The organism is Bergeyella porcorum (genome assembly GCF_042427575.1).
Lineage (GTDB): Bacteria > Bacteroidota > Bacteroidia > Flavobacteriales > Weeksellaceae > Bergeyella > Bergeyella porcorum.
In genome coordinates this window covers 33,260-90,930 of sequence record NZ_JBHMFD010000013.1, presented here as the reverse complement: position 1 = coordinate 90,930, position 57,671 = coordinate 33,260, and the positions used below count along the sequence as shown (strand labels likewise).

Here is a 57,671-nt window from a genome sequence, read left to right as displayed (position 1 = left end):
CCATTCACCTCTACTCCCTTTCGGAGCATCATTTTAGTCGTTCTTTACGCCTTTTTGGTCGTTTTTAAGATTAAAATACTAGTATTTTTCACCCAAAAGGTCATTTATATCATCATAAAGGGCTTCTATAGGATATTAATAATAATCTAGCACCAACTTAAATAAAAAAGCATCTCAGATTTAAATCCAAAATGCTTTTATGATGTTCTATTTTTTTTCTATCTTGAATTGTCAAACCAAGTGCAACGATTTTTTGAAGTAAACTTCATAAGGTGTTTTCCAACCTAAACATTTACGTGGTCGTAAATTCAGTTTATTGATCACCTGTTGAATATCAACTTCGCTCCACTGATTGATGTCTTGTTGCTTCGGGAAATATTCACGAAGTAACCCATTTGTATTTTCATTCGTTCCCCGTGTCCATGGTTGATGTGGCTCGGGGAAGTAAAATTCTACGCCCAGTGCTTCTGTTACCAAACGATGTTGGGCAAATTCTTTACCACGGTCTGGTGTAATTGACCGTAATATATGTGAATCAAGCAATTCAATCATGACTTTTTGGACAGCTTCGGCTTTTTTGGCAGGAATTTTCTTCACCAACTCAAAACGACTTTTGCGTTCCGTCAGCGTCAGCAAACAAGCTCCACCCGCTTTACCCAGTACGGTATCGGCTTCCCAATGTCCAAAGCGACTGCGATTTTGCGCCGAAATGGGACGGTCGTTCAAATGGTTGGATATCTGAATTTTGCCACGTTTTTCATGATGATTTTTTGTATGCCGTGTTTTGCCTTTGTGGCGCAGTTTGCGACTGGCTTTGCGTTCGCCTATATCAAACAACCCTGAATAAATACCACGATAAATGGTTGAATAACTAATGGATAATTCAGATTTTTCCAATTTTAATCGTGCGCTGATTTGTTCGGGCGACCAGTTTTCTGTCAGAAACTTTTCTTGCACCAAATTGAAATATTCAGGCTGCTCTAATTTGCGCTGTGCTTTGCTATTTTGACGATGCTTCAAATAGCTGTTTTGTGCGTTCGTTGCACTGTAGCTTTCTAGAGCGTGTCGTTTCAGCTCGCGAGAAATGGTGCTGGAGCTACGTCCCAGTGCTTTGGCAATTTCTGCTTGTTTTTTGCCCTGTGCGAGTAAAATCATTATCTTTTCTCGCTCGTTTATTGTAAGATGTCGGTAGGAAGTACTCATCATTTGGAAGTGGTTTTTGTGTGGAAACAAAATTATATTCTAGTTGATGAGTACTTCTTTTTTTGTTGCACTTGGATTGTAAATTCAGCCCCTAAATTTTCACTTTTTCTAACAAAATGAATTTGTTAGTTGAGCTGTAAAGTATGAAATACTTGCTTTGCTGCATCTTCTACTAATTTATTGTTGAATTTGGCTTCTTCGGTAAATTGCGTACTCATGATTGCCATCACAATCGGTTTGCGATTTGGTATGCGAACCACCGCAATATCATTGCGTACACCATATTTACCCGCCCCGCTTTTATCGTACACTTTCCACGATGTTGGCGTAGCAGCGCGAATCAATGGATTGCCTGTTGCGTTATTGTCCAACCAATTCCACAAAATCGTTTTTTGCGATTCGGTTAATGTGTTGCCCAATAAATACGCATTTAAATTCATCGCCATTTGTTTGGGTGTACTCGTATCACGAATATCGTTGGGTTTGGCTTGATTTAAATCGGGTTCTAGCCGATTGGTATGGGTTACGTTATCGCCTAATTGTCGCAAAATACGTTGATATTGTTCCACGCCACCCAATTCTTTGAGCAGCAAATTGGTCGCGCTGTTGTCGCTAAACCGCACGGCTGCTTCACATAATTGGGCAATCGTCATGCCTTTGCCAACGTATTTTTGGGTTTCGGGAGAATAACTAACCAAATCTTTTTGGCTATATGAAATGGTACGATTTAAATCTTTTTCAGGCAGCGATTGCAACACCGCCCCAGCCAACAACGCCTTGAAAGTGGACGCATAAGCAAAGCGTTCATCTGCACGATAAGACAAAGAATGTCCCGTTTCTGTATCCCATACATAAACGCCAATTCGGGCTTGATACTGCTGTTCCAAATTCGCCAAAGTCTGTTGAAAGGTGGCTTGTGTGGCTGATTGTTGCACAGGCGCACTAGCAGGCTGCGGATTAGACGTTACCGAATGAACAGAATTGGGCGAACAAGCCGTTAATGTCAGCAATAATAATGTGCCGATTTTTAACTTATTTAACATAAATTATCCTTTGATTTTACTAAATAAATTTCTTTTCAGGCAGCCTGAAACGTACATTGCGCGGAAATTCGGATAATTTGTTTGTAGAACAAAAAAACAGATTTTGGCGAATTTAAGCGCAAAAGTCTAGCAATTTAGCATCTAAAAATACTTTCCTCTTTGTCTCATATGAGGATTGTGCATATGTTTTTGCATAGATGGCATTTTCAGCTGGTCTTTCATCATTTTAATTTGCTCGGTCATCATCCCTGCTGTGTCCAATCTTTTAGCCTCTTCTAGCAACTTTTGCCCCTCTTGTTTTCTTCCTTTAGAGATGGCCACTGCCGCCAAGTTTAGGTTTGCCATAGCTCTATCGTGCTTCATATTGAGCCCGTACTCCAATGCTTTTTTCATCAAAGGTTCTATTTTTGCTGGCTGGTCTTGAGCCAATGTCAACCCTTGTAAATAATGAAAATAACCATACTGAGAGCGATGAAGCTGAGATTGATAATTGGTAATTTTAGAAAGCCATTGGGCAGCTTCATTCATTTTCTGTTTTCTCAATTGCCAAAAAGCAAGAAGAATATATTCGTTCTTAAAATATAGCAATATAGGGAATGCTGAAAGTAAAAAAACGACAACGCCCCAGCCTACTTGCCGAGTGAAAAACATCATATAAATTCCCAGACCAATCATTATAGCAGCGATAACAAGCTTTACGATTTTATTCATACTTAAAATTTTGATTTGCAAAGATACAGTAAGTGTTTCAATTTTGAAAGGGAAAGCCTTACAGATTCACCTTCCGTTCCCAAGTCTGAAAATACATATCATACGCATTCTTATCATCTTTTTCGTGGAAAGTTTCATCTACTTTCATCCATTCATTTTCATCTATTTTAGGGAAAAATGTATCGGCTCCCATTGTGGTATTTACTAAGGTAACCTCCAACCTATCTGCTAATCCGATGGTTTGCTCATAGATATTTCCTCCTCCAAGGATGAAAAAATCCTCATCAATCTTCTTTGCAAATTTCAAGGCTTCCTTCAAAGTTCCTACAATAAGAATTCCCTCTTCAAACCAATCTTCCTTTCTAGAAACTACAATATTGGTTCGGTTGGGTAGTGGTTTTCCGATGCTTTCGTAAGTCTTTCTGCCCATTACTACTGGATGCCCAGAAGTAAGTTCCTTAAAATGTTTCAAATCTTTTGGCAGATGCCAAAGCAACTGATTTTGATTCCCTATCTCATTATTGAGCCCCATTGCTACTACAATTGTTATCATTTTTTTTGCTTTTTCGCAAAAATAGCATATAATTTGTATATTTGAGGAATCATTAAACAATTAAAATACTTTTATATTATGAAAGGATGTATGAGTGCGGGCACCATTGGTATCGCTCTATTAATCATCGGTGCAGTATTATTCTTCTGGGGAAAAAACGGTTATAATACCTTCGTTACCCAAGAACAAAATGTCAATAGCAAATGGTCTAATGTGGAAACCGTTTATCAAAAAAGAGCCAATCTTATTCCTAATTTGGAACGCACCGCGAAATCTTACACTCAGTTTGAAGGAGAATCATTAAACAATTAAAATACTTTTATATTATGAAAAACAAAGGATGTATGAGTGCGGGTACCATTGGTATCGCTCTATTAATCATCGGTGCAGTATTATTCTTCTGGGGAAAAAACGGTTATAATACCTTCGTTACCCAAGAGCAAAATGTCAATAGCAAATGGTCTAATGTGGAAACCGTTTATCAAAAAAGAGCCAATCTTATTCCTAATTTGGAACGCACCGTGAAATCTTACGCTCAGTTTGAAAAAGAAACTTTAACCCAAGTGATTGAAGCCCGTTCTAAAGCAACTTCCATCACCGTAGACCCTACCAATATGACGGAGGCTGATATGGCAAGATTCCAAGCGGCACAAGGTGAACTATCTGGTGCATTGAGTCGACTAATGGCTGTAGTGGAGCAATATCCTAACCTAAAAGCCGACCAGCAGTATATCAATTTCCAAAGAGAATATATTGCCATAGAAAATAGCATCCGTGCGGAAACCGTTAATTACAACGGTGCTGTACAAGCGTATAACAATGAGGTAAAACGATTCCCAAACAATATCTTGGCAAATTTTACCAACTTTAGAGAGAAACCTTACTTCAAAGCAGCGGCTGGTGCAGAGAAAGCTCCTGAAGTGTTTACCAACTAAAAAGATGCTATGGGTAAATTCCTTACAGATACAGAAATAGCTTCCCTTGTGGAAGCTATTCAGATGGCAGAGCGTTTCACTACGGGGGAAATTAGAGTTCATATTGATTCTAACACCGAGTGCAATAATGCCAATGTTGCCTTTGAGGTTTTTAAAACATTGTGTATGCATAAAACCGCTGAAAGAAATGGCGTATTATTTCACATCAATTTTGAAAAAAAATACCTCACCATCATAGGAGATGAGGGTATCCACCAGAAAGTGCATCAAGAGTTTTGGGACCACCTGCACGATACACTCACTGCCGAATTTGCTAAAGGAAACTATTTCAACGCCCTGAAAGATGCTATCTTAAAAACCGGGAAAGAATTAAAACAATTTTTTCCTACTAATGATAACCCTGTGAATGAATTATCTGATGAGATTACATTCTCTTAAACCTTTTTTATTTTCATTATTCTTTTTGCTTGGAATCTGGCTTCCAGCACAATATGTTGTACCAAAGAAGCCCGCCCTACTCTATCCTGTATATGATGAAGTAGGCCTACTAACCGAGCAAGAAAAAAAACAACTCAACGAAAAACTGATTCGTTTTGCGGACTCCACCTCCACAGAAATTGAAGTCATCATCATCCCTTCTACCAAAGGGGAAGATGTCAATTTTGTAGCGTGGCAGTTCGGAGAAACTTGGAAAATTGGACAAAAAGATATTAATAATGGCGTAGTTTTCCTCATTGCCACCGAGGATAGAACGATGTCCATACAGCAAGGTAGAGCCGTAGAGCAACACCTTACCGCCTCGGTTGCAGGACAGATTTTAGACTATATCGTAACACCTCATTTTAAACAAGGCCACTGGTACGAAGGTATCGACCGAGGCACCACCGCGATAATAGAAACCGTGCAAGGGAAATTTAAACCTGTAAAAAAACAAAGCAATGATGAATTTTCCCCTCTACAAGTATTCATCATTCTCCTCGTTATCGTGATTCTATTGGTGATTATCTCCCGTAATAATAACGATGATGACGATGTCATTATCTCGCGAAGAGGGCGAAGAAGTTACCCCGGTGGATTTTTCCCATTTCCTATGGGCGGAGGTTTTGGTAGCGGAAGCTCTGGCAGTGGCGGTTTTGGGGGCTTTGGGGGAGGCGGAAGTTTCGGAGGTGGAGGAGCCTCTGGAAGTTGGTAAACCCCAAAATACAACATCAATAAACAATATCCGCAGAAATTCTGTGGATATTATTTTATTATGAAACCAACAAACTACACCCTCTAATATCTGAATGGTCTATTCTGCCTAAAACCTGAAAACTCGGTTGCCAACTGATTTTACCTTTTATAGCATCAATCTTTCCTAAATCTTGCGTCGCAATAAACGCACAAGAATGGCGATTTGCCAAATCAATAATATTGATGGCTCCCGTTCTCCCCTGCTCTACATACGCAAAGGGGTTTTCTGTATTTCTTATCATCACCCGCATCCATTGTGGTGTTTCATAGATATTTTGCCCAAGAGAATAAGCCTGAGAGAGCAGTTCCGTCATAGAATATTCCGAAAAAATCCGCTGAGTCCCAAAGCCTGTTTGCAAGATTTCCAGCAATTCATCTTTGGTCATTTCTTCCTTTCTACCTTTCATTCCACCAGTTTCTATCAGGGTTAAATCGGGATTTTCAGATAAAAACAATTTCTTGTTTTCCAAGAAGTCTAAAAAATCCAAAAGAGCAAACGATACCCCAAAGAGCAATACTTTTTTACCCTTCAGCCGCTGCAGAGTTTCCAATAGTTCAGCGTGATTATAGAGGTAATAGCCGTTTTCTTGATGGGCAGATTGCTTCATCAGGAAATCTACCATATAGATGAGTGAGGAGTGTGGGTTTTCAGAATAATTGGGCAAAAGCCCTAGGAAAACAAAATCTTCTACCCTGCCGATGAACTGCTCAAAACTCTTAGCAATACTAGTTTCATAGAGGGTGAAATCTGCTATATAATGCTTGGAACGCGTCTGTATCTGGGTAGTTCCTGAGCTTTGAAAATAATGTTCTGCGTTGAAATTTCCATCTAAAACCTTGTGATTTTTAAAGATTTCAATCGGCAGAAACGGAATTCCCTCCACCGCAGCTACTTCCGAAGGATGGATATTGAGAAAATCTACAAACTTGCGATATACCTCCACATTATCATACTGATAGCGAAAGGTTTCTAAGCAAGCCTGCTCAAATTCTACTGCATTTTTTATATTGAAAATATTAATCACGATAAGCTATTTATCTTCAAAGGTTTTTAGTTCAAATTCTTTTTCAAAAACGCCAAAAGTGTTATAAGAAATCCAATCACCAAGGTTGATGTATTGGGAAGTTTCGTTCAGTTTCAGCACCATTGGCAAATGCCGATGCCCAAATACAAAGTAATCTATATGCTGATGTTTTAGTTTTTCTTTGGAATAAAGAATCAGAAACTCCTTATCTTCTCCCAAAAACGCTTTATCTTCTTCACCAGAAATCATTTTATTTTTTTGAGAGAGGTACATTGCAATTTTCATTGCTATATCAGGGTGCAACCAGCGAAACGCCCACTGAGCTAGCGGATTGGTAAAGAGTTTTTTCATCCTCTTATAGCCTTTATCGCCTGGCCCTAGCCCATCACCGTGAGCCAATAGAAACCGCTTCCCATTGATTTCAAAGTATTGTTTTTCAAAGAAAACAGGTATCCCCAGCTCCTCTTGAAAGTAATCTTTCATCCACAAATCGTGATTGCCTACGAAGAAATACATCTCAACGCCAGCATCTTTCAGCTCTGCCAGTTTTCCTAAGAGCCGCACATAGCCTTTGGGAACCACATACTGCCATTCGTGCCAAAAATCAAACAAATCACCCATCAGAAATAGGACTTGGGCATCGGTTTTTATTTCATTGAGCCAGCGGATAAACCGCTCTTCTCTGGCTTTGCTTTCTTGGGGTGTGGGTGCTCCAAAATGCTGGTCTGAGCAGAAATACACTTTTTTATCTGGCGATAATTGAATTTTAAGCATTGCTAAATATAATCTTATAATGTGAGGGTATTTTAATTTTCCTCGGCAAACCATTCTCCATAGGAGTTCTCGGTTTCGTGGAGTTTAAGGTAGGCCAATTGTACCCCGCCTGTGAGTTGGCTTTGGATTTTTCGTGCAATCTCGTAGAGCATATTCTCGCAAGTTGGTTGAAAATTGCAATAGATGACCTTATGCCCTTTTTGCTCCAAATCTTCTCCCAATGCCTTATGTGGCGACACGGCATTGATGAGCACCGCGTGATCCCACACATCTACAATTTCTTCTTTTACAATCTTTTTGATGTCGCCAAAATCCACCACCATTCCGTTTTTGGGATGCTCCACATCATTAATGGGGGTTCCCTTTACGGTTACAAACAATTTATAAGAATGTCCGTGCATATTCTTGCATTTGCCATCGTAGTTATATAACACGTGAGCTGTTTCAAAAGTAAAGATTTTGGTAATTCGTATCATAGTGCAAAGATATGAAAGTTAGTTGATAGTTGTCGGTTAATGGTTGATTGTAAATTATTAATTGTAAACTAACTCAAATTGGTTGACAGTTGATGGTTGTCGGTTATTTGCTAAGAAGCTAGAAAGTTAGAGGTTAGAGGTTAGAAAAAAGTCTTTTCTCTTTCTTCTTTTCTCTTTTTTCAAAAAAAAACTCAGCACTCAGCACTCAGCACTTAAAATTGGTTGACAGTTGATGGTGAACTCAAAACTCAAAACTCAGCACTCAAAACTTGAGTTTGGTTGACAGTTGATGGCTGATTGTTAATGGTTAATTATTAATTGTTAATTGTAAACCAACTCAAATTGGTTGACAGTTGTCAGTTGATGGTAGTTTCCCCTTCGGGGGATGAACTGCCCCCAAAAAGTTAGACACTCCGTACAGTGCTGTACGGAGTGTCTGTACTGCTCTATACGGCATATCCGTATAGGTAAGTACTGAGTCTCTATGAAATCACAATATTAATCCCTAAAATATCTGTGCGTGGCTCCTTTAGCAAAGTATTATTGGTACTGCTCTGCGTAGTAACGCTCAGCTCATAGGTGCCCGCCGAAAGCTCTGGTACCAAAATAAGCAAACGCGAAGGCTCATTCAGCACGATATCACTTGCCTCTACTTTTACCTTGGCTTGGGTTTCTACATTGGTGAAGTAGATGCCATTCTCTGCGTGGTCGCCTGAAATCTTGATGTAAGTCCCTCGTATCTCTGCATTTTTGCCCACCGTAAGCGTACCATCGCTCTTACCCGTAGATTTATCTGTAATGCTGAACAAACTCATTGGGCTAGATTGCTCACCGAGGATTTCTACTTTGAGCTGAGCAATCTCCTTCCTTAGCAAGGCTCCTTGATTGATATTGATGTACACCGAGTGCTTCTCTGCGTCCCAAGATTTGCTATGAAACACCCCCTTGATGGCAGGCCGCATCAAGACCAAACCTGTATTAATGCTATACCCACTGGCTACCATCTCTGCAGTCTTGCGATTGAAACGGGAGATGATATCTATAGCGGTCTCTGCCTTTATCTCCATACCCTCTTTGATGAGGGCGGCTACTATCTCTGCAACGCCTACACTACCCACCACTACGGGCGTTGCCACAAAATCACTTTGGTCTTCGGTTAAGAGGTTGGGTCTTAACCACGCATTGAGTTTGCTCATAATACTTTGTTTTAATAAAAATTTATTCTTTCTATTTTTCCCAAAAAGAGGAACATGCTCTAATACATTTATATCATAATAAATCTTTCCTACTTAATTCTAATTCCCCATGCAACATTAGTATTTCTTACCCAAGCCCCACAATTATTATTATCAGAACGATTCACACAAACATCCTCTTTCATCTCTAACCATTCACTCCATTCATATAGAGCATTTGTAGAAAAGTTTGCCCTAATCCAAACGGATTTTCCATTGTGATTTCTTACACAAACCATAACCCTACCAGTATTCATTGCAATTTCCCAACCTAATCTTGATTGAGTACAATCTATATTATCTAAAATCATACCCCCTACCTCTACATTTACTCCAGAAGTACCTGGTACACTTACACCAGCACCACCTGTTCCTCTTTTCAGCACCCCATTAGCATCCGCTACCACCATTCCATCTCCTGTACCTGCTAAAGACTGGATTCTTGTGCTTCCATTTACATAAAGTTTATTAGTAGCATCTGGATTAGCATTGATACCGATATTCCCCGTGCTTAAATTCATCAGAAAACTGTGGTCATAACCGTTGGTGGTTCTATCTGCCAAATAACCATAGAAACCAAAATTATCTCCAAGACCTCCAAGGCTCACAAAATGTCCATTCTGGGTTTCTTGTCTTAGGAATGGATGATAACTATTAGACAATTTCGTAGCTGAAGTAATCCCTTGCGTACCTGTTTTACCAGTAATCCATTGCCCTCCTGCTACCTGAACTCTCATATTTCCTGCTACGTCTAACTTCGCTGCTGGAACATTCGTTCCAATACCTACATTACCCGTTCCTGTAAACATTAGATTATTCCCATTTTGATTCACGGTTCTGGCTCCTGTTAAAGTGCCATTATTAGCATAAATACTCGTATCTGCCGTATTAGCATCCGCTGCGGGTGCCCACGCTGTTCCATTCCATTTTAATACCTGTCCATTGGTAGCTCCCATTTGGTTGAGGTCGGCGGCTACTATAGACTTGTCTACAATCTTAGAAGAATCCACTGAGTTTGCTGCTAAATCTGCCAACGCTACCTGTCCATCGGCTATCTTCGCACTGGTAATCGCGTTATCGGCAATTGCCAATGTCACATTTTTCAGCGTTGCGCCAGCACCGTTACCCACGGTAATGCCTGTACCTGTAAGATTGCCTGCTCCACTGATGGAGGTTGTTGGTAGTGTTCCTGTCTTCAATACCCCCGTAGCATCGGCTAATACTACTCTATCGCCTGTGCCTGCTAAAGACTGGATTCTTGCTCCTCCTCCTACGTGTAATTTTTCAGAAGGAACTCCTCTTGAACCTAATCCAATCCCTAAATTACCATCATCAGTCAATAGCATTTTAGAACCTATGTTAGGTTGGGTAGTAGAGTAAGAATAGTTCCAAAAATGAAGACCTGGTGTATATATTGTAACTGCAGTATTCTTATCAGTCATATTATAAAGCCTCCATCTTGCTCCTTCTGTCTCTCCAGTTTTTAAAGTGTTTTCTAAATCTAAATAACCTCCAATGTTACTACTTCCCGTAGATCTAATACCTCCTACTACATTTAGTTTTTCTGCTGGTGCATCAGTTCCTATTCCTACATTCCCATTATCCAATACAGTTACCATCTTGGTTCCACTGGCATTTTCCAATTCAAAATTTTTGGTAGTGGCATCAGTTCCTGTTAAAGATTTGATGTTGAGTGTAGCACTTGGCGTCATTGTATTAATCCCTACTCTGCCTTCATAAGGGTCATTGCTTTGGGCACTGGCATATCCTACTGCCAACATTCCCACTAAAATAAACTGTTTTTTCATCTTAAATTGGTTTTAAATTATATATTAAACATTATATTTCCTAAGTTTTGAGTGTTGAGTGCTGAGTTTTGAGTTTTCACCATCAACCGACAACCATCAACCATCAACTAATTTTCAGTTTTGAGTGCTGGGTGTTGAGTTAGTTTACAATTAACCATTGACAATTAATAATTAATCAACGACCATTTAAAAAAAAGAGGCTAGTCTGATAAAACTTTTAATACACAACTTTATTAACTTTTTAAACACGAACGAAAAAATCATTTTTTCCTTCTTTTAACGCTCTATCAGTGTGCTAGCCTCTTAGCTTTTCTTATTCTAATCCCGCTGTCCCCCGAAGAACAGCCCCCTGACAAGCCCCCTGTCCCCCGAAGGGGGCAAAGACGCTAATATTATTATTTTTTTTGTTTTTATCCCCCTAACCCCCGAAGGGGGGAACTACCGACAACCGTCAACCATCAACCAACTTCGCGTCTTGGCGGTGAAATATCTATTACCGCAAGGTTCGCAAAGGGTTTCGCAAAGCTTCTGTCCATTCCCCCTTATTTCCATCAGCTGACAACCAATCCTTCCCCCTTCGGGGGAAAGGGGGATATTCGGGGGGGAAAGGGGGAAGAAAGCTTTTGGATAGCAGAATAGCCCAAAAAATATTTTTTGGGCTTATTTTTTATTTCAAAATTATTTTTGTAAAATACGCACAGGCACGCGTCTATACTAAGATATAGCGACGGTGAGTCTGTGTGTGTGTGTGTGTGTGTGTGTGTGTGTTTACACAATTATCCGAAACTACCAAATTATTGAGGTGGTTTTTTGTATTTTTTTGTTGTAATATGTGGATATTGTGTCTCATAAGAATGGAGCAAAGGTAATACTTTTTTGGAAATGAGCAAATTAAATTTTAGTTTTTGGTCATTGAAGAAAGAGGAAAGAACAAAGAGAAAAGACTTTTTTCTAACCTCTAACCTTCTAGCTTCTTAGCAAATAACCAGCAACCGACAACTATCAACTATCAACCAATTCTATTCTAATTTAGGTCAAATGCACGAAATTTATAATCCGTTAATAACTAGTAATTTGCATTTTCGTTATTCTCTATTAAAGCAATTAAGACTAAATCTTAAAGCATTGATAATCAATACATATATTTAGCAAATATCTTCAAAATATAATTCCGTGCGTTTAGCCTAGATATTCCCCATAGCTTGCGTTCCTATAAAAAGTAGTACTTTTGTTTAGAAATATTTAGATAGATGAAATTTATTGTTCGGTTCATATTAGTTTGTGTAGCGGGGGTGTTATCCGCTCAGGAGTCGTTGCCTACCTATCAGCAATATCTTTTAGGAGGGCAATATTTACTCAATCCTGCTCATTATGGAGCAACGGATGATGTGATAATCCACGGTACTTATCATAAGCAATTTGCAAAAGCAGAGGAGTCTCCTAATGTGCAGACAATAGGGCTTCACGCCAATGTAGTGGATAGATTGGGCGTAGGGCTTGCTTTTTTCAGAGACCAAAACGGGCCTATTTCTGCTAATGGTATTACGGTAGGGGCGTCTTATTTTATCCCTTTGAGCGATGATGGCGATAGAAAAGACCAGTTTTCATTCGGTACAGCGGTCAATTTTTATAATATGAATATAGATTTAGCCTTGCTGAATCCTCAGGAAGTGGGCGACCCATTGCTTCAAGATGGTACCAATAGCGTCTTTATGGCATATAATAATATCGGGGCTCAGTTTTCGTATAGGAATTTCTTTGGAGGACTTTCTGTATTGGATATTCCCCTTACCAGCGATAGAGCTATTGTTAATGGCATAGAGCCAACGCCTACCAAATACCTTCTGAATGCGGGGTATGATTGGCAGTTTGCCGAAGGTATCTCTGTAGAACCTTCTATTTTGCTTAATCTCAATACCAACTCTTCCCGAATGATAGATGTAAATCTTCTGGCAAAATTCTTTAATGATACCAATCTCTTCACAGCGGGAGTAAGTTTTAGAGCAGCACGCGACCAAGTGGGAGGGCAGCAGCTGAGTCTTTCCCCTATCATCAAAGGGACTATCAATAGGTTTACTTTTGGGGCATCTTATAGTTTCGGAATGTCAGAAATTCATCAGCATTTGGGTAATGGTTTTGCCTTGAGTATTGGATATAATTTTGAGAATTTTATTAATACAAGAGGATTTAGGTATAGGTTGGGTATTAGATGTTAGAAGTTAGATATTAGAGGGCTGTAGGGGTAATTGTTAATTGTCAATGGTTAATTGTAAAACAACTCAAAACTAATTTGGTTGTCGGTTGATAGTTGTTGGTTGATGGTCTTTTCTCTTTCTTCTTTTTTCAAAACTCAGCACTCAAAACTGAAAATTAGTTGATGGTCGTCGGTTGTCGGTTGATGGTGAAAACTCAACATTCAGCACTCAGTACTCAACACTTATTAAGTTGGTTGATAGTTAGTGGTCTTTTCTCTTTCTTCTTTCCTCTTTCTTCAAAAAACCTTAAAACTCAACACTCAAAATTCAAAACTTAAAATCTAATGCTTTATATTCACATTCCGTTTTGTAAGCAAAAATGCAGCTATTGCAACTTTCATTTTTCTACTTCGCTGAAGTTGAAAGATGCGATGCTAAATGCCATAAAAAAAGAAATCGAATTAAGGAAAGATGAGCTGAATGACAAGCGTTTGAAATCCCTCTATTTCGGTGGTGGTACGCCTTCTGTGCTTTCGGGAGAAGATATTGCTAGGCTGATAGATGAGGTGCTGAAATACTTTAGCTTTGATGAAAATATAGAAATTACCCTTGAAGCCAATCCAGATGATTTGGATTCAAGATTTTTAAAACAACTCTCGCAGACGCCTATCAATAGGCTATCCATCGGAACTCAAAGTTTCTATGATGAAGATTTGAAACTGATGAATAGAGCTCACGATGCTTCACAAGCAGAGGATTCCATCAAACGGGCTCAAGATTTTGGTTTTCAAAATCTTAGTATTGATTTAATCTATGGCTCGCCTACTTCTAATTTTGAAATTTGGAAAGGTAATTTGCAGAAAACCATTGCTTTAGAAATTCCTCATATCTCTTCCTACGCCCTTACGGTGGAGCCGAAAACGGCTTTGAACAGTTGGGTGAAATCTCAAAAAGTAAAATCCCCCGAGGAGCAATTGCAAAATGAGGCATTCCATTATATGTCTGATTTTTTGAAGGAAAATGGTTTTATTCATTATGAGATTTCTAACTTTAGCCGACCCAATTTTGAGTCCAAGCACAATTCAGCCTATTGGAAATATCAGGAATATCTGGGCATAGGGCCGTCTGCACATTCCTATAATGGAGGCGATAGGCGAAGTTGGAATGTGGCTAATAATACGCATTATATCCAAGCGATAGAAGGCAATCGGCTAGCATTAGAGACAGAGATTTTATCCGAAAAAGACCGCTTCAATGAAATGCTGATGATAGGCTTGCGAACGATTTGGGGAGTAGATTTACAACAATTAGCACAGGCTTTTTCAGAAGAGGTATTACGGCATTATCAAAAAGAAGTCCAAGCGAAAATAGCTGATGGGCTTTTAGTAGTAGAGAACAACCATCTTAAAATCCCTGAAAAACATTGGTTTTTAGCCGATGGCATTGCATCAGATTTATTTTTGGTGTAGCAAGTATTGTTACCAGAAGGCTAAACCATAGATTATTACTTATTCGGTTTTAAATCAATTTTTCTAGTGGTTAATCCCTTGATATTTTTTTTTGATGAGGCATATAAACGAGAAAAGATGATGATAAATAACCTAGATTAACATTGAATTTTGAGGAGCCCAAAAGTTTATTCTATAAATTTGCAACCTAAAAATTGCACTTGGGGGTTGAATCCGCCTGATAACATTTTGATTTTTTATTAATAATTCATAAATTCGCAACTATTAAATTTTTAAATAAAAAAAATGAAAAAAGTATTATTACTTGGTGCTGTAGCAATAGCATCATTCGCTTTCGGACAAAGAGTTCAAAAAGGAGAAACTCAACTTAATGCAGGACTAGGACTTGGCAACTCTTGGGGTGGGCTTCCTATCTATGCAGGGGTAGACTATGGTATCCACGATGATATCACTATTGGAGCTCAAGCCAGCTTCGCAAACAAAACCGATAAATTAACAGGAGGCTATGAGCAAAAGCTTAATTGGTTCTCTGTGGGAGCCAACGGAAACTACCACTTTAATAGACTTTTAAATATCCCTAATAACTGGGATTTGTACGCTGGTGTTTCTTTGGTGTACAACAAGGTTTCTTATAAAGACAATGTTTCTAATAATCTTGGAATAGATATTTCAGGTGACTCTTCCTCATTCGGGCTTGCTGGTCAGGTAGGGGCTAGATACTACTTCACAAACAACTTGGGTCTTAATGTTGAGTTCGGAGGTGGCGATTTTGCTTCCGGAGGTAAAGTAGGAATTTCATATAAGTTCTAAAATTTTAAATACCCTAATAGCAATCCGTTTCAGAATACTCTGAAACGGATTTTATTATTCTTTCTTATTAACAAAAACCCATCTGAACCGTCTCATAGCTCTTTCGGAGGCTTCTTAGTCTACAAAAAAATTTATATTTGTCTACAACAAATAATAAAAAACATTGAAATATGGGAAAATACACAAAAGAAATCATCGCATTCTTAGAGGATGAGCGGGATGATATTAGCGATTGGATCAATCAATTTCCACTACAAGACCAGCCCAATATAATGCGTGAAATGAAAAATTATACACAAAAAAAAGCCATAGAAAATGGGCATTATGATTTTGCGACAAGCCTGAGTGATTTTGATGAAAAGATAGACGATTTTGAGAACTGCGTTATTGATACTCTTGCTATACGGCAACAGCAGGAGGAAAACGAGAAAAAAATTCAACAACTCCGTGAGCAAATGGATAAGCAGGTTACCGAAATAAAAAATAAAATCATTGAAGGAGTGTTGGCACAAGATGAAAACTCTGAGGCTTGTTTAGATTTAGCAAAAAAATTAATACATCTTTTCAAAGAAAACAACATCTATGATGAGGAGGATTGGCAACCCATATTACATCTGTTGTAAAACTAAAAGACAACGGTCTTATGGTTAACCTGAGAATTCTTCCAAACAAAATTCCTCTCTTATAGGAATACAAAAAAATCCGTTTCAGAGCGTTCTGAAACGGATTTCTTTATCAATTATCAATCATTTTCATTATTCTGTAGGTCTAAAAACCAATCCACTTTCTGGGAAATAATCCAAGGTAATGCGGTCGCCATCGTTGATATTCCCTGCGAGTACTTCTTTGGACAATCGGTTGAGAACCTCCTGCTGTACCACGCGTTTCAATGGTCTCGCACCGAAACTTGGGTCATAACCTTTCTTCAGGATAAAATCCACTGCATCTTGTGTCGCTGTTAAGAAAATATTGCGTTTTTCCAACATCTTGTTGATGCTTCTCAATTGGAAATGTATAATTTTGCCCACTTCGGATTTACTCAATGGCTGGAACAATACCGTTTCATCTATTCTATTCAAAAACTCTGGACGAAGCGTTTGTTTCAATAAATCAAAAACTTCCGCTTTGGTTTTTTCTACAATTTCATACTGATTCTCTTCATTCAAGTTTTCAAAATTCTCCTGAATCAAATGAGAACCCATATTGGAGGTCATAATGATAATGGTGTTTTTGAAATTTACCACTCGCCCTTTGTTATCAGTCAATCGCCCATCGTCCAAAACTTGTAATAAAGTATTGAACACATCTGGGTGAGCCTTCTCTATCTCATCTAAAAGCACCACAGAATAAGGTCTTCTACGCACTGCTTCAGTCAGTTGCCCTCCTTCATCATAGCCCACATATCCCGGAGGAGCTCCCACCAATCTGGATACACTATGGCGTTCCTGATATTCACTCATATCAATACGCGTCATATTATTCTCATCATCGAACAAAAATTCCGCCAATGCCTTTGCCAGCTCTGTTTTCCCTACTCCCGTAGTTCCTAAAAACAGGAATGAACCTATTGGTTTTTTCTCATCATTAAGCCCTGCACGGTTTCTTCTAATAGCGTTCGCCACCGCTTCTATAGCTTCCTCTTGCCCTACCACGCGTTTGTGAAGTTCTTCCTCCAAATGCAAGAGCTTTTCTCTCTCACTCTGAAGCAGTTTCGTAACGGGAATTCCCGTCCATTTAGAAATCACTTCCGAAATATTTTCCGCAGTAACTTCCTCTTTCACCAGCTCATTTTGCTCATTCTGCATTGCCAGTTCCAATTTTTGGAGTTCCTCTTCTTTTTCGCGAAGTTTCCCATATTGGATTTCCGAAACTTTAGCATAATCCCCTTGTCTTTGAGCTCTTTCCGCTTCCAGTTTCAAGGTTTCAATATCTTTTTTTATCTGGGTTAAATCTTCAGATTTTTGCTTTTCTTGAAGCCATTTCGCATTGATTTCGTTGCGTTGCTCGGTTACTTTGGCGATATCTTCTTTCAGATGGTCTATTTTGGTCTGATTACCCTCTCGGGAAATAGCAGCCAATTCTATCTCCATCTGCATCAGTTTTCGGTCTAAAACATCGAGTTCTTCGGGTTTGGAGTTGATTTCCATACGGAGTTTTGCCGAAGCTTCATCAATCAAATCAATGGCTTTATCGGGTAAAAATCGATCGGAAATATAGCGTTGCGACATCTCCACCGCAGCGATAATCGCCTCATCTTTAATTCTGATTTTATGGTGAAACTCGTACTTATCCTTAATACCTCTCAAGATGGAAATAGCAGATTCCGTGTCGGGTTCTTCCACCATTACTTTTTGGAAACGGCGTTCCAAGGCTTTATCTTTCTCAAAATATTTTTGATATTCGTTCAAAGTAGTCGCTCCAATGGCTCTCAACTCTCCTCTCGCCAAGGCAGGCTTTAGGATATTGGCAGCATCCATCGCACCTTCGCCACCGCCAGCCCCTACAAGGGTGTGAATTTCATCGATGAAAAGAATGATTTGTCCATCGGATTTTATCACTTCATTCACCACAGATTTTAGCCTTTCTTCAAACTCGCCCTTATATTTTGCCCCAGCAATTAAGGCTCCCATATCTAAGGAATAAAGCGTTTTATCCATCAGATTTTCAGGGACATCACCAGATATAATACGGTGAGCAATACCTTCTGCAATGGCGGTTTTCCCTACCCCGGGCTCACCTATCAAAATCGGGTTGTTTTTGGTTCTTCGGGAAAGGATTTGCAAAACTCTACGGATTTCCTCATCTCTACCGATAACGGGATCAAGCTTTCCTTCTGCCGCCAATTCGTTAAAGTTTTTAGCGTATTTACTCAAACTTTGATAAGTTTCCTCCGAGCTTGCAGAAGTTGCCTTTGAACCTTTACGAAGCTCCTTAATCCCTCCTTCCAAAAGCGACTTAGTAACGCCCATATCTTTCAGCAAAGTAGAAACAGGCGAAGAAATTTCTATCAATGCCAACCAAAGATGCTCTATGGTAACGAACTCATCGCCCATTTTTTTCGCAATATTCGGAGCATCTAAAAGGATTCTGCTCAATGCCTGAGATGGATAAAGATTTCCACCTTCTACTTTGGGTAATTTTTCAATATTTTCTCGGTTTCGCTCTCTAATCAATGTGGCATCTGCCTCCGATTTTTTCAATAGGAACGACGAGATATTCTCATCTGTTTGGAAAATTCCCTCCAACAAATGTTGCGGTTCTAAACTCTGATTTCCAAATTCTAAAGCAATCTGCTGTGCTTTCTGAATGGACTCTTGTGATTTTACGGTATATTGGTTTAAATTCATAGCTTTACTTTATTTAATATTAAATGATTTAAGGATTGAAAAATTAAAAGATTTAATGATTAAAAAATATCCTTACTTTTAAACTTTTCTTCTAATTTTCGATTGGTAATGCACAAAAACCATACAATCGTAAAAAAATATAAAAATAAAGACAAAATTTCCGAAAGCTACCTGTTTTCGCTTCTAAAACAAGTCAAAATTTCCGATTTTATTTATTTTAATACCTTTCGTCAATGTCAAAAATAATCATTATCTTCGGAATCCAAACCTAAACGATTTTAGTATGTATCAAGAAATCGAAATAGAAGAATATTTTGAAGGGAAGATCGCCATCGCCTATCTCAATCAGCCACAGAGTTTTAACAGCCTCAACCGCACAATGCTGAAAGAGCTTTACCAGTTTGTAGAAGCGTATGAAGGAAAGGAACATATCCACTGTTTGGCAATATCGGGACGCGGCAAGGCTTTTTGTTCTGGGCAAAACTTGAAAGACATTTTAGATGTCAATCTTTCCGAAGATACCATTGCTTCTATAATGAATGATTATTACAATCCTTTGGTGAAAAAAATTGCGGAAAGCTCCAAACCTATTATTTCTTTGGTGAATGGCCCTGCGGTGGGTGCGGGAGCAATGCTGGCACTCATCTGTGATTTTAGCATCGCAACAGAATCTGCTTATTTCTCTCAAGCCTTTGTTAATATTGGCTTAATTCCAGATACGGGTGGTACTTACTTCTTACCTCGTCTTTTAGGACGGCAGATGGCTAATTACCTTGCCTTTACAGGGGTGAAAGTTTCAGCTGCTGAGGCGTTGCAATTGGGATTGATAGCAAAAGTATTCCCAGATGAAGATTTTGAGAGTCAATCTTTTGAAATTCTGGAACAACTTTCCAATGCCCCTACCCTAGCCATTGGGCTGATGAAAAGAGCAATGTCTATGTCCTCACAAAACACCTTAGATGCACAACTCTCTTTAGAAAGCGAACTTCAGCAGGTGGCTTCGGAAACCCAAGACTTCAAAGAGGGCGTGAACGCTTTTCTAGAAAAAAGAAAGCCTGTGTATAGGGGAGAATAGAAGTTAGAGGGTTAGAGGTTAAAGGTTAGAGGTTAGAAAATTAGAAAAAATAAAACAATTCGTTTAATTCAGATTTTGCATTAGAAATTTTATTTCGTATTGAGCTATAAATTAACAATATATGTCTTTAAATTCAAACTTATGGTTTACTGCTTAAAATCGACTGCATAAGTTTAATCAATTAAATTAATAATCTATTAAATTTTCAATAAAAATGGAAGCATTTGTAACATCAGAGATTAAAAATCATATTGCGGAAATCACTTTCGGAACTCCTAAAAGCAATTCGCTACCAGGGTTCATTTTAGAAAAATTAGCCGAAACCATCTTGAAGGAAGGCGATAAAAAAGAGGTGAAAGCCATTCTTCTAAAATCTGCGGGCGATAAAGCGTTCTGTGCTGGTGCCAGCTTTGATGAGCTTTTGGAAATACATGATATTGAAACTTCCAAACGCTTTTTCGGAGGTTTTGCCAAAGTGCTTAATGCAATGCGGACTTGCGGAAAACTTGTGGTAGTACGCGTACAAGGGAAAACCACAGGCGGCGGCGTAGGAATTGCTTGTGCTGCTGATTACTGCTTTGCTACCCAAAACTCGGCATTGGCACTTACGGAAATCAATCTGGGAATTGGTCCTTTTGTGATAGGCCCTTTTGTGGAAAGGAAAATTGGTGCTTCTCAATTTACAGCAATGGCAATGGATGCTGAATTTAGAAGTGCTGAATGGGCAGTCCAAAACAACATCTATCATTCTGTCTCGGGAAATATTGAGGAAATGGATGATAAGCTTCATCAGTTTCTAACAACCCTTGCTACATGCAGCGAAGACGCATTGGCATTGATAAAGAAAGTGGCTTGGGAAAATACAGAGCATTTTGCAGAATTGATGCCAGAACGCATCTATATGAGTGCGTCTTTGGTACTGGAAGACTCCGCAAAAAAGAATATTGAAGCCATAAAAGAGCGATTGGGAGCGAAGTAATTCAGCTCTTGTCTATAAAAAAACTATCGGGAAATTCCGATAGTTTTTTTTGTTTTTTTATAACTCAAAAAAGATTAAGCTTGAACATTGTTCCCTCCTAATACGAAAGGCTCTACTTCTTTGATTTCTCCAAATTGTTGCTCGAAGTTTGCAATATTTTGCTGAAGTGCGTTCAAAACTCTCTTAGCGTGAAGTGGAGCTAAGATTACTCTGCTTCTTACATTAGCTTGTTGCACTCCTGGCATCAATTGGATAAAATCCAATACAAACTCAGATGGAGAGTGGTTTACTAATGCCAAGTTGCAATATGCCCCTGCAGCTACCATTTCGTTCAAGTTGATGTTAATGTTTTGATCTTGATTTTGATTGTTGTCCATTTTCTTTAATTTTTTATTTAGTGATTAGAATCAAATTAGAAGTCAGATTCAGACTGCCTCTCTGCAAATATACAAATCTTATGTCTAAAATCTAACTTCTAATTTCTAAATTTTTAGTTAATATCTTCAAATTCTTTTTTAGAACCTACGATGATGTTCTGATAATCCTTCAGACCTGTACCCGCAGGGATTCTATGCCCTACGATAACATTTTCTTTCAGACCGTTCAGTTCATCCACTTTACCTGCCACCGCAGCCTCGTTGAGAACTTTAGTAGTTTCTTGGAACGATGCCGCAGACATAAAGGATCTGGTCTGAAGTGCCGCTCTAGTAATCCCTTGCAATACTGGTGTAGCTGTTGCAGGAAGAGCATCTCTCACTTCTACCAATTGTAGGTCTTCGCGTTTCAACTTAGAGTTTTCATCTCTCAGCTCACGAGCGGTGATCATCTGCCCAGGTTGGAAGGCTTTAGAGTCGCCTGCATCGGTTACCACCTTCATACCGAAGATACGGTTATTCTCTTCCAAGAAGTCATACTTGTGTTCCAAAGCACCTTCCAAGAATTGTGTATCTCCACCATCTACAATGGATACTTTGGTCATCATTTGGCGAACGATGATTTCAAAATGCTTATCATCAATCTTCACCCCTTGAAGACGGTAAACTTCTTGAATTTCGTTTACCAAGTATTCTTGTACCGCCGTAGGCCCTTTGATTTTCAAGATATCATCTGGTGTTACAGAGCCATCAGAAAGTGGAGAACCAGCTCTCACGAAGTCGTTTTCCTGAACCAAAATCTGATTAGAAAGCTTCACCAAGTAAATCTTTCTTTCACCAGTTTTAGCTTCTACGATAAGCTCTCGGTTACCTCTCTTGATTTTTCCGTAAGATACTACCCCGTCAATCTCCGTTACTACCGCTGGGTTAGAAGGATTTCTCGCTTCGAACAATTCGGTAACCCTTGGAAGACCTCCCGTGATATCCCCTGCTTTTGCAGATTTTCTAGGAATCTTAATCAAGATTTTACCTGCTTTAATCTTCTCGCCATCATTTACCATCAAGTGGGCACCCACTGGCAAGTTGTAAGCCTTGATTTCTTCTCCTTTGGTATCTACTACTCTTAGGGTAGGTACGGCTTTTTTATTTCTAGATTCAGAGATTACTTTCTCTTCAAAACCTGTTTGTTCATCAATTTCCAATTGGAAAGAAACCCCTTGAATAATGTCTTCGTATTCTACTTTACCTGCAGATTCTGCAATGATAACGGCATTATATGGGTCCCACTTCGCAATGAGGTCTCCTTTTTTCACCTTATCGCCCGGTTTTACCGATAATGCAGAACCATAAGGGATATTGGCTACCATTAATGGCGTTCTTGCATCGTTATCTGCTACCAAACGGAATTCCGTAGAACGAGAAACCACCACTTCTTGAGTTTCTCCCAACTCATTTTCAGAAGTTACGGTTCTTACTTCATCCATCTCCACGATACCATCTCTTCTTGCTACGATGGTTGGGTTTTCAGAAACGTTACCTGCAGTACCCCCTTGGTGGAAGGTTCTCAAGGTCAACTGTGTACCAGGTTCTCCAATGGACTGAGCTGCGATAACACCTACCGCCTCTCCCATATGGATAGGCTTACCTGTAGCTAAGTTTCTACCGTAGCACTTCGCACAGATACCTTTCTTAGCCTCACAAGTTAATGGTGAACGCACTTCTACAGATTCTAGACCTGCTTCTTCTATTTTCTTAGCTAAAGCCTCATCAATGATTTCATCTGCATTAGCAAGCAACTCATCAGTCTCTGGATGGTAAACATCGTGAAGGGAAACTCTACCTAAGATTCTCTCTGATAGTTTCTCTACGATTTCATCATTTTTCTTCAAGGCAGAAACTTCCACACCTCTTAGTGTACCACAATCGTCCTCGGTAATGATGACATCCTGTGCTACATCCACCAATCTTCTGGTAAGGTAACCTGCATCGGCAGTTTTAAGAGCGGTATCCGCAAGACCTTTTCTCGCCCCGTGGGTAGAGATAAAGTATTCCAAGATGGAAAGCCCTTCCTTAAAGTTAGCCACAATTGGGTTTTCAATGATTTCAGCTCCTACAGAACCTGCTTTTTGAGGTTTTGCCATCAAACCACGCATCCCAGATAACTGACGAATCTGTTCTTTGGAACCCCTCGCCCCAGAGTCAAGCATCATATACACAGAGTTGAACCCACCTTGGTCGGTTTTCATTCTGCTCATAATCATCTCGGTCAATCCCGCGTTGGTATTGGTCCAAACATCAATAACTTGGTTATAACGCTCGGTATCGGTGATAAGACCCATATTATAGTTATCCTTAATCTCATCTACGGTACCTACTGCCTGAGCAATCATTGTTTTCTTTTCTTCAGGTACTACAATATCTCCTAATGAGAAGGATAGACCTCCCTTGAAGGCGTTGTAATATCCTAAGTTTTTCATATCATCAAGGAATTTCACTGTAGTAGGGAAATCTGTATCAGCAAGGATTCTACCGATAACATTTCTTAATGATTTTTTAGTCAGAAGTTCATTCACGAAACCTACTTGTTTTGGTACAATTTGGTTGAACAAAATTCTACCCACTGTAGTTTCAATCAGTTTAGTTTCGATTTCTCCAGCTTCGTTTTTCACTGGAAGTTTACAACGAACTTTGGCATTAAGAGAAGCTTTCCCTTCCGCATAAGCAATTTCTGCTTCTTCTGGAGAGTAGAATGCAAGTCCTTCACCTAATACTTTTTTATCTTCCGTAGAATGTGCTTCTTTGGTCATAAAGTAAAGCCCCAAAACCATATCCTGAGAAGGAACGGTAATAGGAGAACCATTGGCAGGGTTCAAGATGTTTTGAGAACCGAGCATCAATAGTTGTGCTTCCAAAATAGCCTCTGGCCCTAGTGGCAAGTGTACCGCCATCTGGTCACCATCGAAGTCGGCGTTGAAGGCTGTAGTTACCAGCGGGTGAAGCTGGATAGCTTTTCCTTCGATCATCTTCGGCTGGAAGGCTTGGATACCCAAACGGTGAAGCGTAGGTGCCCTGTTCAAGAGTACTGGGTGACCTTTCATCACATTTTCAAGGATATCATAAACCACGGGTTCTTTTCTATCGATAATTCTCTTAGCAGATTTTACGGTTTTTACAATACCTCTCTCTATCAATTTTCTGATGATGAATGGCTTGTAAAGCTCTGCTGCCATATCTTTCGGGATACCACACTCGTGCAATTGCAAGTTTGGACCTACAACAATTACCGAACGAGCAGAGTAATCTACCCTTTTACCCAAAAGGTTTTGACGGAAACGCCCTTGCTTACCTTTTAAGGAATCTGAAAGCGATTTCAATGGACGGTTGGATTCTGATTTTACCGCAGAAGATTTTCTGGTATTATCAAACAATGAATCCACCGCTTCCTGAAGCATACGCTTTTCGTTTCTAAGGATTACTTCTGGAGCTTTGATTTCCAAAAGTCTCTTCAAACGGTTGTTTCTGATGATTACTCTTCTATAAAGGTCGTTCAAATCCGAAGTGGCGAAACGCCCACCATCCAATGGTACGAGCGGTCTTAGCTCTGGTGGTATTACAGGAAGTACACGCATCACCATCCACTCTGGGCGGTTAATCATACGCGTATTGGCACTTCTCAATGCTTCTACTACATTCAGACGCTTTAGGGCTTCTGTTCTTCTTTGTTTAGAACCTTCATTGTGTGCTTTGTGTCTCAGGTCATAAGACAAGGCATCCAAATCAATTCTCTTCAAAAGTTCTTCGATGGCTTCTGCTCCCATTTTCGCAACGAATTTATTAGGGTCAGAGTCATCAAGATATTGATTTTCAATTGGAAGGCTTTCCATTACATCCAAATATTCTTCTTCTGTAAGGAATTCCATTTCTTCGAAATCTGAGCCATCGGCTTTTTTAGCGATACCTTGTTGGATTACGACATATCTCTCGTAGTAGATAATCATATCCAATTTCTTGGAAGGCAGTCCTAATAGATAACCGATTTTGTTTGGCAACGAGCGGAAGTACCAGATATGAGCCACTGGCACTACCAAATTGATATGCCCAATACGCTCTCTTCTTACTTTTTTCTCGGTAACTTCTACCCCACAACGGTCGCAGACAATGCCTTTGTAACGGATTCTCTTGTACTTACCACAAGCACATTCGTAATCCTTTACAGGACCGAAGATTTTCTCACAGAACAAGCCGTCTCTTTCTGGCTTGTGCGTTCTGTAGTTGATGGTTTCTGGCTTTAGAACCTCTCCTCTAGATTCTTGAAGGATAGATTCTGGTGAAGCCAAACCGATGGTGATTTTGCTAAATCTACTTGATTTATTTTTATTTGACATTTTAATTTTTTTTTAATGTAAGCTGTCTCTTGGTATCAATTCAATTGGATAATTTCTATAATCACTATCCGTCAATCTTTTGATTTCCAAATTAATATAATATGGTTTAGAAGGTTCTAATTTTCCTCTACTCCATTCACTTGAAACTTCCTCCCATTTTTCTCCATTCTTTTTAAATGTAAAGTTAAATAGCAAACTGGTTTTATAGTGAATTAAACTCACTTTTGCTAAGCCTGAACTTTCTTCAACTTTCACTGAAAAAAAATTATTGTTCTTAGCTTTTATTAATTCCGTTGCTGATAAAAACTTTACACCATATAAATCATAATTAATATTCTTGTCATTTATATTGTGATAGACATTCTTAAACATTGTTCCCGTCATCAGGGAAACTTTTTTGGAAGATAGCACTTTTGAAATCAAAATAGCTCGGCTATCTATACATCCATCAGTGCACTTGCCTATCGGTATTAGATAAAACAAACATATTATGAATATTAATACTGAAAGAAAAATGGTTCTTAATTTCATTATATATTACATTTACTCTTCTAATCTCACATCAAGTCCAAGGCCTTGTAACTCGTGAAGCAATACATTGAAGGATTCTGGGATACCTGGTTCTGGCATCGCTTCTCCTTTGGCAATAGCTTCATAAGTTTTCGCTCTTCCGATAACATCATCGGACTTCACTGTCAAGATTTCTCTCAAGATATTAGACGCTCCGAAAGCTTCCAATGCCCAAACCTCCATCTCTCCGAAACGCTGACCACCAAACTGAGCTTTACCTCCGAGTGGCTGCTGCGTGATGAGTGAGTATGGCCCAATAGAACGCGCGTGCATCTTATCATCTACCATATGCCCTAGTTTCAGCATATAGATTACCCCTACTGTGGCAGGCTGTGTAAATCTTTCACCCGTACCACCATCATATAGGTAAGTGTTTCCGTATCTTGGCAATCCTGCCTCGTCTGTGTATTTGGTAATTTCTTCCAATGACGCTCCGTCAAAGATTGGTGTAGCGAACTTCAAGCCGAGTTTTTTACCTGCCCATCCGAGTACGGTTTCGTAAATCTGACCAATGTTCATACGAGAAGGTACCCCAAGTGGGTTGAGTACAATATCCACTGGTGTTCCATCTTCCAAGAATGGCATATCTTCTTCACGCACGATTCTGGATACAATACCCTTGTTACCGTGGCGACCAGCCATTTTATCTCCCACATTCAGTTTACGCTTCTTCGCGATATATACTTTAGCCAATTTCATAATACCTGCAGGCAATTCATCCCCGATAGAAACTGCAAATTTCTCACGGTTTTTCACCCCTGCGATATCATTATACTTGATTTTATAATTGTGAATCAATTGCTTGATGAGTTCATTTTTATCCTCATCTACCGTCCAATTAGACCCGCTGATATTCACATAATCTTCTACAGACTGAAGCAATCTCAAACTGAATTTTTGTCCCTTTGCGATAACCTCTTCATCCAAATCATTCAATACACCTTGGGAAGTTTTTCCATTCACCAAAGTATTGAGTTTTTCGATAAGGGTATTTCTCAAGTCATCGAATTTAGCTTTAAAAGTATTTTCGATTTCTTCCAATTTCAGTTTTTCTTCTGTTCTCTTCTTTTTATCCTTGATGTTTCTAGAGAACAATTTCTTATCAATCACCACGCCTCTTAGTGAAGAATCCGCTTTCAAAGAAGCATCTTTTACATCACCAGCCTTATCTCCAAAGATGGCTCTAAGGAGTTTTTCTTCTGGTGTAGGGTCTGATTCTCCTTTTGGCGTGATTTTACCAATCATAATATCACCAGGCTTCACTTCTGCCCCGATGCGAATCATACCGTTTTCATCAAGGTCTTTGGTAGCCTCTTCGGATACATTCGGAATATCGGAAGTTAATTCTTCCATACCCAATTTGGTATCACGCACTTCTAGAGAGTATTCATCTACGTGGATGGATGTAAACCAGTCTTCACGAACCACTTTCTCGTTGATTACAATCGCATCCTCAAAGTTGTACCCCTTCCAAGGCATAAAGGCAACCACCAAGTTTCTACCAATAGCCAATTCTCCTTTCTCGGTTGCATAGCCATCACAAAGCACCTGTCCTTTCTCTACTCTATCACCCACTTTTACATTAGGCCTTAGCGTGATGGTAGTACTTTGGTTGGTTTTTCTAAACTTGATAAGGTTATAAATTTTGGTTGCAGATTCAAAAGACACCAAATCTTCATCCTCTGTTCTCTCGTATTTGATAACAATTTTATCCGCATCTACATACTCTACCACCCCATCTCTTTCTGCATTGATGAGTACGCGTGAGTCTTTTGCTACTTGTTTCTCCAATCCTGTACCTACAATTGGAGCTTCAGGTTTTAATAATGGTACTGCCTGACGCATCATATTGGAGCCCATCAACGCACGGTTCGCATCATCGTGCTCCAAGAATGGGATAAGAGAAGCCGAAATACCAGAAATTTGGTTTGGAGCTACATCTATTAAATCTACCTGATTAGGCTCTACTACTGGATAATCACCGTCTTCACGAGCGATAACCCTATCGGTAGTGATGTTTCCATTATCATCCATCTCCACATTCGCTTGAGCGATGATTTTCGCTTCTTCATCCTCTGCATTAAGGTAAATTGGTGTTTGATTTAAATCTACTTTCCCGTTTTCTACCTTTCTATATGGCGTTTCAATGAACCCTAAATTATTGATTTTAGCATAGATACCTAATGAAGAAATCAAACCAATGTTTGGTCCTTCTGGTGTTTCAATAGGACAAATTCTTCCGTAGTGCGTATGGTGAACGTCTCGCACCTCGAAACCTGCTCTTTCTCTAGATAAACCACCTGGCCCTAGTGCAGAAAGACGACGCTTGTGCGTGATTTCTGACAATGGGTTGGTCTGGTCCATAAACTGAGACAATTGGTTGGTTCCGAAGAATGAGTTGATTACCGAAGTTAAAGTCTTAGCATTCACCAAGTCTATTGGTGTAAAGATTTCGTTATCACGCACATTCATCCTCTCGCGGATGGTTCTCGCAATTCTTGAAAGACCTACCCCAAACTGACCTGCCAACTGCTCTCCAACAGTTTTAATTCTTCTATTAGAAAGGTGGTCAATATCATCTACTTCCGTTTTAGAATTTGCCAATTCAATTAAGTGGCTTACAATAGCAATGATATCCTCTTTGGTTAATACCTCTGTATCTTCGGAAATGGTAAGTCCTAATTTTTTGTTCAATCTGTAACGCCCTACCTCTCCCAAAGAGTATCTTTGCTCAGAGAAGAATAGTTTTTCGATGATGCCTCTCGCGGTTTCCTCATCTGGTGGATCTGCGTTACGCAACTGACGATAGATGTACTCTACCGCCTCTTTTTCTGAGTTGGTAGGGTCTTTTTGTAATGTATTTTGGATGATAGAAAACTCTCCTGAATTTTCCTTGTGAATCAAAATAGATTTCACGCCTGCTTCCAAAATGATATCGATGTGTTCCTTTTCAAGAATAGTTTCTCTTTCAAGGATAATTTCGTTTCTTTCGATAGAAACTACCTCCCCTGTATCCTCGTCCACGAAATCTTCAAACCAAGTATTCAAAACTCTCGCAGCCAAAGTTCTACCTTCCACTTTTTTCAACGCTGCTTTAGAAACTTTCACTTCTTCCGCAAGGTCAAAAATCTGAAGGATATCTTTATCAGACTCGTATCCGATGGCTCTTAAAAGGGTGGTTAATGGTAATTTTTTCTTACGGTCGATGTAAGCATACATCACATTATTGATATCCGTAGTAAATTCCATCCAAGACCCTTTGAATGGGATAATTCTGGAATAGTACAATTTGGTACCATTGGCGTGATAGGTCTGCCCGAAGAACACCCCAGGCGAACGGTGCAACTGAGTTACCACCACACGCTCTGCTCCGTTGATGATGAACGAGCCAGAAGGCGTCATATAAGGAACTGGTCCTAAATACACATCCTGAATCACGGTTTGGAAATCTTCGTGCTCAGGGTCTGTACAATACAATTTCAATCTCGCTTTAAGAGGCACTGAGTAAGTTAAACCTCTTTCCACACATTCCTCGATGGAATATCTTGGGGAATCTACCAGATAATCTAAAAACTCTAATACGAATTGATTTCTGGAATCTGTAATTGGGAAGTTCTCCTGAAAAGTCTTATAAAGACCTTCTTTCACACGGTTTTCTGGCAGCGTGTCCAATTGGAAAAACTCCTTGAATGATTCAATCTGAATATCCAAGAAATCTGGAGCTGCTACCCTACCTTTTGCAGAAGAAAAATTAACTCTTCCCTGTGCTGAAAGCTCAGCAGTGCTTTTTGTTGCTTTAGATTTACTCATAAAGTAATAAAAAAGTTGGGTTAAAAAATATTTTGTTCGTCTAAAAAAAATATCAGAAAGACTTGCTAGAACTTAAAAACAGAAATAAATCATAAACTGAAGTTATCCGTATTGCAGAATAGTCTTTATCTCAATGTTTTACAGTCTAAAAAACCTCTCTTACTGCAACGCCGGTATATCTTTTCACGGAGTAGTGCAAAATATTTTTTATTATTTTCCTTTAGTAAGAAACCCTATCGCTCTGGTCATAAAACAGAATTTCTCCTCTACCAAAAAGGCAAAAGAGTTCATAATCAATCTATTTTAATAACTTTTGGAACAACGGATAACTTCAAAAGGACTGCAAATATATAAATTATTTTCGGAAACTACAAGTCTTTAAATTATCAACAAAAAAATCCACTCCGCAATGGAGTGGATTTCATTAGTTTATCTAAATTAGAATTACTTCAATTCTACTTCAGCACCAGCTTCTTCAAGTTGCTTCTTAAGAGCCTCAGCTTCGTCTTTAGATACACCTTGCTTCAATGGAGAAGGAGCACCATCTACGATGTCTTTAGCTTCTTTAAGACCTACACCTGTAAGATCTTTTACTAATTTAACTACAGCTAATTTAGAAGCTCCAGCTGATTTAAGAATTACATCAAATTCTGTTTTTTCTTCAGCAGCTTCACCAGCAGCAGCACCTCCCGCTACTACTACAGCAGCAGCAGCTGGTTCAATTCCGTACTCATCCTTAAGGATAGCAGCTAATTCGTTTACATCTTTTACAGTAAGGTTTACAAGCGTTTCCGCTAAGTTTTTTAAATCTGACATTGTGATAATGTTTTTAATTGTTGATTATGATATTTTTTTGAGTGTCTATTATTCAGCAGCTGGAGTTTCTCCCTCTTCTGCTGGAGTTTCAGTTGCGGTTTCTTCAGCACCTGCAGATTCTGCTTTATTTTGCAATGCAGATACCAATCTTTGGATTGGAGACTGAAGTAATCCGATGATTTCACCAAGCATTTCTTCTTTAGACTTGATGTTAGCAAGAGTTTCTAGGTTTTGATCTCCAATATAGAAGGTCTCTTGTAAGTAAGCCGATTTAAGTGCTGGTTTTTCTTCTTTCTTTCTGAAATCTCTGATTAATTTCGCAGGAGCATTAGCCGTTTCAGAAATCAAAATAGCTGTATTTCCTTTGAAAGTTTGGAACATTTCTGAGTAATCTACTCCTTCCATCTGCTCCATTGCTTTTTGTAAAAGGGTATTTTTCACCACTTTTACTTTGATATTTTGTTTGAAGGCTGCTCTTCTGAAGTCTGAAGACTTTTGTGCATTTAGACCTTCAAGATCTGCTACATAAACTACTTTGGCATCCTGAAGCAAATCCTTAATTTCTTGTATTGCTACAACTTTATTTTCTTTAGTCATTGTCTAGAGGATTTTAATTAGTTTACAGATTTAGTATCAATTGCAATTCCTGGGCTCATAGTGGAAGACAGATAGATAGACTTCACATAAGTTCCTTTAGCCGCTGTTGGTTTCAATTTTTGAAGTGTTTGCAACAATTCTGCTGCATTTTCTTTCAACTTAGCAGCGTCAAAAGACACTTTACCAATAGCAGCGTGTACGATACCGTATTTATCTACTTTAAAGTCAATTTTACCAGACTTCACCTCAGATACTGCTTTACCAATTTCCATAGTTACAGTTCCTGATTTTGGATTTGGCATCAAACCTCTCGGACCTAACACTCTACCTAATGGACCTAATTTACCCATTACAGCAGGCATTGTAACGATAACATCTACATCTGTCCAACCGTTTTTGATTTTATCCAAATACTCATCCAATCCTACAAAATCTGCTCCTGCTTCTTTAGCTTCTGCCTCTTTATCTGGCGTTACCAAAGCAAGAACTTTCACATCTTTACCAGTACCGTGTGGAAGAGATACTACCCCTCTTACCATTTGGTTCGCTTTTCTTGGGTCTACACCCAATCTTACAGCGATATCTACAGATGCATCAAATTTTGCAGTGTTTACTTCTTTCACAAGAGCAGCACCTTCTTCCAGGCTATACACTCTTCCTTTTTCCACTTTGCTTAAAGCTTCTTTTTGTTTCTTCGTCAATTTTGCCATTTCAATAAGTTTTAAGCGTTAGTTGTTGGTTTAGCTCCAGTTACTTTAATTCCCATTGATCTCGCAGTACCAGCAATCATAGAAAGTGCTGAATCTAATGTAAAGCAGTTAAGGTCTGACATTTTATCTTCTGCGATTTTCTGAATTTGTTCCCAAGAAACAGATCCTACTTTGTTACGGTTAGGCTCTCCAGATCCACCTTTAAGCTTCGCTGCCTCTAAAAGCTGCACCGCTGCAGGAGGTGTTTTGATAACGAAGTCAAAAGACTTGTCTTCGTACACTGTAATTACTACAGGCAACACCTGCCCTGGCTTGTCTTGAGTTCTACCGTTAAATTGCTTACAAAACTCCATAATGTTCACCCCTGCAGAACCTAACGCAGGCCCTACTGGTGGCGATGGGTTGGCTGCACCACCCTTCACCTGAAGTTTTACCATTTTAAAGACTTTTTTAGCCATTCTTTGTTTGTTTAAATTTGAATAATTAATGAATTTGGAAGCATTATTTATTCATACCCTAATGTTTATCTCACCTCACATTATGGTATTTGAGGTTGCAAAATTAAAAAATATTTTTGAATCCACAAATATATCATTCTTTTTTATCTCAAATTACGAAGTAAACTTTAAGACGTAAGTAATAAGATATTTTGCATACCACCAAATCTGAACTAAAAAAGAGTTGCAAAAAAAATTACAACTCCTACAAACAAATATAAATAATGATGAAAAAATCTAACTCACTTTTCAGAATAATCTTCCCTGATAAACTTTATTATCAAAACAATCACCGCTAGAAGAAAAACAAAATGAATCTCCCAAGATACATCCAATATCATATATCCTAAAAACCAGATTAAAAGTAAGATGCCCGACACCCAAAAATGTAGGTTCTTCATCATAATGTTTTACATTTTCTTCGGTTGCAATTTGCAATTTTTTTCAAAATATAGTTTTATTATTTTTTTTATTCATTTTATAGAATTACCACCTTTCCTCAACTTAAAAAACTATTAAGGTTATTTTACTATATTTGTGGCAACATTCTACTGAACTATGGCTAAGAAGAAAGTAAAAGACAATCCATCATCAGGAAAAGCAAAATCTACCAAAATAGAACCAACGCAGCAGATTGGTGTAGTGGGCAGCGGAAGTTTTGCAACCGCTATTGTGAAGATGCTTACAGAAAACTGTAAAACAGTACATTGGTGCGTAAGAAATGAATTTGTAAAAGGAGCAATAGAGCTTAGAGGGCATAATCCTACCTATCTTACTTCCGTAAGTTTCAACACCAAAAAACTGCACCTCACTACGGATATTAATGAACTGGTTGCCGCCTGCGATTTCATTGTCTTGGCGACACCGTCTATCTATCTAGCGTCTGCATTAGAAGGTTTATCTTGCGACTACAAGAATAAAGTATTTATCTCTGCCATCAAAGGGATTGTACCAGAATACAATGATGTGGTAGCCCATTATCTAAAAGACAAATTTGATATTGGCTTCAGAAATCAAGCCGTTATTGCAGGGCCTTGCCACGCCGAAGAAGTCGCTATGGAACGCCTTTCTTACCTTACTATTGCCACTGTGGAAGAGGCGGTTTCTAAACAATTGGACACTTTCTTCACTTCCAGTTTCATCAAAGTGAATCACAGCACCGATATTCTCGGGAATGAATACAGTGCCATTCTCAAAAACATCTACGCCATTGGAGCAGGTATCGCCAGCGGACTGGGCTATGGGGACAACTTTACTGCCGTCTTCGTATCCAATGCCATCAGAGAGATGGAAACCTTCTTAGAAGGTGTGTATGAAGCCCCAAGAGATGTGAACGAGAGTGCCTATCTGGGTGATTTATTAGTAACCGCCTACTCTTTATTTTCAAGGAACCGAAATCTTGGCAACCTCATCGGGAAAGGTTATACGGTAAAATCTGCTATACAGTCTATGAATATGGTGGCAGAGGGCTACTACGCTGCCGCTTCTATCTACGAAACGGCTAAGCAAAAAAAGATGGAAACCCCTATTATAGATGCGGTATATGCCATCTTGTATCAGGAGAAAAATGCCGAGAAACAGTTTAAAAAACTAACCGCTAAACTGACCTAAACTTCCTCTTTTGACTACTACAACACAACCTTTCATCGCAGAGGAACTTTTGCAAGAGTTGCAAAGCCAAACGCTTGAAGAACGGCAAGTGATTGTCCATTGTTGTTTTCCCGCTTCGCCTTTGGCGGGAAATCTCATCAGGGTATGGCGTAGCACTTTTTTAGTGGATAGAAACTCTGGGCATCGCAGTCCGCTGCTACACGCAGAAAACATCACGATTTTCCCTTTTTGGACGGAAGTAGAGCCAATGCAAGACCACTGGTTTACCTTGATATTTGCAGGCTTGCCCAATGACTGTACCAGTTTTGATTTGGAGGAAATCATACCACAATCGGGAGGTTTTTCCGTAAAACAAATCCGCAGAAATAACACCGATGTTTATCGGGTGAAAATAGAATAGCAATGGGCTTTAAGCTATAAGCGATTAAGACAACTATTTAGTTATAATTTCTTTTTCAATACTCAAAAAGTGATACGGTTGATATTGCTTTTTTCTTTCCCGCGAAACCGCAGGAGACTTTCCCGAGATGGGATTTCTTCCCGCGAAACTGCAGGAGACTTTTCCGAGATGGGATTTCTTCCCGCGAAAACGCAGGAGACTTTCCCAAGATGGGATTTCTTCCCGCGAAACTGCAGGAAACTTTCCCGAGTTGGGATTTCTTCCCGCGAAACTGCAGGAGACTTTCCCGAGTTGGGATTTCTTCCCGCGAAACCACAGGAGACTTTCCCGAGTTGGGATTTCTTCCCGCGAAATTTCTTGAAGTTTTCCCGTAACGACACCTTTATAATCAGATTTAATTTCACGAAAACAATCAAAAAATCAATTAAATCATTAATGATTTAATAAATTCTACTCAAAAATAGATTGCAAAATTTCTAAAGAATGAGGCGTACGGAAATCTGTAAAATGGTAGTGATAATACACCAACAGACTATCCAAAAATGATTTCCTCAATGATGCGGCTATGGGAATGGCATAGTTGTTCTCCGAAACAATGAGCAACTTCCACAGCTTGGATATGTTTTCATCAAAAAGTGGATGACTTTTCTCTGCTTCAAAATTTCCACTTTCGGGGTTGAGATAAGGGTAATGGTCGTAAAGAGGATTCAGCCCCTGACAACATAAAATCCTGAATAAAAATACCAAATGCGACTGATGATTATGGGCTTCTAACTCGGCTTTCAGCCCTTCAATCTCCTGATAGATGAGCGGATTGCTGTTTTCATTTTTGAGAATTTGATTCAGAAAATCGGACACGAAAAAAATAATGGTATTTTTTTTCACGCTGGGAGAAGCATCATAGGAAGCATTCAGCTCCAGCTTGGACACCGTTTTCATTAGGCTGCGGGAGCCTTTATCCAGCGTAGCAATCGCCAGTTCGTTCAGTGGTTGCAGATAGGCTTTTTTCTTATTCTTGGGAGCATACAACCCCTTCACGAAGTAGCTGGTATAGCCATAATCTCGCGTGAAACAATGCAAGATTGCATCATTGTCCCCATACTTAATGTAAGAAAGTAAAAAGCCTTTTTGCAAAACTTTATTGTATTAAAAAAACTGTCGGAATTAATTGACCACCGCTATTTTTGCCGTTGCTTTATCGGTACCATTTTCGTTGGTCATCAGCACAAAATAAATCCCCGAAGCCACTCGTTTTCCTCTATTGGTAAGGTCCCAATCATAGTAGCCTCCCCTTGCCACAGCCTGATGCACAAGGTTGCCCGCAGCATCTGTAATTCTGATATTGGTTTTCTCTGCCAGCCCTTTGATTCTTACATTTCCTTTATAGGTACTGTACACCACAGGATTAGGATACACCAATACATCGCCAAAGTTTTCAGATACATTCGCAACATCTCCTTGATAGGTTACAATCCCCTCCGAAGTGGCAAAATACACCAGTCCATTGGCATCTATTTTAATATCCGTTACAGCATTATTAGGAAGAGGTGAGTTTTCCTTCGTAAAATGATGAATGGTTTGCTGTCCATTAGCACTTAGGTAAAATACACCACCGCCATTCACAGAGACCCACTTTTGATTTCCAGAGTCCACCGCAATTTGTAAGATACCACTATCGCGAAAGAGTTCTTCGCCCAAGCCTTGTTGCTCTATAATGATGGGTTCTCCGCGGGTGCTTCCATCTAGCTGACTAGCCGAGCTGAACACCCTTAGTCCTTTATCTGTACCCAGCCATACCTCATCGTTTTTCCCAAAAGCCACTACCGTAGTTCCCTCTCCTGAAGCAGGAAGGTTATTAGCATCTCTGCTTAGTACAACATCGTTATCATCAGCAAGATTGGTAGGGGTATTTTGAGTATTGGTAATGATGAAATTATTTTTTCTAGGTACAGCTGTCCAAAGTTTTCCTTCGTAATAGGTAAGATTAGCCAATGTATTTTTATCCGCAGTCCCTGGCAGGGTTCTTGTCTTTAGGGCGTCTCCATTCCTATCATAGAGATACATTACTGGAGAACCTACATTATCAAAAGCACCAACACCAAAAAGGTTCCCTTTATCATCATAGGTTACCCCTCCTGTATTATGATTTCCAGAGGTAGGATAAAATCTGATAAACTCGGCATCGGTTTCATTGAGCTCCATTTTATAAAAGCCATTGAAAGCTCGGTTTGCCCAACCGTTGAAGGTAGAAAAGAAGATTTCTTTTTTATTCACAGGATTGGCTGTAACTCCAATCACATTAAACCTCATCTTATCTGTGGTAGCATTATGATTGTCTAAAAACCATTGTGGGTAAATCCATTGTTTTCCATTAAAGTAATAAATACCCAAGGTAAGAGGGTGAATGGTAATCACGTCGTGCCGAATATCCGTACCACCAGAAGCTACCAAAATCTTATCATCAAAAAGATGAATTTTATACGATTGATTATGGAACGGCCCATCTGCTTTCCAAATTTTTAGGCTTTGGTCCAAAATACCTGAAATTTGACTTCCTGCAAAGAGCTGGTCTTGATGTTGCCAAGCGGTATTCAATGCTTCAGCAAAGTTGTGAGATTGCAATAAGCTTCCTGCCGTATTATAAGAATAAACTTTATACTCTGGTGCTGCTTCATCTACAATTAAAACCGAAGCGTCTGCTACCACCACATCTTTGATATTGGTAAAAGCCCCCGATAGATTATTAAAAGTAACGCCATCACTATATCCTGCAGTATTGCTCCCAGCATAGGCAATAACGCCATTTTGAATATCAATATGATTGAAACTCCCTGCCAATGCTGTTTCCCACGAGGTGTAAATAGGGAAAGTAATATCTGCTATGCCATTATTTTCTATGGTGTGTTTTTTTATCTCGGTATTGGTCACTACAAAAATCTGATTATCCTTAATCACCGATTCTTTCGGAACAGTTCCCGAAGGGAAAAATGCGGTATCCTTGAACTCTTTTTTTTCCAAATCAAAAACTGAAACACCATATTCCACCGTAATGGCAGCATATTTTCCTGTGATGGCAATATGTTTTATCTTCTTATCTCCCGTATAGCTTTGTGAGATGGGGATATCTACCACATAGGTAATTCCCTCTTCTGTAATCACATCCATAGTCCCATTGGCATAGCCTACCAAGCCTACTTTAGTTTCAGGGTTAAAATCAAAAGCGGAGATTTTCACTTCGTGAAGCCCATTGGCTTTAGACAATTTTGTAATCTCGCCAGAAGCAGGAGTGTAGAAAAAAATTCCATTTTCGGTAGCAGCAATCAGTTTGCCGTTATCTTCACGGATTTGTAAGACATTGTTATAGGAAAACCAATCGTTCCATTTTTTAGATGAAATCACCTGAGACTGAACACTAATCAACCCCAAAAATGCGAGAATAGAAATTGTTTTTTTCATCACTTAAAAGTTTATGCAATAGGCTTTATGCTGTACTCAATACGCTATACAAAAATTACGAAAGATTGTTTTCAAATCTAATTACACCAATCCATCCCATCGGTCATCAATCACCTGATTATTCCAAGAGATGCGTTGTATATTTTTTTGCTTGTCTAAGAAGAAATCTATTCTTCCTAAAAGTAATCCTGCAAATCCTACTTGATTGATTAGAACGGATTTCCCTGCCCTATTAGTATATGACTGTGGCTCTGGAAGGAAAGTATGGGTATGTCCTCCCAATATCAAATCAATATTTTCGGTTTTAGAAGCCAGCGTAACATCAGAAATCAAATGGCTTTCTTTATACTTATACCCCAAATGAGATAAACAAATCACCACATCACACTTCTTATCTTTCTTCAAAAATTCGGAGTAGTGCTGTGCAATGTCCACAGGGTCTAGATATTTAGTCTCTTTGTATTGTTTTTTTCCCACAAGACCGTCCAGATTAATCCCCACACCAAAAATCCCAACTCTAATTCCGTTTTTATTAAAAATTTTATACTTCTCGGTTTTGCCATCTACTACGGTGTTAGAAAAATCATAGTTGGAAGTAATGAAAGGAAACTGAGCATTGGGCAATACCTTCACAAAGCCATCTACACCGTTATCAAAATCGTGGTTGCCCATCGTAGCGGCATCATAGCCCATCATAGACATCAGCTTAAACTCCAATTCTCCTCCAAAAAGGTTGAAGTAAGGCGTTCCCTGAAAAATATCTCCAGAATCTAAAAGCAACACATTCTTTTCTGTCTTGCGTATTTCTTTGATGAGATGAGCTCTCCTAGCAAAACCACCCTGATTGGCGTTTCTACCACCACCGGCATCAAAGGGTTCTATTCTACTATGTTGGTCATTGGTATGTAAAATCGTCAGCTGATATCCATCTTCTGTAAGCAATGAATGATTTTTCGCCAACAACATATTCGGGGCTAATGATAATGCTAAACCGCTTGCTCCAGCTATTTTTAGGAATTCTTTTCTATTCATCACTTATTGTTTTTTATTTTTGAAATTTAATCTAATATCCGTAGGTGGCACCACACTAGGAACTTCTTTAAAAATCTGGATATATAAATCCCTTAGCTTAATACCTGTGCTAATCATCTCCCCGTTTCCGAAAAATTTCATCCCATCGCCTCCCAATGCTAAGAAGTCCGAAGTAGCAATATAATAAACCTCGTTGGGCTGAATGGCTACCCCATTGATGAGTGCTTTGGTAAGAGTTCCCCTATCCGTTTCTATCTCCAAACCAGAAACTGGGTTATTTTTCTCGTGCTCTTGATAGTAGTCCAAAAGTCCTTGCAACTGCGTTCCACTCATTTTCACGAGAACCAATTCGTTTTCAAATGGCATTACTTCGTAGAGATGCCTTAGCAAAATATCACCTTTCCCTATGGAAGCTCTGATGCCTCCAATGTTAATCACTGCAGCATCTACCTTCGGAATAGCATTTCCTGCCGCCCACTGCTTAGCCCCTTTCAGGGTATAATCTGCCAATAGATTTCCTAAGCTACTATTGTCTCCCACCTTGGTAAGCTCCGTAGCTGTATAAGACAGCTTAGCGTTCATCTGAGATTGCAGTGACGCTTTATAAGGTGCAATCATCTTATCCATCGTTTCATCAGAAGGCATTTCCGCACTGATGCTGATGTTTTTCTGGGTCTGTACTTGGGTGATGTTCAGTGGCGTTTTGCACGCTACCAATGAGAGGGCAGCCACCCCGAACATCCAAAATGAGTTCTTCATTGTTGTCATAATCTACTTGATTTGCAAATATAAAGATATACTGAAATATTTGATGTTTTTTAACATTTTTCTTCCGCAAAATTATTATACCTTTGGCTATAATTATTTTAACTTTTACAATGAATAGACTAAAGGGAGTTGGCGTGGCTTTGATAACGCCATTCAACGAAGATTTGAGTGTAGATTTTGAATCACTTACAAAATTGATAGAATATAATATTGAAAATGGGACCAACTTCTTCGTGGTACTAGGCACCACAGCAGAGGCGGCTACGCTCTCTAAGGAAGAAAAACAAGAAGTGATTGCCCATATTATAAAGGTGAACAACGGACGCCTGCCATTGGTTTTAGGCATCGGAGGCAATAATACCCTAGAGGTAAAACATCAGATAGAAACCACAGACCTTTCTGCTTTTGATGCCGTTCTTTCTGTATCGCCGTATTACAACAAGCCCAATCAGGAAGGGCTTTATCAGCATTATAAAGCATTGGCAAGCACAGGCAAGCCCATCATCATCTATAATGTACCGGGAAGAACGGGGCAAAATGTGGAAGCCGCCACTACCCTACGCCTAGCGAAGGAATTCCCTAACCTATCGATGATTAAAGAGGCGTCTCCTAATATCTTACAGCATATGGATATCCTTAGGCTAAAACCTGAGCATTTCTCACTACTCTCTGGTGATGATGAGCTAACACTGCCCGTTACATTAGCAGGAGGCGATGGTGTGATTTCCGTCATTGGACAAGGCTATCCAAAGGAGTTTTCTACAATGGTGCAATTGGCTAAGGAAGGCAAAGTAAAAGAAGCCTACGATATCCACAATCGCTTGGTAGAGATTACCCGATTGATTTTTGCAGAGGGCAACCCTTGTGGTATCAAGGTCATTTTGGCGGAAAAGGGCATCATCAAAAATTATCTAAGGCTACCGCTAATCCCTGCCACAGAAGGGCTTCAAGCTAAGATAAAAGCTGAAATGCAGAAGATTTAGCATTCAAAAAAAATTATGAACTAATAGAGCGGGTAGATATTATATATTTGTATATTTACCCGCTTAAAATCTATCATAAAATGAGAATGAATGTTAAGTTCGATTTCAACACAATCTGTAAAAAAGTATTGGAAGAGCAATTAGACAGCTTGGATATCAGTTATCGGATTCAAAACTTCGGGGAGATAGAATTGCTACAAAAGCTACCCAAAGATAAAGAGCAACAACTGCGGGAAAAACTCAACCACTATGGTATAGAAATCATAGAAAATCAAAAAACAGCTTTGGTACAGAAGATTAAAGATGCCATCACAGAAATGATTTTTTCCACAGAGCCTATTCAGGTAAAAGCCTCAGTGTACTTAGCCGATAAACTAGGACATAGCTATGGTTATATCTCCAATATTTTTTCACAAGTAACCTACACCTCTGTTGAAACCTATATTATTTTGCAAAAAATAGAATATGCCAAGCAGCTTATGTTGGTAGAAAACCTTTCACTCACAGATATTGCCAACCGCCTCAGCTATTCTAGTGTAGCCCATCTCAGTACACAGTTTAAAAATACAACGGGGATGACACCGTCTCAGTTCCAAAAAATCATAAACAAAAGAAAAGTTCACAATATAAAAAAATAAATAATGGTAAAAGATTACACCTCTATTATATTAGCCGATGATGATGAGGATGACAGAATGTTCTTCACAGATGCTTTTGATGAACTGAAAATCAACACAAAAGTCACCACTTTCAAAGATGGTGCTGAGCTGATGGATTATCTCAATACAGAAGACATTCAAATTCCTGAACTTTTGTTCTTGGATCTCAATATGCCTAAAAAAAGTGGACTGGAATGTTTAAAGGAAATCAAAGCAAACCCCAAGCTATCTGATATTGCCATTGCCATCTACTCTACATCTTCATCTGAAGAGCATATTGAAGAAACCTTTGTGGGGGGAGCCAATATTTACATCAAAAAACCCAATGATTTTAATACCTTGAAGAAAGTACTTTCAGATGTAGTCACCATCAACTGGCAATACCACACCTCTGGGATGAACAAGGACAATTTTCTGATGAGATTCTAAAACATAAAAATGAAGGATTCTTTAGACAAATCGGTTTTTTACTCTAGGCTAATTTTCGTGGTAGCTACGGCTCTCATCTTTTTTCTAATGGGGCTTACCTTCAAGCATGTAGAGAAAGTGAATAATAATAATGCTATAGTTACTAAATCTTTTGAACTTTCATTAAGACTAGAAGAGCTCTATTCTAATATTAAGAATCTTGAAACCGAAAGGAGAAATTTCATCCTTACCGAAGATAGGCGATATCAAAGAAATGTGATGCGACTTTCTCGAAAAATAAAACAAGAAATTTCCAATATAGAACCATTAGTAGTAGATGACAATCAGCAATCCAAAAGGTTCAAACGATTGAAAGAACTTGTAGAAAAAGAACTTTCATTGGCTATTCCCGAAGACTTATCAGAAAATATTACCGAAGATGCTATAAAAATTAAACTCTTAGAAGGAAACGAAATAAGGCACCAAATCACTAAGCAAATCTATACGATACTGGATGATGAAAAAATATTACTTTATTCCAAAAAGTCTGATTTATTTCATCTTCAAGAGAACACCCCTGTTTATCTCTACATTCTTGCCACAATATCTCTCACTCTCCTTGCATATGTGTATATAAAAACATACAAGGATATCAAGCAACAGCGATTGGTGATTGACGATTTAAAAAACTCTCGTAAAATTAAAAAACTCTCAGAAATGGTAGGGAGTTATGGCATTTGGACCTATAATATCAGGCAAGAAACATTTTACTTTTCAGATAATTTGTATCGCCTTTTTGGTCTAAAACCTCAAAGTATAACCGCCTGCTTTGATGCTTTGATGACTAATGTGCATCCCGAAGATTACCCTAGCGTAAAACAACAATATACCACTCTACTTTTCGGAACAAGTATGCCCGCTTTCCATTATAGAATCCTCACAGACGAAAACATCCGCCATATACAAGTAATAGGAAAAATAGTGGAGCTAGAAAATGAAGAAAAAATCATATTGGGAGTGATTACCGACATTACAGAGGAATACCTCAATAAAATAATTATAGAAGAAAAAAATGCTAGCCTTGAAGCCAATAATAAAGAATTACAAGCCTTCAACTATGTCGCTAGCCACGATTTACAAGAACCTCTAAGGAAAATAGAGACCTTTTTATCCCGTCTGAAAGATACAGACTATCCTCAGCTTTCCGATAAAGGCAAACAATACACCGATAGAGCTTTGGCTTCTGCTGGAAGAATGAGAAACCTCATAGATGATTTACTTCAATTCTCTCGTTCTACTAGAAGCGATCAAGTTTTTGAAACATCAGATTTTAACAATCTGATGAACAACGCTCTAGAAGAGCTTCAAGATATTACAGCTTCCAAAAACGCTCAGATTAAAGTAGAGAATCTCCCCATAATGAAAGCCATCCCTTTCCAGATTCAGCAGCTGTTCATCAATCTAATTAGTAATTCCCTAAAATATTCTAAAGAGAACATTTCACCAGAAATACATATTTCAGTAGAAAAAATCAATGAATCCAGCGATAAATATATCAAAAGGAAAGAAAAACAAAACTACTATCGATTTACTTTCCAAGATAATGGCATCGGATTTGAGCAGCAATATGCCGATAAAATATTCACCCTCTTCAATAGGCTTCACGGAAAGCAAGAGTACGAAGGCACGGGTATAGGATTGGCCATCTGTAAAAAAATTGTGGAAAATCACAACGGCTATATTTACGCTGAAAGTGAACCACAAAAAGGTACCAAGATGATTGTTCTCCTTCCTGAAAATTAAAATTCATTAAAATATTTTATAAAAGTTTAACATCCTATAATATACGCTAGCTAAGCCTTTTCCGTTTAGATAGCTATATTTTAACCTCTAAAATGAAAAAATTTTTTAATCATAAAAAACGCATCAATACTTTGCTTACCATAATGGCAATTCTCATCTTTGGGCAAGCCATCGTCATTGGTAAATTGTATTCCGAGCAAACCATCAAAAATTATGAGGTGAATCTCGTGAAAATCAATACCGAAAAAGACAGCATCGATTATCTTAAAATGAAATCTCAACTCACTCTCATAGACCATAGTGTAAAACGGCTCAATCATTTTCTATTGACCAAAAATATTGCCGATGAAAAAATACGTTCTCTACAAGAGGATAGCATCAGCAATGCCGTTTATCTAGCCAAAGTGAGCAATAGATACAGCCAATACCTTGTAGATTTACAGCACAAACTACAACAAGTACCATTAGGAATGCCTACTTCGGGATATATTTCTTCAAATTTCGGGAAAAGAATCAACCCCATCCCCGTGCTGAAAGCCACAGAAAAACCTAAGAAAATAGAACCCCAAACGCCAGTAGAAGAAAAAGACAGCTTGGGCAATGTCATCTCAAGAACTGTTGCGAAAGCATCTCCCGCTAAAACTGAAGCTACTACAGAACCTCAAATACAATTTCACAAAGGGGTAGATTTTGCCGTTCCAGTGGGTAGTGATGTGAGAAGCACAGCGATGGGAACCGTGATATTTGCAGGACAAAAAGGAGGTTATGGCAATTGTGTTATCATTTCCCACGGCAATGGCTTAGCAACACTTTACAGGCATCTATCCCAGATTTTAGTGGAAACCAATGATGCTGTGAAAGTGAATCAAATTATCGCTAAAAGTGGTAACTCTGGACGCTCCACAGGTCCTCACCTTCATTATGAAGTTCATAAAAATAATACGCCCGTTAATCCCAAACTGTTTATGAGTCTTTAATATAAAACGAAATGAAAAAAGTATTTTACCTTAAAACTTGCAGCACCAATAAAAAGATTATGGCACCCTATAATTTGGAAGATTGGCAACTGCGAGAGATAAAATCTCAACCCATCACAGAAGAGGAGCTAGAAGCAATGCACCAATTGGCAGGTTCCTACGAAGCATTGTTTAGCCGAAAATCATCACAAATCAAGCAAAGAGGCATTGATGTCAATACCTTAAAAGAGCCCGACTATAAAGCCCTCCTTTTAGACCATTATACCTTTCTAAAACGCCCCGTATTTCTCACCGAAAACCACATTTTCATTGGCAATGATAAAGCCAACCTTGAAAAATTAGAACACTATTTTGATAACGAGTAAAAAAATAAAAAATCCAGATGTAAGAATCTGGATTTTTAATCATTAATATTAAAAGCTTATACAATCTTTTCTACTTGAACATAGCTCAGTTCCATTGGTGTTTTTCTTCCGAAAATCATTACAGAAACCTCTATTTTCTTTTTATCTTCAAAGATTTTCTCTACCGTTCCATTAAAGCCATTGAAAGGTCCATCTATCACCTTCACGCTTTCACCCACTACATAAGGAATTGCCATATCGGTAGCAAACTCTGAAAGTTCATCCATTCTACCTAGCATTCTATCCACCTCAGATTTACGCATTGGCACCGGATCTCCACCTTTAGTTAAACTAAGAAAAGAAATCACGCCAGGAATATTCTTGATGGTGTGAGGCACTTCCCCTGTGAGATTCGCTTCTATCATCAGATAGCCAGGATAGTAAGGTCTTTCTTTTGGAACTTTTTTTCCATTCTTAATCTGAATCACCTTCTCCATTGGGATAACAACCTGTGTAACATATTGCTCAAACCCCAATCTTTGAATTTCGTTCTCGATATAAGATTTCACCTTGTTCTCGTGTCCACTTATGGCCTTCAATACATACCATTTCAAATCACTCATAGCCAAAAAATATAATTTTAGTTGAACAAGTTAATTAACATTACTAAAGCGTTCTCGATAAACTTACTGAATAAAGTATCTACACCGAATAAGAAAATGGCTAAGATAACAGTTGCAACCGATACTACTAATGTAGAAGACTGCAAGTCTGTCCATTTTGGCCATTCTACTCTATCTTTAAACTCGATATAAGATTCTTTTACAAAATCTACAAATGAACTCATAATTTATATTTGCACGGGCACTAGGATTCGAACCCAGATCAACGGTTTTGGAGACCGGTATCCTACCATTGGACGATGCCCGTATAAAAAGTTCCGCAATTCCTTACGGAACTTTTTTATAATTAAAGATTATAATTAATCTAAGATTTCAGTTACCTGACCAGCACCTACTGTTCTACCACCTTCTCTGATCGCAAATCTAAGACCTACGTTAAGAGCGATTGGCTGAAGCAATTCTACTGTAATTGTCAAGTTATCACCAGGCATTACCATCTCTACACCTTCTGGCAAGAAGATTTCACCTGTTACGTCTGTAGTTCTTACGTAGAACTGAGGACGATATTTGTTGTGGAATGGCGTGTGACGTCCACCTTCTTCTTTAGAAAGGATATAAACCTCTGCTTTGAATTTTTTGTGTGGCGTTACAGAACCAGCTTTAGCGATTACCATACCTCTTCTGATATCAGTTTTCTCGATACCTCTAAGAAGTAATCCTACGTTATCACCAGCTTCACCTCTATCCAAGATTTTTCTAAACATCTCTACCCCAGTTACAGTTGAAGTTAATTTCTCTTCACCCATACCTACGATATCTACTGGATCACCAGTATTGATAACACCAGCCTCGATTCTACCAGTTGCTACAGTACCTCTACCTGTAATAGAGAATACGTCTTCGATTGGCATCAAGAATGGCTTATCTTGATCTCTTTCTGGTTGCTCAATCCAAGTATCAACTGCATCCATCAAAGCTTCTACAGTTGCTACCCACTTAGGCTCACCGTTAAGAGCACCAAGAGCAGAACCTTGAATTACTGGAGAGTTATCACCATCGTACTCATAAGAAGAAAGAAGGTCTCTCAATTCAAGCTCTACAAGCTCTAACAATTCTGGATCATCTACCATATCCACTTTGTTCATGAAAACTACTACTCTAGGTACGTTTACCTGACGGCAAAGAAGGATGTGCTCTCTTGTTTGAGGCATAGGTCCATCTGTTGCAGCACATACCAAGATAGCACCGTCCATCTGAGCAGCACCAGTTACCATGTTCTTAACATAGTCGGCGTGACCAGGACAGTCTACGTGAGCATAGTGTCTGTTTTCAGTTTCATATTCAATGTGAGCTGTATTAATAGTAATACCTCTTTCTTTTTCCTCTGGAGCAGAGTCAATAGAAGAGAAATCTTTCTTCTCAGCAAGACCTTTATCTGACAATACTTTAGAGATTGCAGCAGTCAAAGTAGTCTTACCGTGGTCAACGTGACCAATAGTACCAATGTTCAAGTGCGGTTTGCTACGATTAAACGTTTCCTTTGCCATGATTTAAATTATTTGTTTAATTAATTATTCTAAATTTTCGGTGTGCAAATATAATCATTTTTTAATTACCAAAAATATTTTTAACAAAAATTTTCAGCAAATTCATACAAAGCACTCCAAAATATTGTTTCAACTAAGCTGATGCAAAGTTAAACTTTTTTTCTGAATCCCCAAACATCTATTTTCAAAAGCATTTCAGATAAATAAAAAGCCTCGATGAATTCCTATCGAAGCTTTTTTTAAAACTGAGCCAACGATGAGACTTGAACTCACGACCTCTTCCTTACCAAGGAAGCGCTCTACCCCTGAGCTACGTCGGCAACATTAAGATTAAATAAAAAAATCACATCCTTGTTGGTGTGATTTTTTTTGAGCGGAAGACGGGGGTCGAACCCGCGACATTCAGCTTGGAAGGCTGACGCTCTACCAACTGAGCTACTTCCGCATTCTTGTTATTGTTGGTAACGGCTGCAAAATTACAACTTATTTTTTAATTATGCAAATTTATTTTAAAAAAATAAAATGTGGGGAGAGCAGGATTCGAACCTACGAAGCCGAAGCAACTGAGTTACAGTCAGTCCCATTTGACCGCTCTGGAATCTCCCCAATTTTATAATCTTGCAATGAGCCTCCAGAGGGATTCGAACCCACGACCCCGAGATTACAAATCACGTGCTCTGGCCAACTGAGCTATGGAGGCATTAAATTATTTTATTTTATAAAGAACTTCTTTCCGTTTTGCGAGTGCAAATATAGAACGCTTTTTCTGATTACACAAATTATTTTTTCATTTTTTTGAAACTTTTTTCACCAAAAACAGGCTTATCATTGATTTTCAGTCTTTTATTTTTTAAACTTTTTTTTATTTATTTTCGCTACCATTTCCATCCTCTTCTTTTTCTCGCTCATTTTTCCCTGCTCTCGGATGAGCCTGATTGAATATTTTTTTTAGTTGCTCTATATTAGCATCGGTATAAACTTGTGTGGAAGATAAACTGGCGTGCCCTAAAATCGCCTTCACTTTAGAAATTTCAGCCCCTCGATTCAGAATATGCGTTGCAAAACTATGCCTCAAAATATGTGGACTTTTCTTTTCCTTTGCCGTTACCATAGAAAAATAACGATGTACTACTTCATAAATCCACCTCGGATTAAGCTTTTTTCCTCTCTTACTAATAAAAAAATACCCTTCAAAACCCTCCAAAGGCTCTCGATACGCTAGATACGACATCAACTCACTGGTCAATTCCTTAGAAATAGGAATCATCCTCACCTTATTTCCCTTTCCTTTTACTCTAAGTTCATTTTTAGAAAAATCTACATTCTCCATCAGCAAACCACAAAGCTCTGATTTTCTCATTCCCGTTTGATACAGCGTTTCTATCACCAGTTTTTCTAAAAAATAATCTTCCCCCTTATATAGTGACACTTCCTGAAGCCGCCGCATCTCCTCTTCAGAGAAAGGAATTTGCTTCTCTGCATTAAATTTCAGAGTTTGCACGCCTTCCATAGGAGATACAGCAATCTCCTCAATCTTTAGAAGATAGCGATAAAAACTCCGCAGCGTGGAAAGCTTCCTATTAATACTCCGCTTGGCAATCCCTTGCTCACTCAGTTCCATCATAAAATTCCTCACCATCTTTTTTTCTACCTTCAAGAGATTATCTTGCCCCTCGGTTTTCATCAAAAATCCCTGAAAGTCTTTGAGGTCTTTCTCATAGCTGATGAGCGTGTGCTGGGAATACCTTTTTTCCACAGCCATATACTCTATAAACTTCTCTACCATAGCCTATAAAAAAAATCATTTCCCAAATATAAACTATTCGGAAAATGATTTAGTATAAATTTAGATTAAAAAAGAACGACTTATGCTTGTTCTTCTCTGCTTGCTTCTCTTTGTTTATGAGCTGCTTTTGCTACTTTAGCTCTTCTAATTACAGAAGGTTTTGTAAACTGCTGTCTCGCTCTTAATGAACGCACAACGCCAGTTTTATCAAATTTTCTCTTGTATCTTTTAAGTGCTCTGTCGATAGACTCTCCGTCTTTTACTGGAATTATTAACATATTTTACATCTCATTTTTCGGTTGCAAAGATAACAACTTTTTCAAAACTAACAAATTTTCAACCTATTTTTATTCAAAATTTTACACTTCCTACTTTTTACGAGAAAAAAAATGACTAAATTGCAACACTATGCAAAACACGAAACCTTATATCGCCATCAATGCCTCCGCAGGCTCTGGGAAGACTTATGCACTCGTTCAGCGTGTGCTGATGATTTGCCTAAAACACGAGAAACAGCACGATGCCATCCAACATATCTTGGCACTCACCTTTACCAACAAGGCCGCCAATGAAATGAAAGAAAGAATACTGCAATGGCTGAAGAAATTTACGCAGGCAGATTATGCCGATAATCAAGATCTTAAAAATATACAAGAAGCGTTGAAACACCAAGGTACCATCGCAACGATGGAAGATCTTCACCGCCGTTCTCAAAAGGTGTTAGATTATATCTTGCACCACTACTCTACGCTCAACATTGGCACTATTGATAAGTTCAACAGCAAGCTGGTAAGAAGTTTCTCCTATGAGCTGGGACTTCCCCATCAGTTCAATCTTGAAATTCAAAGTGCTCCGTTTCTGATAGAAGCGGTGGACAAAATGCTGGATGAAATTGGGGAAAACGAACAAATCTCCAACGCTTTTCTGGATTTCATCCATTATAATATGGACAATGAGGAGAAAATCAACCTCAGCAATTCCCTTTACCGAAAAGCGAAAACCTTCATCAGCGATATCCACTACGATGAACTAAAAAACAATGCCGAGTTCGACTGGGATGCGTACGAAAAAACCAAATCTCTACTGCGAAACGCCATTGCAGAGCATAAAAAAAACGCCCAAGAACTTACCCAACAATCCATACAACTCATCCAGCAAAATGGATTGGAAGTTTCACATTTCTCTGGGGGCAACAAAAATAGCATTGCAAAATTCTTCTCTGATTGCATCAACTTTTTCAATGGACAGAGAGACAGCTTCCCACTTAATGGCTCCGAAGAAAACTACCGAAAACTAACCGCCTCCAAAGATATAGCGATAAGGAATGCCATAGAATCCATCATTGAACCGCTGATTGAAAACAGAAGAAAAATCATTCAGCATTATATTGCAGCGGAGAAAAAAAACATCATCCTCTCGGAAATTCTCCCTCTAAAAATCAATAAAGAAATACAAGAAAAACTGAACGAAATAGAAAAGGAAAATGATTTGGTGCTACTTTCTAAATTCAACATCCTCATCAATGAAAACCTCAAAAATGAGCCTTCCAATTTCATTTATGAAAAAATAGGAACACGGTACCAGCATTTTTTCTTTGATGAATTTCAGGACACCTCCAAAATGCAATGGCAAAACATCCTCCCTCTGAAAGAGCATACGGTGGCTTCCGAGGGCAGCTCCTTCACTTTGGTGGGCGACCCCAAGCAGAGCATCTACCGTTTCCGCGGTGGCGATAGCGAACTAATGCTTAACATTCTCAATAAAAAAGAAGAGTCTCCCGTAGAAGTCTCCGTGGAAGTCCTTGAAAATAACTGGCGAAGTGCGAAAAATATCGTATCCTTCAACAATGAGCTTTATAAATTCATTTCCAAAGATTTAAGCACAGAGCATCAAGCTTTATTTTCCGATAAAGCCACACAAATCCCCCGAAAGAACATTGCTGGAAGAGTAAAAGTAAACTTAGCTCCTTACTCCCTTGGAAGCAGTGAGTTTTTCGACATTATTGCCCAGCAAATGCACCGCGATATTCAGGCGTGTATAGACCACGGATTTTCATTTTCAGACATTACCATTCTGTGTCGTACTGCCAACGAAATCCAACAGTTTTCTCAGCTTTTAAGCAAAGAAAAAGTACAATACAAAGGCGAGGAAAAACACATCAAAACCATTTCTGAAAAGGGACTTACGCTAGACCTTTCCTACACACTGCAAGCCCTGATAGAATACCTCAACTGGGAAATACAGCCTAAAAATCGCCAGTTTTTGGTAAAAACCCTCTATTATCTTAATGAGCTGGGAAGAATCCAAACCCCTGAATTTTCTGATGCCATCTTACCTCTATTAAAATTGGAACAAGATGGAGAACTCCTTCAAGCGATAAAAGAACAATTTGGACTGAACCTTCGTACCCAAAAACAGCCCGACCTCAATCTATACCATCACATTGAGGTGATTTTATCCGAATTTGCCGTAGAGCACAAGGAAACCGATTTTCTTCTCAACTTCTTAGAAACGCTATACAATTTCACCCAAAATTCAGGACTTACCACAAAAGATTTCATCAAGTTTTGGAACGAGGAAGCCCACAGCATTTCCATACAAGCCAGCGAAAATGTAGATGCCATCCGTATGATGACCATCCACGCTGCCAAAGGACTAGAGTTTCCCGTGGTATTTCTCCCAATGAAAAACAGCAATAAAGATGGTACATTTAACGAATGGTATAGCGTAGATGATTTTGAACATCTGAAATCCATCAACATCAAAGGCTTTAATAAAGATTTGGCTAGTGTAGATGAAGCAATGGCAAAGTTTAACGAAGTGAATACCTATAAGAATAAAATTGACCGCTTTTGCATACAATATGTTGCCACTACACGCCCCGTAGAGCAGCTATTCTTATACCTGCAAAGACCTAGTAAATCTGCCAATCATTTAGAAATTTTTGATTTTGTTCAGCAGAGCAATCCCGAAGATTTAGACGAATTTGACCTCTTCCCAGAAGTTCAAAATTCTTTCCAAAAACAAACGAAAGAAGAAACCAGAGAACGCCACACGATGGATATCCAGTCGCTATCGCAAAAGCAAGAAGCGAAAGACAATATCAAAATTGCTACACCGTCTAAAAGTTATCAAAACACCAATGAACAGGTACGCATTGGGATTTTCGTACACGAAGTTTTAGAGAAAATAAAATCTGAAAAAGATATAGAACCCGTGCTTCAGCAATATCTATTAGAGGGCAGCATTACCCAAGTAGAAAAAGATGCCATCTGGGAACGCCTCCTTCAGGTGGTACGCCACGAGGATTATGCTCAATATTTTGATGAAAACCTTACCATCATCAATGAAAAAGAAATAATGATTTCTGAAAATGGCGACACCGAAACCTTCCGTATAGACCGCCTTGTAAAGATGGATGATGGCTGGTGCATTATAGATTTTAAAACGGGTGCAGAACGAGAAAAACACGAGAAGCAAGTGGATACCTACCGTACCGTTTTGGAACGACTGGGCAAGAAAGTCGCCCGTACAGAGGTAATCTATGTATAAAATGGTATTGCTCTCCAGCTTCTCTTGGTCTTTTAGCAAGTTGAGTAGGTCTGGGACGGCATTTTCCCCGTTCGGAACCTACCCAAATAGGTTCTGAACCTAGTCAACTTTCAAAATAACCAAGAAAATGATGTTGCGAACCATCTTCTGATGGCTCGCAACCTACCCAACTTGCTAAATAACCAAGCCAACTTCGTGAAAGTAAAATATCTCCATTCTATATTATCATATGATATGTATTGAATTAATCAAATTTATAATTAATCATCTCCTAATTATTATAATTACTTCCTACATTTGTATCATTAAGGTTTAAATAATAAAAAAAATCACATTAAATAATCAACCAATGGCTAAGAATCATAAAATAACAGTACAGAATACTGAAATATCTATCACAACTATTAATAATGAAGATTATATTTCCTTAACTGATATGGTTAAGGCTAAAAAAGATGATGTAAGAGCAGCTGATATTATTAAAAACTGGATTAGAAACCGTGGAACCATTGAATTTCTCGGTACTTGGGAAAGTATCCATAACCCCAATTTTAAAGTGGTCGAATTTGACCATTTTAGAAAAGAAGCAGGATTACCCACATTTACAATGAGTGTAATTAATTGGGTTGAAAGCACTAACGCTATTGGCATAATATCCAAGCAAGGCAAATTTGGGGGTACATACGCTCATAAGGATATAGCTTTTGAGTTTGGTTCCGCCATCAGCCCAGCTTTTAAACTTTACATTATAAAAGAGTATCAAAGATTAAAAGAAATTGAAAATAATCAATATGGATTAGAATGGAATGTAAAGAGAATCTTGAGCAAAGCAAATTATCAAATTCATACAGAGGCAGTAAAAAAACACATCATCCCTGAACTAACATATTCTCAAAAAAAAGAATGGATTTATGCAGAAGAAGCAGACCTTCTTAATATCGCTCTATTTGGATGTACAGCAAAACAATGGAGAGAATCTAATCCACAAAGAGCCTTACAAAATGAAAATATCCGCGATATGGCAAGCATCAATGAGTTAGCAATTTTGACAAACTTGGAAAGTTTAAATGCTACACTCATCAAAAATAAGCTCCCCAAAAAAGATAGATTTAGAATTCTTTTAGAAACTGCCAAAGAGCAAAGAGCAACTTTGGATAAAATAGATTACCTAAAATCAATAAAGAAAATATCTGATTCTACTTTTATTGACGCACAAAATAACCTATCAGATCTGGATAAAAATCCGAAAAAAGATTTGGACTCCAATCCAAAATGATAATAATCAAGACCAATAATGCTCTTCTCCTACCCAACTTCCTAAACCACCAAGCCAGCCTCGTATTTCACGAAGCTGGCTTGGTTAATGGTTATTTGCTAAGAAGCTAGAAAGTTAGAGGTTAGATGTTAGAAAAAAGTCTTTTCTCTTTCTTCTTTTTCTCTTTTTTCAAAAAAACTCAAAACTTGAATTTGGTTGATAGTTGCTGGTTGACAGTTGATGGTAAAAACTCAACACTCAAAACTCAGCACTCAAAACTTGAGTTTGGTTGATAGTTGTTGGTTGTCGGTTGATGGTAGTTCCCCCTTCGAGGGTTAGGGGGATGTTCCTTCGGGATAAATCATATCAAAAGTCGGGCTAAAACCCGACTCTATTGATAATTGACATTATAATGTATCATCAGGAGACTCTGGCTTAGCCTGTCGCCTACCTCGGTTGGTAAAAAACTGAGCCAATTCCCTTTGCTTGGCTTCGTACCCTGGTGTAGAGGTTCCTGCCATAAAGTTGGTATAGGCGTAATCTACAAGGGCATCTTGATAGTTATCATAATCGTGAAGGATTCTAGCATTTTTCAGATTTTGCAACAGCGTTTCCACTCTGTCTATAACTGTGGTGAGGTGGATACGGCTGCTAAAATCTTTGTCAAACTCTGCCCAATCTACCTGAGGAGCTTGCAAACTAGGCATACTTTTATGGAAATCATTCACTCTGTTCACAAATAGTTTGTTTTGCTCATTAATGCTTCCATATTTCTTGCGGTCTTCGGGCGTTAGGTTAAGGTTTACCTCTGCCAGTGCGTTCTCTAATGCGGCTAATGTCTCTATCACCGAAGTTACTTTTTCTTCGCTTAGGTGATGGTTTCTTAGATTGTTTAAACTCATTTTGCTATTATTGTACTGATGTAAAATGATTCTTTGTACTTTATACTTTTGTACTATGTACAATGTAAAATGTACAATGATTCTTTATACTTTGTACTTTATACTTTGTACAATGTACTATGTACTACGATTCTTTGTACTTTGTACTTTATACTTTTGTACTATGTAAAATGATACATTATGCATAGTACGAGATATTTTTATCAAGTAAGCAAAAAAAAGCCGTCTTTCACAATAACTGTGAGACGGCTTCTCCTTTTATTTCAAAAGTTTTTCTAGTTTCTCTAAACGAGCTTTCAAGTCTTCGTTTTCTTTTCTCAAAGTTTCGATTTCTTGTGCTTGAGTTTTTAATTCCTCTGCTTGAACTTTGTTGGTTTTATCTTGCTCTATGCTATGAAGATAAAGCTCCTCGATTTTCTCTACATTCGTCAGTTGAGTTTCCATTAAATCTACATAACCTTGAGCTTTAATAGCCGCTGCGGATTTGTAACCTGGCAAGTGTCCGTTGGTTTTCACGAAATCCTCTACTTGGCTTAGAGTTTTAAATGTATAATCGGCCTTGATGGAAGAGTTACCCGTGTAATACTTTTGGAATACATAGTCTGGGAAGATGGTTGCTCCGTTGTAACCCTTTAAACTTGAAGCATAAACCGCTCCTGCATTATCTATTGTTACCGCATTGGTTCTATCTGTTCCATCTGAATTAACAGCCAACTTGATGGTATTAGTTGCTTCATCTCTTGTCCAAAGGCTATTGGTAGTATTTGCCGTATACGCATTGCCTACTTTTAATACACCATTTTCATCAGCATATACCGCTCTATTGCCTACACCGGCCAATGAACTTGATTTAATATTTCCTATTACTTCTAGTTTTTCTGATGGTGATGCAGTTCCTATGCCAATATTACCTTCAGCCTCTATTCTCAATGCATTCTCTATTTTATTAGTATCAAATTGATAGTTATGTTTATTATGCGTTAATTTAAATCTCATACCTCCTATTTCTTCCCTGTTAAAAAATATGGTACCGTAGGTAGAGGTCATACCCGATGATTGAAATCTAATGCCTATTTGTTCATTTATAAATGTACTTCTTCCATCTAAAGTAAGCATTGCTGGTATTTCTCCAGATTGTAGTCCTATTCTTAAGAATCCATTATTTAAGGTCAAAGAAGTAGCACCATGCTCGTAAATACCAAAGTGTTTGTTATCATCATATATTTTTATTTGAAACTGATTTTTATTTTTTGTATCAATGCCTATTTGAGCATCTTCTACCTTATTAGAATCATAATATGTGATTAAATTCTCACCATCTACGGAAGAACTTAACAATCCTATTTTATTTGCTTTATTAGCAACTGTACTAAGAGCATTTTCCCCTATAGTTAGAGTTGACAAAATATCTCCTACATTATCAGAAGTTGCTATCCCTACTCTATGAGGAAGAATAGACATCGTTAAAGCACCTTCTCCTAAACCTCCCGTATAAAATTTATATTTTGCATCTTTTTGATGGATTTGAAAATTTAGACCATTACTTGTAGTTGAATAAATTACAGCATTATTTCCAGAAATCGATGGTGTAGAATGGGTGTAATCCTTTCCTGACAAAGAAAAACCAAGAGTATTTCTTCCAACAGTGGTAGCCTCTCCTGTATTCAATGAAAAATGATTTCTAGAGTTAGTATTAATATTTCTAATATTGAATACTGAAACTAAATCGGATTGACTAAATAAAACATCTACATTGGCTTCAGGATTATCTTTTCCAATCCCTATTTTTCCATTATCCAATACTGTTACCATCTTGGTACCATCAGCATTTTCTAATTCGAAGTTTTTGGTAGTTGCATTGTTACCTGTCTTGGACTTTACGTTAAAAGTCGCACTTGGTGTTTCTGTGTTCACACCTACTTTTCCATCGTACTGGGCGTTAGCATATCCTACTGCCAACATTCCCACAAAAATCAATGATTTTTTCATCTTAAATTGGTTTTAAATTATATATTAAACATTATATTTCCTAAGTTTTGAGTGTTGAGTGCTGAGTTTTGAGTTTTCACCATCAACCGACAACCATCAACTAATTTTCAGTTTTGAGTGTTGAGTTTTGAATCAGCCCCCTGTCCCCCGAAAGGGGCAAAGACGCTAATACTATTATCCTTAGTCTTGAATTGTTCTCCATCAACCATCAACTATCAACTAATTTTCAGTTTTGAGTGTTGAGTTTTTACCATCAACCGACAACCATCAACTATCAACCATTTAAAAAAAGAGGCTAGTCTGATAAAACTTTTAACACACAACTTTATTAACTTTTTAAACACGAACGAAAAAATCATTTTTTTCCTTCTTTTAACGCTCTATCAGTGTGCTAGCCTCTTAGCTTTTTTATAGTTTTGAGTTTTATTTGAAGAAAGAGGAAAGAAGAAAGAGAAAAGACTTTTATCAAGTGCTGAGTTTTTACTATCAACCATCTATCTTTCTAACTTCTTAGCTTTATATCCTTCTAGCTTTTTAACAATTTTAAGTTTTCACAATCAACCGACAACTGTCAACCATCAACCAACTTCGCGTTTCTTGGCATCTTTGCGGTTTCATTTTACCGCAAAGGTCGCAGAGGTTTCGCAAAGCTTCTGTCCATTTCCCCTTATTTCCATCAACTGACAACCACCAAGCAGTGCTTCCCCCTTCGGGGGATAAGGGGATATTCAAGGAAACAAAAAATCCCAATGCAGTTTTCAGAGAAAACCACATTGGGATAGCATTATCGTCCAAAAAATATTTTTTGGACTTATTTTTTATTTCAAAATTATTTTTGTAAAATACGCACAGGCACGCGTTTATACTAAGGTATAGCGACGGTGAGTCTGTGTGTGTGTGTGTGTGTGTGTGTGTGTGTGTGTGTGTGTGTGTGTGTGTGTGTGTG

50 protein-coding genes, 5 tRNA genes and 1 pseudogene are annotated in these 57,671 nt (G+C 38.5%); 20 read left to right on the top strand and 36 right to left on the bottom strand.

The genetic code is table 11. The annotated features are described in order from the left end of the window. Positions 1 to 231: 231 nt before the first annotated feature. The 4 genes from ACFFUE_RS08530 to ACFFUE_RS08515 form a co-directional block, all read right to left on the bottom strand. On the bottom strand, positions 232 to 1,206 hold the full coding sequence (locus ACFFUE_RS08530; protein ID WP_376834436.1) for an IS30-like element ISApl1 family transposase: 975 nt from the start codon (positions 1,204 to 1,206) through the stop codon (positions 232 to 234). Positions 1,207 to 1,328: 122 nt separating this feature from the next. Beyond that, positions 1,329 to 2,246: a broad-spectrum class A beta-lactamase ROB-1 gene (locus ACFFUE_RS08525; protein ID WP_005618523.1), complete on the bottom strand. Its 918-nt coding sequence runs from the start codon at positions 2,244 to 2,246 to the stop codon at positions 1,329 to 1,331. A 141-nt stretch (positions 2,247 to 2,387) separates the two neighbouring features. Beyond that, positions 2,388 to 2,957: a DUF2892 domain-containing protein gene (locus ACFFUE_RS08520; protein ID WP_376834430.1), complete on the bottom strand. Its 570-nt coding sequence runs from the start codon at positions 2,955 to 2,957 to the stop codon at positions 2,388 to 2,390. A 58-nt stretch (positions 2,958 to 3,015) separates the two neighbouring features. Next, the gene (locus ACFFUE_RS08515) at positions 3,016 to 3,510 is read right to left on the bottom strand and encodes a dihydrofolate reductase (protein WP_376834427.1); all 495 of its coding nucleotides are present in this window, start codon (positions 3,508 to 3,510) and stop codon (positions 3,016 to 3,018) included. 90 nt (positions 3,511 to 3,600) lie between these two features. On the opposite strand from ACFFUE_RS08515, the pseudogene ACFFUE_RS08510 reads away from it, so the two are divergent. From ACFFUE_RS08510 to ACFFUE_RS08495, 4 genes and pseudogenes are all read left to right on the top strand, one after another. Next, a pseudogene (locus ACFFUE_RS08510) lies at positions 3,601 to 3,813 on the top strand (LemA family protein); the annotation flags it as partial. A gap of 23 nt (positions 3,814 to 3,836) precedes the next feature. After that, positions 3,837 to 4,445: a LemA family protein gene (locus tag ACFFUE_RS08505; RefSeq protein WP_376834425.1), complete on the top strand. Its 609-nt coding sequence runs from the start codon at positions 3,837 to 3,839 to the stop codon at positions 4,443 to 4,445. A gap of 9 nt (positions 4,446 to 4,454) precedes the next feature. After that, positions 4,455 to 4,883 (top strand): TPM domain-containing protein, encoded by a 429-nt coding sequence (locus tag ACFFUE_RS08500; RefSeq protein WP_376834423.1) that lies wholly within the window; start codon positions 4,455 to 4,457, stop codon positions 4,881 to 4,883. Then, positions 4,864 to 5,637, top strand: a complete 774-nt coding sequence (locus tag ACFFUE_RS08495; protein WP_376834421.1) for a TPM domain-containing protein — start codon at positions 4,864 to 4,866, stop codon at positions 5,635 to 5,637. Before ACFFUE_RS08500 ends, ACFFUE_RS08495 begins: the two co-directional genes overlap by 20 nt. 58 nt (positions 5,638 to 5,695) lie before the next feature. On the opposite strand, the gene ACFFUE_RS08490 is transcribed toward ACFFUE_RS08495, so the two are convergent. From ACFFUE_RS08490 to ACFFUE_RS08470, 5 genes are all read right to left on the bottom strand, one after another. After that, positions 5,696 to 6,703, bottom strand: a complete 1,008-nt coding sequence (locus ACFFUE_RS08490; RefSeq protein WP_376834419.1) for a LuxE/PaaK family acyltransferase — start codon at positions 6,701 to 6,703, stop codon at positions 5,696 to 5,698. Positions 6,704 to 6,709: 6 nt separating this feature from the next. Then, a complete protein-coding gene (locus tag ACFFUE_RS08485) occupies positions 6,710 to 7,477 on the bottom strand; it encodes a UDP-2,3-diacylglucosamine diphosphatase (RefSeq protein WP_376834417.1) in 768 nt (255 codons plus the stop codon). Between the two features lie 32 nt (positions 7,478 to 7,509). Beyond that, complete coding sequence (gene queD, locus ACFFUE_RS08480; RefSeq protein WP_376834415.1) at positions 7,510 to 7,953, bottom strand: 6-carboxytetrahydropterin synthase QueD; 444 nt, start codon at positions 7,951 to 7,953, stop codon at positions 7,510 to 7,512. Positions 7,954 to 8,435: 482 nt separating this feature from the next. Further along, positions 8,436 to 9,149 (bottom strand): DNA-binding domain-containing protein, encoded by a 714-nt coding sequence (locus ACFFUE_RS08475; protein ID WP_376834413.1) that lies wholly within the window; start codon positions 9,147 to 9,149, stop codon positions 8,436 to 8,438. A gap of 89 nt (positions 9,150 to 9,238) precedes the next feature. After that, complete coding sequence (locus ACFFUE_RS08470) at positions 9,239 to 10,996, bottom strand: autotransporter outer membrane beta-barrel domain-containing protein (protein ID WP_376834411.1); 1,758 nt, start codon at positions 10,994 to 10,996, stop codon at positions 9,239 to 9,241. A gap of 1,250 nt (positions 10,997 to 12,246) precedes the next feature. On the opposite strand from ACFFUE_RS08470, the gene ACFFUE_RS08465 reads away from it, so the two are divergent. The 4 genes from ACFFUE_RS08465 (at position 12,247) to ACFFUE_RS08450 (ending at position 16,093) form a co-directional block, all read left to right on the top strand. Beyond that, positions 12,247 to 13,212 (top strand): PorP/SprF family type IX secretion system membrane protein, encoded by a 966-nt coding sequence (locus tag ACFFUE_RS08465; protein WP_376834409.1) that lies wholly within the window; start codon positions 12,247 to 12,249, stop codon positions 13,210 to 13,212. A gap of 323 nt (positions 13,213 to 13,535) precedes the next feature. Further along, the gene (hemW, locus tag ACFFUE_RS08460; protein ID WP_376834407.1) at positions 13,536 to 14,660 is read left to right on the top strand and encodes a radical SAM family heme chaperone HemW; all 1,125 of its coding nucleotides are present in this window, start codon (positions 13,536 to 13,538) and stop codon (positions 14,658 to 14,660) included. A 285-nt stretch (positions 14,661 to 14,945) separates the two neighbouring features. Continuing rightward, positions 14,946 to 15,470 (top strand): outer membrane protein, encoded by a 525-nt coding sequence (locus tag ACFFUE_RS08455; protein ID WP_376834405.1) that lies wholly within the window; start codon positions 14,946 to 14,948, stop codon positions 15,468 to 15,470. Positions 15,471 to 15,640: 170 nt separating this feature from the next. Then, positions 15,641 to 16,093, top strand: a complete 453-nt coding sequence (locus ACFFUE_RS08450) for a hypothetical protein (RefSeq protein ID WP_376834403.1) — start codon at positions 15,641 to 15,643, stop codon at positions 16,091 to 16,093. A gap of 132 nt (positions 16,094 to 16,225) precedes the next feature. On the opposite strand, the gene clpB is transcribed toward ACFFUE_RS08450, so the two are convergent. Next, positions 16,226 to 18,817 (bottom strand): ATP-dependent chaperone ClpB, encoded by a 2,592-nt coding sequence (clpB, locus tag ACFFUE_RS08445; protein WP_376834401.1) that lies wholly within the window; start codon positions 18,815 to 18,817, stop codon positions 16,226 to 16,228. A 283-nt stretch (positions 18,818 to 19,100) separates the two neighbouring features. Here clpB and ACFFUE_RS08440 point away from each other — a divergent pair, with 283 nt between their 5' ends. Together ACFFUE_RS08440 and ACFFUE_RS08435 are read left to right on the top strand one after the other, a co-directional pair. Then, positions 19,101 to 19,892, top strand: a complete 792-nt coding sequence (locus ACFFUE_RS08440; RefSeq protein WP_376834399.1) for an enoyl-CoA hydratase/isomerase family protein — start codon at positions 19,101 to 19,103, stop codon at positions 19,890 to 19,892. Between the two features lie 214 nt (positions 19,893 to 20,106). Further along, the gene (locus ACFFUE_RS08435; RefSeq protein ID WP_376834397.1) at positions 20,107 to 20,871 is read left to right on the top strand and encodes an enoyl-CoA hydratase/isomerase family protein; all 765 of its coding nucleotides are present in this window, start codon (positions 20,107 to 20,109) and stop codon (positions 20,869 to 20,871) included. 74 nt (positions 20,872 to 20,945) lie between these two features. Here ACFFUE_RS08435 and ACFFUE_RS08430 read toward each other — a convergent pair whose 3' ends face one another. The 9 genes from ACFFUE_RS08430 to ACFFUE_RS08390 all read right to left on the bottom strand — a co-directional run bounded on the left by ACFFUE_RS08430 (position 20,946) and on the right by ACFFUE_RS08390 (position 33,031). Next, positions 20,946 to 21,248, bottom strand: coding sequence for a DUF3467 domain-containing protein (locus ACFFUE_RS08430; RefSeq protein ID WP_327985145.1), 303 nt, complete (start codon positions 21,246 to 21,248; stop codon positions 20,946 to 20,948). A 113-nt stretch (positions 21,249 to 21,361) separates the two neighbouring features. Beyond that, entirely contained in the window at positions 21,362 to 25,630 is a 4,269-nt protein-coding gene (gene rpoC / locus ACFFUE_RS08425; RefSeq protein WP_376834394.1) for a DNA-directed RNA polymerase subunit beta', read from the bottom strand. A gap of 12 nt (positions 25,631 to 25,642) precedes the next feature. Further along, positions 25,643 to 26,161, bottom strand: coding sequence for a hypothetical protein (locus tag ACFFUE_RS08420; protein ID WP_376834393.1), 519 nt, complete (start codon positions 26,159 to 26,161; stop codon positions 25,643 to 25,645). Positions 26,162 to 26,173: 12 nt separating this feature from the next. Continuing rightward, positions 26,174 to 30,010 carry a DNA-directed RNA polymerase subunit beta gene (rpoB, locus tag ACFFUE_RS08415; RefSeq protein WP_376834391.1) on the bottom strand — a complete coding sequence of 1,279 codons (3,837 nt, stop codon included), beginning with the start codon at positions 30,008 to 30,010 and terminating at the stop codon, positions 26,174 to 26,176. Between the two features lie 444 nt (positions 30,011 to 30,454). Next, a complete protein-coding gene (rplL, locus tag ACFFUE_RS08410; RefSeq protein WP_327985148.1) occupies positions 30,455 to 30,826 on the bottom strand; it encodes a 50S ribosomal protein L7/L12 in 372 nt (123 codons plus the stop codon). A 48-nt stretch (positions 30,827 to 30,874) separates the two neighbouring features. Beyond that, positions 30,875 to 31,423 carry a 50S ribosomal protein L10 gene (rplJ, locus tag ACFFUE_RS08405; RefSeq protein ID WP_327985149.1) on the bottom strand — a complete coding sequence of 183 codons (549 nt, stop codon included), beginning with the start codon at positions 31,421 to 31,423 and terminating at the stop codon, positions 30,875 to 30,877. Positions 31,424 to 31,440: 17 nt separating this feature from the next. Then, a complete protein-coding gene (gene rplA, locus ACFFUE_RS08400) occupies positions 31,441 to 32,133 on the bottom strand; it encodes a 50S ribosomal protein L1 (protein WP_327985150.1) in 693 nt (230 codons plus the stop codon). Between the two features lie 11 nt (positions 32,134 to 32,144). After that, a complete protein-coding gene (gene rplK / locus ACFFUE_RS08395; protein ID WP_327985151.1) occupies positions 32,145 to 32,591 on the bottom strand; it encodes a 50S ribosomal protein L11 in 447 nt (148 codons plus the stop codon). 281 nt (positions 32,592 to 32,872) lie between these two features. Continuing rightward, positions 32,873 to 33,031, bottom strand: a complete 159-nt coding sequence (locus ACFFUE_RS08390) for a DUF5670 family protein (protein ID WP_376834810.1) — start codon at positions 33,029 to 33,031, stop codon at positions 32,873 to 32,875. A 157-nt stretch (positions 33,032 to 33,188) separates the two neighbouring features. On the opposite strand from ACFFUE_RS08390, the gene ACFFUE_RS08385 reads away from it, so the two are divergent. Continuing rightward, positions 33,189 to 34,241, top strand: coding sequence for an NAD(P)H-dependent glycerol-3-phosphate dehydrogenase (locus tag ACFFUE_RS08385; RefSeq protein ID WP_376834387.1), 1,053 nt, complete (start codon positions 33,189 to 33,191; stop codon positions 34,239 to 34,241). Between the two features lie 10 nt (positions 34,242 to 34,251). Continuing rightward, entirely contained in the window at positions 34,252 to 34,641 is a 390-nt protein-coding gene (locus ACFFUE_RS08380) for a hypothetical protein (RefSeq protein ID WP_327985152.1), read from the top strand. A 450-nt stretch (positions 34,642 to 35,091) separates the two neighbouring features. Here ACFFUE_RS08380 and recO read toward each other — a convergent pair whose 3' ends face one another. From recO to ACFFUE_RS08360, 4 genes are all read right to left on the bottom strand, one after another. Then, a complete protein-coding gene (gene recO, locus ACFFUE_RS08375) occupies positions 35,092 to 35,775 on the bottom strand; it encodes a DNA repair protein RecO (RefSeq protein ID WP_376834385.1) in 684 nt (227 codons plus the stop codon). A 30-nt stretch (positions 35,776 to 35,805) separates the two neighbouring features. Beyond that, on the bottom strand, positions 35,806 to 38,097 hold the full coding sequence (gene porZ / locus ACFFUE_RS08370; protein WP_376834383.1) for a type IX secretion system anionic LPS delivery protein PorZ: 2,292 nt from the start codon (positions 38,095 to 38,097) through the stop codon (positions 35,806 to 35,808). An 81-nt stretch (positions 38,098 to 38,178) separates the two neighbouring features. Next, the gene (locus ACFFUE_RS08365) at positions 38,179 to 39,129 is read right to left on the bottom strand and encodes a bifunctional metallophosphatase/5'-nucleotidase (protein ID WP_327985157.1); all 951 of its coding nucleotides are present in this window, start codon (positions 39,127 to 39,129) and stop codon (positions 38,179 to 38,181) included. A gap of 3 nt (positions 39,130 to 39,132) precedes the next feature. Continuing rightward, complete coding sequence (locus ACFFUE_RS08360; RefSeq protein WP_376834380.1) at positions 39,133 to 39,888, bottom strand: 5'-nucleotidase C-terminal domain-containing protein; 756 nt, start codon at positions 39,886 to 39,888, stop codon at positions 39,133 to 39,135. 119 nt (positions 39,889 to 40,007) lie between these two features. Here ACFFUE_RS08360 and dapA point away from each other — a divergent pair, with 119 nt between their 5' ends. The 6 genes from dapA to ACFFUE_RS08330 all read left to right on the top strand — a co-directional run bounded on the left by dapA (position 40,008) and on the right by ACFFUE_RS08330 (position 45,092). Then, positions 40,008 to 40,880: a 4-hydroxy-tetrahydrodipicolinate synthase gene (gene dapA / locus ACFFUE_RS08355; protein WP_327985159.1), complete on the top strand. Its 873-nt coding sequence runs from the start codon at positions 40,008 to 40,010 to the stop codon at positions 40,878 to 40,880. An 80-nt stretch (positions 40,881 to 40,960) separates the two neighbouring features. Beyond that, the gene (locus tag ACFFUE_RS08350; RefSeq protein WP_376834378.1) at positions 40,961 to 41,518 is read left to right on the top strand and encodes a helix-turn-helix domain-containing protein; all 558 of its coding nucleotides are present in this window, start codon (positions 40,961 to 40,963) and stop codon (positions 41,516 to 41,518) included. 3 nt (positions 41,519 to 41,521) lie between these two features. Next, a complete protein-coding gene (locus tag ACFFUE_RS08345; protein ID WP_327985161.1) occupies positions 41,522 to 41,968 on the top strand; it encodes a response regulator in 447 nt (148 codons plus the stop codon). 9 nt (positions 41,969 to 41,977) lie between these two features. Then, complete coding sequence (locus ACFFUE_RS08340) at positions 41,978 to 43,750, top strand: sensor histidine kinase (protein WP_376834375.1); 1,773 nt, start codon at positions 41,978 to 41,980, stop codon at positions 43,748 to 43,750. Between the two features lie 92 nt (positions 43,751 to 43,842). Further along, positions 43,843 to 44,727 carry a M23 family metallopeptidase gene (locus ACFFUE_RS08335; RefSeq protein ID WP_376834373.1) on the top strand — a complete coding sequence of 295 codons (885 nt, stop codon included), beginning with the start codon at positions 43,843 to 43,845 and terminating at the stop codon, positions 44,725 to 44,727. Between the two features lie 11 nt (positions 44,728 to 44,738). Then, positions 44,739 to 45,092 (top strand): arsenate reductase family protein, encoded by a 354-nt coding sequence (locus ACFFUE_RS08330; RefSeq protein WP_376834371.1) that lies wholly within the window; start codon positions 44,739 to 44,741, stop codon positions 45,090 to 45,092. Positions 45,093 to 45,148: 56 nt separating this feature from the next. On the opposite strand, the gene nusG is transcribed toward ACFFUE_RS08330, so the two are convergent. The 10 genes from nusG to rpsU form a co-directional block, all read right to left on the bottom strand. Beyond that, positions 45,149 to 45,694: a transcription termination/antitermination protein NusG gene (nusG, locus tag ACFFUE_RS08325; RefSeq protein ID WP_376834369.1), complete on the bottom strand. Its 546-nt coding sequence runs from the start codon at positions 45,692 to 45,694 to the stop codon at positions 45,149 to 45,151. 17 nt (positions 45,695 to 45,711) lie between these two features. After that, positions 45,712 to 45,918, bottom strand: a complete 207-nt coding sequence (secE, locus tag ACFFUE_RS08320; protein ID WP_327985165.1) for a preprotein translocase subunit SecE — start codon at positions 45,916 to 45,918, stop codon at positions 45,712 to 45,714. Positions 45,919 to 45,930: 12 nt separating this feature from the next. Beyond that, positions 45,931 to 46,001, bottom strand: a tRNA-Trp gene (locus ACFFUE_RS08315). A 52-nt stretch (positions 46,002 to 46,053) separates the two neighbouring features. After that, positions 46,054 to 47,241 carry an elongation factor Tu gene (tuf, locus tag ACFFUE_RS08310; RefSeq protein WP_327985166.1) on the bottom strand — a complete coding sequence of 396 codons (1,188 nt, stop codon included), beginning with the start codon at positions 47,239 to 47,241 and terminating at the stop codon, positions 46,054 to 46,056. 248 nt (positions 47,242 to 47,489) lie between these two features. Beyond that, positions 47,490 to 47,561, bottom strand: a tRNA-Thr gene (locus ACFFUE_RS08305). 52 nt (positions 47,562 to 47,613) lie between these two features. Continuing rightward, a tRNA-Gly gene (locus tag ACFFUE_RS08300) sits at positions 47,614 to 47,686 on the bottom strand. An 80-nt stretch (positions 47,687 to 47,766) separates the two neighbouring features. Next, positions 47,767 to 47,847 (bottom strand) — tRNA-Tyr (locus tag ACFFUE_RS08295). A 20-nt stretch (positions 47,848 to 47,867) separates the two neighbouring features. After that, a tRNA-Thr gene (locus tag ACFFUE_RS08290) sits at positions 47,868 to 47,941 on the bottom strand. Positions 47,942 to 48,103: 162 nt separating this feature from the next. After that, the gene (locus tag ACFFUE_RS08285) at positions 48,104 to 49,027 is read right to left on the bottom strand and encodes a tyrosine-type recombinase/integrase (protein ID WP_376834366.1); all 924 of its coding nucleotides are present in this window, start codon (positions 49,025 to 49,027) and stop codon (positions 48,104 to 48,106) included. An 80-nt stretch (positions 49,028 to 49,107) separates the two neighbouring features. Next, the gene (gene rpsU / locus ACFFUE_RS08280; RefSeq protein ID WP_327985168.1) at positions 49,108 to 49,305 is read right to left on the bottom strand and encodes a 30S ribosomal protein S21; all 198 of its coding nucleotides are present in this window, start codon (positions 49,303 to 49,305) and stop codon (positions 49,108 to 49,110) included. A gap of 130 nt (positions 49,306 to 49,435) precedes the next feature. Here rpsU and ACFFUE_RS08275 point away from each other — a divergent pair, with 130 nt between their 5' ends. Beyond that, positions 49,436 to 52,579 (top strand): UvrD-helicase domain-containing protein, encoded by a 3,144-nt coding sequence (locus ACFFUE_RS08275; protein WP_376834363.1) that lies wholly within the window; start codon positions 49,436 to 49,438, stop codon positions 52,577 to 52,579. 349 nt (positions 52,580 to 52,928) lie between these two features. Further along, positions 52,929 to 53,855: a KilA-N domain-containing protein gene (locus ACFFUE_RS08270; protein ID WP_376834361.1), complete on the top strand. Its 927-nt coding sequence runs from the start codon at positions 52,929 to 52,931 to the stop codon at positions 53,853 to 53,855. A 386-nt stretch (positions 53,856 to 54,241) separates the two neighbouring features. Here the strand turns inward: ACFFUE_RS08270 and ACFFUE_RS08265 are convergent, their stop codons facing one another. From ACFFUE_RS08265 to ACFFUE_RS08255, 3 genes are all read right to left on the bottom strand, one after another. Then, positions 54,242 to 54,736 carry a hypothetical protein gene (locus ACFFUE_RS08265; RefSeq protein WP_376834808.1) on the bottom strand — a complete coding sequence of 165 codons (495 nt, stop codon included), beginning with the start codon at positions 54,734 to 54,736 and terminating at the stop codon, positions 54,242 to 54,244. A gap of 258 nt (positions 54,737 to 54,994) precedes the next feature. Then, a complete protein-coding gene (locus ACFFUE_RS08260) occupies positions 54,995 to 56,725 on the bottom strand; it encodes a hypothetical protein (protein ID WP_376834359.1) in 1,731 nt (576 codons plus the stop codon). Positions 56,726 to 57,268: 543 nt separating this feature from the next. Further along, positions 57,269 to 57,520, bottom strand: a complete 252-nt coding sequence (locus ACFFUE_RS08255; protein WP_376834357.1) for a hypothetical protein — start codon at positions 57,518 to 57,520, stop codon at positions 57,269 to 57,271. Positions 57,521 to 57,671 lie beyond the last annotated feature (151 nt).

Excerpts from the sequence above, each read along its gene's own strand:
- ACFFUE_RS08530 (WP_376834436.1), bottom strand. The coding sequence starts at position 1,206 with ATGATGAGTACTTCCTACCGACATCTTACAATAAACGAGCGAGAAAAG.
- ACFFUE_RS08525 (WP_005618523.1), bottom strand. The coding sequence starts at position 2,246 with ATGTTAAATAAGTTAAAAATCGGCACATTATTATTGCTGACATTAACG.
- ACFFUE_RS08520 (WP_376834430.1), bottom strand. The coding sequence starts at position 2,957 with ATGAATAAAATCGTAAAGCTTGTTATCGCTGCTATAATGATTGGTCTG.
- ACFFUE_RS08515 (WP_376834427.1), bottom strand. The coding sequence starts at position 3,510 with ATGATAACAATTGTAGTAGCAATGGGGCTCAATAATGAGATAGGGAAT.
- ACFFUE_RS08505 (WP_376834425.1), top strand. The coding sequence starts at position 3,837 with ATGAAAAACAAAGGATGTATGAGTGCGGGTACCATTGGTATCGCTCTA.
- ACFFUE_RS08500 (WP_376834423.1), top strand. The coding sequence starts at position 4,455 with ATGGGTAAATTCCTTACAGATACAGAAATAGCTTCCCTTGTGGAAGCT.
- ACFFUE_RS08495 (WP_376834421.1), top strand. The coding sequence starts at position 4,864 with ATGAGATTACATTCTCTTAAACCTTTTTTATTTTCATTATTCTTTTTG.
- ACFFUE_RS08485 (WP_376834417.1), bottom strand. The coding sequence starts at position 7,477 with ATGCTTAAAATTCAATTATCGCCAGATAAAAAAGTGTATTTCTGCTCA.
- queD (WP_376834415.1), bottom strand. The coding sequence starts at position 7,953 with ATGATACGAATTACCAAAATCTTTACTTTTGAAACAGCTCACGTGTTA.
- ACFFUE_RS08475 (WP_376834413.1), bottom strand. The coding sequence starts at position 9,149 with ATGAGCAAACTCAATGCGTGGTTAAGACCCAACCTCTTAACCGAAGAC.
- ACFFUE_RS08470 (WP_376834411.1), bottom strand. The coding sequence starts at position 10,996 with ATGAAAAAACAGTTTATTTTAGTGGGAATGTTGGCAGTAGGATATGCC.
- ACFFUE_RS08465 (WP_376834409.1), top strand. The coding sequence starts at position 12,247 with ATGAAATTTATTGTTCGGTTCATATTAGTTTGTGTAGCGGGGGTGTTA.
- hemW (WP_376834407.1), top strand. The coding sequence starts at position 13,536 with ATGCTTTATATTCACATTCCGTTTTGTAAGCAAAAATGCAGCTATTGC.
- ACFFUE_RS08455 (WP_376834405.1), top strand. The coding sequence starts at position 14,946 with ATGAAAAAAGTATTATTACTTGGTGCTGTAGCAATAGCATCATTCGCT.
- ACFFUE_RS08450 (WP_376834403.1), top strand. The coding sequence starts at position 15,641 with ATGGGAAAATACACAAAAGAAATCATCGCATTCTTAGAGGATGAGCGG.
- clpB (WP_376834401.1), bottom strand. The coding sequence starts at position 18,817 with ATGAATTTAAACCAATATACCGTAAAATCACAAGAGTCCATTCAGAAA.
- ACFFUE_RS08440 (WP_376834399.1), top strand. The coding sequence starts at position 19,101 with ATGTATCAAGAAATCGAAATAGAAGAATATTTTGAAGGGAAGATCGCC.
- ACFFUE_RS08435 (WP_376834397.1), top strand. The coding sequence starts at position 20,107 with ATGGAAGCATTTGTAACATCAGAGATTAAAAATCATATTGCGGAAATC.
- ACFFUE_RS08430 (WP_327985145.1), bottom strand. The coding sequence starts at position 21,248 with ATGGACAACAATCAAAATCAAGATCAAAACATTAACATCAACTTGAAC.
- rpoC (WP_376834394.1), bottom strand. The coding sequence starts at position 25,630 with ATGTCAAATAAAAATAAATCAAGTAGATTTAGCAAAATCACCATCGGT.
- ACFFUE_RS08420 (WP_376834393.1), bottom strand. The coding sequence starts at position 26,161 with ATGAAATTAAGAACCATTTTTCTTTCAGTATTAATATTCATAATATGT.
- rpoB (WP_376834391.1), bottom strand. The coding sequence starts at position 30,010 with ATGAGTAAATCTAAAGCAACAAAAAGCACTGCTGAGCTTTCAGCACAG.
- rplL (WP_327985148.1), bottom strand. The coding sequence starts at position 30,826 with ATGTCAGATTTAAAAAACTTAGCGGAAACGCTTGTAAACCTTACTGTA.
- rplJ (WP_327985149.1), bottom strand. The coding sequence starts at position 31,423 with ATGACTAAAGAAAATAAAGTTGTAGCAATACAAGAAATTAAGGATTTG.
- rplA (WP_327985150.1), bottom strand. The coding sequence starts at position 32,133 with ATGGCAAAATTGACGAAGAAACAAAAAGAAGCTTTAAGCAAAGTGGAA.
- rplK (WP_327985151.1), bottom strand. The coding sequence starts at position 32,591 with ATGGCTAAAAAAGTCTTTAAAATGGTAAAACTTCAGGTGAAGGGTGGT.
- ACFFUE_RS08390 (WP_376834810.1), bottom strand. The coding sequence starts at position 33,031 with ATGAAGAACCTACATTTTTGGGTGTCGGGCATCTTACTTTTAATCTGG.
- ACFFUE_RS08385 (WP_376834387.1), top strand. The coding sequence starts at position 33,189 with ATGGCTAAGAAGAAAGTAAAAGACAATCCATCATCAGGAAAAGCAAAA.
- porZ (WP_376834383.1), bottom strand. The coding sequence starts at position 38,097 with ATGAAAAAAACAATTTCTATTCTCGCATTTTTGGGGTTGATTAGTGTT.
- ACFFUE_RS08365 (WP_327985157.1), bottom strand. The coding sequence starts at position 39,129 with ATGAATAGAAAAGAATTCCTAAAAATAGCTGGAGCAAGCGGTTTAGCA.
- ACFFUE_RS08360 (WP_376834380.1), bottom strand. The coding sequence starts at position 39,888 with ATGAAGAACTCATTTTGGATGTTCGGGGTGGCTGCCCTCTCATTGGTA.
- dapA (WP_327985159.1), top strand. The coding sequence starts at position 40,008 with ATGAATAGACTAAAGGGAGTTGGCGTGGCTTTGATAACGCCATTCAAC.
- ACFFUE_RS08350 (WP_376834378.1), top strand. The coding sequence starts at position 40,961 with ATGAGAATGAATGTTAAGTTCGATTTCAACACAATCTGTAAAAAAGTA.
- ACFFUE_RS08345 (WP_327985161.1), top strand. The coding sequence starts at position 41,522 with ATGGTAAAAGATTACACCTCTATTATATTAGCCGATGATGATGAGGAT.
- ACFFUE_RS08340 (WP_376834375.1), top strand. The coding sequence starts at position 41,978 with ATGAAGGATTCTTTAGACAAATCGGTTTTTTACTCTAGGCTAATTTTC.
- ACFFUE_RS08335 (WP_376834373.1), top strand. The coding sequence starts at position 43,843 with ATGAAAAAATTTTTTAATCATAAAAAACGCATCAATACTTTGCTTACC.
- ACFFUE_RS08330 (WP_376834371.1), top strand. The coding sequence starts at position 44,739 with ATGAAAAAAGTATTTTACCTTAAAACTTGCAGCACCAATAAAAAGATT.
- nusG (WP_376834369.1), bottom strand. The coding sequence starts at position 45,694 with ATGAGTGATTTGAAATGGTATGTATTGAAGGCCATAAGTGGACACGAG.
- secE (WP_327985165.1), bottom strand. The coding sequence starts at position 45,918 with ATGAGTTCATTTGTAGATTTTGTAAAAGAATCTTATATCGAGTTTAAA.
- tuf (WP_327985166.1), bottom strand. The coding sequence starts at position 47,241 with ATGGCAAAGGAAACGTTTAATCGTAGCAAACCGCACTTGAACATTGGT.
- ACFFUE_RS08285 (WP_376834366.1), bottom strand. The coding sequence starts at position 49,027 with ATGGTAGAGAAGTTTATAGAGTATATGGCTGTGGAAAAAAGGTATTCC.
- rpsU (WP_327985168.1), bottom strand. The coding sequence starts at position 49,305 with ATGTTAATAATTCCAGTAAAAGACGGAGAGTCTATCGACAGAGCACTT.
- ACFFUE_RS08275 (WP_376834363.1), top strand. The coding sequence starts at position 49,436 with ATGCAAAACACGAAACCTTATATCGCCATCAATGCCTCCGCAGGCTCT.
- ACFFUE_RS08270 (WP_376834361.1), top strand. The coding sequence starts at position 52,929 with ATGGCTAAGAATCATAAAATAACAGTACAGAATACTGAAATATCTATC.
- ACFFUE_RS08265 (WP_376834808.1), bottom strand. The coding sequence starts at position 54,736 with ATGAGTTTAAACAATCTAAGAAACCATCACCTAAGCGAAGAAAAAGTA.
- ACFFUE_RS08260 (WP_376834359.1), bottom strand. The coding sequence starts at position 56,725 with ATGAAAAAATCATTGATTTTTGTGGGAATGTTGGCAGTAGGATATGCT.